The organism is Micromonospora yasonensis (assembly GCF_026013475.1).
Lineage (GTDB): Bacteria > Actinomycetota > Actinomycetes > Mycobacteriales > Micromonosporaceae > Micromonospora > Micromonospora yasonensis.
This window is the reverse complement of sequence record NZ_JAPDPH010000035.1, coordinates 1-45,156: the sequence shown is the minus strand read 5'-3', so window position 1 is coordinate 45,156 and position 45,156 is coordinate 1. Positions and strand designations below refer to the sequence as shown.

The following is a 45,156-nucleotide window of genomic DNA, read 5'->3' as shown; positions in this document are numbered from 1 at the left end:
GCGCCGCTACGGCTTCGACCAGGAAGCGGGACGCATCGCCGAAGGGATCATCGAAGCGTCCCGGTATTTCCAGGGGCGCCTGCCGGAGGCCTTCGGTGGCTACGACCGCGAGCTGACCGGCCACCCCGTCCAGTATCCGGGGGCGAACAGCCCACAGGCCGTGGCCACCGGGGCGCCCCTGCTGCTGGTGCGCACGCTGCTCGGCCTCGAGCCGTACGAGGAGGATCTAGTGGTCGCGCCGGCACTGCCCGAACGGTTCGGCCGGATCGAACTGCTCGACATTCCCGGGCGGTGGGGCCACGTCGACGCCATCGGCACACCCCAGGAGTCGGAGGCGGTCGGCAGATGAGCCCGGCGGCGCCGCCCACGGACCGATGCGGGTGATAACCCGCACGGACGGCTCTGTTGCATTGAGTGACCAGACGACCAGCAGCGTCCCCACCCGGCTTCGTTCCCTACTCGATCGACGAGGCCCTGAAGAGCCGCCGATTGTGGATGGACGTGGCCCGGCAGCTCGCGCTGGTCGACGAGTTGGAGGCCTTCACCGGTTCGGAGAATAACCGTCCGTACCGCCCGGCCGGGACGAGATGCGACACCTGGCTACCCGCCTGGCTGCCCGTCGCCACCAACTGGGGCGGCGCGAATCTTTTCGTGGACTTGCGTGGCGGCCCCAGGTACGGCTGCGTCATGGAGTTCTACCGCGACGCCGGAGCCGCGGCTGAGCCCGAGTGGCCGGACATGGCGGCAATGCTCTACGACATCGCCGACCGACTGGCGGAGAACGAGGCGCAGTTCGATAACGCGGGCCGGATCTTCTGGTGGTGAGACGCCTTCCTCACCGAGGACATGACCGAAGGCACCTTCGGCCACCCCTGGGAGCAGACCCTCTGCATCTTCGGCCCTCGCCTGATGCCAGAGCTGGAACCTCTGCTCACGAGCTGGCTCCCGGTCAAGCGTTCACGGAATTGATCCAGTGCTCTGTTGATCCAGATCCGATGGCCCAGTGGACGATGGTTGTGGCCGAGGACTCGTAGCGTCATGACCATGAAGACGCGCAGACCGCTGCTGGTGGCTGTAATCGGCGCGGCTGCTGCGATGCTGCTGGCGGTCGTCGGGTGCATCGCGGCCGGCTTCCTGCTCATCGGCGACGATCCGGCGGACACGCGCACGTGCCAGGAGTCGGTGCAGGTCGCAGCGGCAAAGGTCCGCACCGACCATTGGGATCCTCCCGAGGAGTTGCCGGACCTCGGCGATTACCAAGAAATCCACTGGCAGCTGCACGCCTCGGGCAACCCGTGTTCCAGAATGCCGGGCCCTACGGACTGGACGTACCAGGGCGTGGTCAAGCTGCGACCGGAGGACGCGCAGGCGTTGGCGAAGCGATACGACTTCGTACCGTGGACATCTGTCAACCTGGCTCAGCTTCCCCACGACAGCAGCCCAGCGGACGTGTGGCCTGCCCTGGCGCCGTTCCTGCCGGGCGAGTCGCGGTGGCTGCACAGCAGGTCGTACAACGAAACAGCGCCGTCGCCGCGGTGGCGGGTCGCATTCCTCGACGTCGAGCACCAGACGCTCTTGTTCATGCTCAATGACCACTAGCTGGCGCGTGCCCAGTCCCCGTTGGTCAGCTTGCACCGGTTTGGAGGGCCCGCGTCGGTGATCGGTTTCGACGGATGGCGGCTGCGGGTCGTCGTGGCGGTTGTCCTGGGCAGTCTCCTGTTCGGTGGCGGACTCTTGCTCTCGGCCCGGCTAAACGCGGTGATCGACGAGAGGGTGCGCGTCGGCGTCGAGACGACCGGCCGAGTCGTCCACGTGGAGCGGTACCAAATCGGGCGCTCGACCGTGGTGAGGAGGCTGACCGTGGACTACGCCCTCAACGGTGCGCGGCACCGGGAAATGCTCTCCGGCGAACTCGATGACGTCCGGTATCGCGACGGAGACGTGGTGAGGCTGCACGTCGACAAAACGGATGCGACCAAAGCCGTTACGGCCGACGGGTACGCGACGGAGGACCTACTTCTTCAGTTGCCCACCTTCCTCGAAGCCGCCGGAATCATCATGATCATGCTCGCTCTCGCCCGGCTCAGGCGTCGACAGCAACGGTGACAGCAACGAACCCGGACGAGGGCAGCGGCCGGCGGCCCGGCGCGGACAGTCGCCCGAGGTCGTGGATGGGGACGGACCCCGCCGGACGAAGCGCCCAGAACTCAGACGAGGGATCGAGTCGCCTGGAGGCGCCGAACTGATCGTCATCGGCCCGTGGCCGGATCGAGGTCGTGGGGTGACCCGAGGCCGCGACTGTCGGAGGATGGCCCTGCAATCGCTCGTGAGGTCACAGCGGATCGTCGCTCCGCTGGCCGTCGCCCTTCTCGTACTAGCCGGCCTGACCTCCTGCTCGCCGGTAAGGAAGGGAATTACCGGCCTGACCGTGGACGTTGACGGCCGGCCGCTCGCGGCGGCGGCCTGGTGTGCGGAGCGGCCACCGGACGTCGTGGCGCTCTTGACCGTGGTCTCGCCGACCCCATCCGGCAGGGCAACGCCGTCACCGATCTGGCCTTCCTCGCTGCCGGTGCACCGAAGCTATGCCGTGCCACGCGAGGCGACCTCGCCGGCCACAGTGCCCCTGGTCGACTTCCCGCCCCAGTCGGCCACCGACCCGGACGCCGCCTTCCGGATGTACGCAGTCGCTGAAGACACCAGCTTCACCTCAGTCCCGGTGTATTTCCGGCTCGGTGAGCTGGCCGGGCTTAAACCCGGATCGATCATCATTACCGCGTGGAACAACGGCGACCAGGTGCAGCAGAGCATCACTCTCGACGAGTTCGCGCGCCGTGTCCATGACCTGGGCGAATGTGCGCCGTGAGAACCGGCCAATGAGCGGGCAGCGCAGGGCAGGATCCGGCCATACGATGCGCCGGTGATCCAGCAGACGAAGCGCCGCCCGCCGCGCCCGATGATGGCGGCGCTGGCGGTCCTGATCGTGGGCTACGCCACCGTCATCGCTTATGGCCCTTGGACCGACGCCGCGAGCGTCGCCGCCAGCCTGATCGCCACGGCCATTGTCGCGGGGTTGATCTACGGCCTGTGGCGGGGTAACCCGTTGGCCCAGAGCATCGTCGTCCTGGCGATGGCCGGCAACCTGATATTCGGCTTCCTTGAGGACGTCAGGATCGGCTGGTTGCGGGCAGCCAACATGGTGGCAGCCCTGGTCATCGCCCTATTGCTGCTGGTGCCTCGGTCGTCACGGCGATGGGTTGCTGCCCCTCTTGTGGGCCGGGGATAGTTGGTCTGGGCGTCCGATAAGACCCCCTTTCGTACGTGCTGGCGATCCCATGAACAGCAACAGTTATCCTGTCGGGACTGGCGCGTGGGGAGCAAGCCATGAGGGAAAGACAGTCACTGCCCTCACTGCCCTCACCAACGGAGGTCATCGTGGCCCACCTGGTAGGCCACCGCACAACGATGCGTTCCGCGACGCTACGTGCGCCGGGACCCCCAGCACAGCGACAGCGGTCGCCGTGCTGGGGATGGGACTACACAACTCCCCTGCCAACCCCCGGCAGGGCGTAGCCCTTGTCGCAGGACAGCGCGACCACCTGTCGCGTTGCGACTCTGGGCCGCTGCCCTGGTGGTCGGCCTGCCGGCCCACCCGCTGCCCGGGGCTGGCCGGGCCCGGCAGATGGCACGCCGATGCCGCCCACACGTCCGCTGGCACGGTTCATGTGTCCCGCCCTGTTGGGGCGGGGCGTATCCATTTGCTCGGCGTTCTGCCAGGCAGGCGAGTACTGATCGCCGGCCGCATCGTCGCCCGGGACGCTGTATTCGCCCGGATCGTGGATCTGTTCGATAGGGCTGTCGGCCAGCGAGGCGACGGCACCGGGCAAGGGCGCCGCCACCTTCACCTCGTACGGATTCGGGTCACGGATTTTGCCCATCTCGCCGCCGGCCGTTCCCCGTAGCTGGACATCGTTCTGGGAGACCCAGCTGCTCCCTGCGGTCAGCGGGCCGGCCGCCCCGGCCGCCGTTTACTCGGGGGCCGGGGCGCTGGCGTGGTCGGAGTCGGGGCGTGCGTGGCAGGGTGTCAGGTGCGGGGTGCCGCGACAGCGGCTTGGGCGTCGACGATGCCCCAGCCGTACGCTGGCGTGTAGAAACCGCGCAGACCGACGACCGGTGTGCGGGCGGTCGACATCAATACCGAGTACACGTTGTCCAGGCTGCGGCCCTGCGCGAAGAGCAGCGCCGCCACTCCCGATACATACGGCGTCGCCATCGAGGTGCCGGCGTACGCGTCATAGTCGCCTTGCCCGCAGGTGGCCGAGCCGGTACCGGTCGGGACGCTGGACCACACGTCGTCGTCGCAGTTGACGAGTCCGGCACCACCGGGAGCCGCAACGGCCTTCAGGTCGGTTTTCACGCCCAGGTTGGAGTACCAGGCCTTCAGTTCGTTCCGGTCCGTCGCGGTGACGCAGAGTGCGCCGGGTTCCCATGCCGGGGTGTCGCACAGGGGTGCGGTCTCGTTTCCCGCGGCGGCGATCACGGCCACGCCCTTCGTCTGCGCGTACGCGATCGCCTCGGTCACGTCGGACTCGAGCCCGACCAGGGTGAGGGCCTGGGAACCCGGCAGCGCACCAAGGCTGAGGTTGACCACCTGGGCGCCGTGGTCGGCCGCGTAGCGGATACCGGCGGCGATGTCGGCGAAGCTGCCGCTGCCCGCCTCCAGCACCTTGATCGGCATGATCTTCGCGTCGGGGGCCACCCCCGCGACGCCGGCACCGTTGCCGGTGGCCGCGGCCGCGATGCCCGCCACGTGGGTACCGTGCTCGTCTCCCGCGTCCGGCTCGCCGTCGGGCCCTCGCCAGTCGCCGTCCCCGCAGGAGGCCGGACCGCAGTCGACGAAGGTCGCACCGGGGACCAGCTTGGACTGGAGGTCCGGTTGCCTCAGGTCGACGCCCGTGTCGACGACAGCGATCACGACGTTGCTTCCCGTGCTGATCGCCCAAGCCTGCTCGGCGCGGATCTGCTGCAGGCCCCACTGCTTGTTGTACAGGGGGTCGTTGACGGCCGCCTGCGCGGGCGCTGCGGCGACGGCAACGAGGGCGGCGGCCGCCACCGTGCCCGCTAGTAACCGGGTCATCACCATGAATGCCTCCTCAAAATTCGACCGCACTCAATACAGGGATCGGTGATCTTGCACGAGACGCAACAGATTTCGTAACTCGACAGACCTGAACAAGCCGGATCCGACCACGACGAGTAGCTCGGGCCCGGAAATGCGACGTGGTCGCCTGGTTTTGCCACCTCGACACGCTCGGTACCTGCCGCGACCGCCCTGCCTGCCTCGGCCCGGCACGCGAGCATCTCCGGTTAGGGGACAAGCCGGCGTCGGCGAAGTGGACGATCGCATTTGGCGCAAGGGGGACGATCACCTGGATCGCGCCGGCGAAGACCGCGCCGAACACGATCTACCTCGGCACCGACACCGGACGGCTGTGGAAGACCACCGACCTCGGCGCGCACTGGACCGAGTTCACTGGCAAGGGCCTTCCCCAGCGCTGGGTGAACGCGATCGTGGCGGACCCGACCAACGCCGATCACGTCTACGTGGCCTACTCCGGCCGGCGCCCCTTTGCAGGGCGCCGGCACCTCTGCGCCGCGACCAGCGACGGCATCGGTGTGACGTGTCATCCAGGTGGGATGATCAAGGCCCGTATGCGAAGTTGGCTAACATGCCCGGCGATGATGTTTCTTCGCTCTCTGCGGCTGCGCCGCGCTGCCCGTAGGCATTTCGGTTGGCAGAAGCTGCGTCCTACCCAGCTGCGCGCGATGCGTGCGCTGCTGGCTGGCCGGGACGCGCTGGTGGTGCTGCCTACCGGGGGTGGGAAGTCTGCTGTGTATCAGGTCCCCGGCATGCTGCTGCGGGGCCCCACGGTGGTGATCTCACCGCTGCTGGCGTTGCAGCAGGATCAGGTCGGCAACCTCAACGGGCGGGGCGATTCGGCGTTGCGGGCGGTTCGGATCAGCTCGGCGGAAAGCCCAAGCAAACAGGCGGCGGCGCTGGCCGAGCTGCGCTCGGGTGCCGCGAAGTTCCTGTTCATCACGCCGGAGCAGCTCAGTTCGCCGGAGCGGCTGGCCGAGGTCCATGCGCTGCGCCCGGCGCTGGTGGCGGTTGACGAGGCGCACTGCATCTCCTCGTGGGGCCACGATTTCCGCCCTGACTACCTTTCTCTCGGTCACCTCATCCGCGGCCTGGGCCGCCCGCCGGTGGTGGCGCTGACCGCCACCGCCTCGCCGCCGGTGCGCGAGGACATCACCACGCGGCTCGGCATGCGCAAACCGCGGCTGGTCCTGTCCGGGTTGGACCGCCCGAACCTCTTCGTGGCGGCCGTGCATTGCCCCAGTGAGGACTACCGCTGGCGGAGGCTGCTCACCCTGCTCAAGGACGCCGACCCGCCCGGCATCGTGTACGTGCCGACCCGGCGTGCCGCCGAGGACCTCGCGCAACGGCTGTCCGACGCGGGTTATCCCGCGCAGGCCTACCACGGCGGCATGGCGGCCGGGGTGCGTCGCCGCCGTCACGAGGATTTCCTCGCCGACCGGGTGCCGATCATGGTTGCCACATCGGCGTTCGGTATGGGCATCGACAAGCCGAACATCCGGTGGGTGGCACACGTGGCGTTGCCCGACTCACCCGACAGCTACCTTCAGGAGATCGGGCGGGCAGGGCGCGACGGTGAGCCGGCCCGGGCGTTGCTGCTGCACCGAGCCGAGGACGTTGCTCTGCAACGCTTCTTCAACGGCGGCGCGCCGGAACTGGGAGAGCTGCGAGCCGTCGCAGCCGCCCTGCATCGCGGCCCGCTCACCCGCGCCGCTCTGGCAAAGGTCACCGGCCTGAGCCAGCGCAAGGTCGCCAGCCACATCAGTCTGCTTGAGCAGGTGGGTGCGGTAGCGACGGGGCCCAAGGGTGAGCTCAGCGTCGCTCGGTATGGGCCCCTGCCCGATCAGGCGGCTCGGGAGGCGCTGGCCGAGTACGCCCGCTATCAGGCCGGGCAGCGGTCGCGTACCGACATGACGCGCCGCTTCGCCGAGAGTTCGGGCTGCCGGATGCAGGCGCTGCTGGGCTACTTCGGAGAGCAGTTGAGCCGCCCCTGCGGGCACTGCGACAACTGCCACGGCGGCACCTCGGAGGTGCTCCCGGAAGACGGGCCGTATCCACTGCACAGCACCGTGCGGCACCCGAAATGGGGATCAGGCATGGTCCTCGGCTACGAAAAGGACCGCATGACCGTGCTCTTCGACGACGTCGGCTACAAGACCCTGTCAGTCACCGTCGTGCAAGCCCAAGGCCTGCTGGCACTCGATACGAATCGCCGCTGACCAGCTAACCTCGTCGCCCGCCGCGCCGTTGCCGCAGCCATCAGTCTGGTGCTTCCTATGTGGCGGGGCGGCGCGCGCTGATTAGCTCGTCGGGGTGTTCACCATGGCCGGCCCACACCGATTGCCATGATCGTTATCTCGTTGGAGTTGGCGCCACGGACCGGTTGCAGGGGCCGCCTACGGGCGTGCCGGACGTGTCGCAGGCGATGATCCATGTGGTGTGCGTCCTGGGCGCCACCTGACCGGGATCCGCCGCTACGACCAGGCGTGGCATCCGGGACGGGTGCGAATGCTTCTCGGGTGGCGGGAGGTCGGCGGCACGCGTGGACGACGAGTCAGGGTCTCCGCTGCCCATCTGGTCCAACAGCATGTCCGCTCCGGGCGCGCTTGAGGAGGTGGAGCGCAGTCGCCGCGACACTGTCGTACTGCCGGATCGCTGACGACCGGCGTCCCGGAAAGTTCTTCAAAGAAATCCGGGAGGCGGTGTCGGATCGGGGTGGTGGTGTTCGTAGCAGGGGTGAGGCCGCCCGCAAGGGGGCGGCGCCGAGGTAAAGGAACCGCGATCATGAAGCTGACGACCATGACTCAGGTCACCATCGATGGAGTGATGCAGGGAAACGGCGGCGCGTCGGATGAGGACCGCAGAAACGGATTCGAGCGCGGCGGATGGGCCCTGGGCAAGGGCGACAACGAGACCCACGCGTTCATCAACCAGACCTACCAGCGCGCCGACGCGTTCCTGTTCGGCCGGCGGACCTACGAGCTGTTCGCCGGCTCGTGGGGGTCCGGGACGGAGCAGGATGTCCCTGGCTGGGAGCCTGTCATGCGGGCGTTGAACGCGCGGCCCAAGTACGTGGCGTCGACCACACTCGCCGATCCGGCGTGGTCGGGTACCACCGTCCTGTCGGACGACCTGGCGACCGCCATCGCGGACCTGAAGGCCAAGCCGGGGGGTGAGCTGCAGGTGCACGGCAGTGGCACCCTGATCCGGTGGCTGCTGGAGAACGATCTGGTCGACGAGATGACTCTGATTGTCGTTCCCGTGGTTCTCGGCCAGGGCGCGCGGTTGTTCCCGGACGCCGGCCCGGATCTTGCGCTCGACCTGGTCGAGTCGCGCGTCGACTCGAAGGGCGTAACGATCCAGGTCTACCGGCCGGCCGGGCGCCCGCAGTACGCAACGGCTTGAAGTCTCTGACCGGTACACCACACTGTCTTGAGACCGCAGGAGATGATCTTCAGATGCAGTACCTGATTTCCGTGATCGACGACGGCACCGGCCCGGCCACCCCGAAGGAGGACGCTGCCATCGACGCGTTCAACGACCGGCTCCAAGCCGAGGGGCACTGGGTCTTCGCCGGCGGCCTCGCCTCGCCCAACACGGCCACCGTCATCGACAACCGCGACGGGCAGGCGCTGTTCACCGACGGGCCCTTCCTGGAGTCCAAGGAGTATCTCGCCGGCTTCTGGATCATCGAGGCACCCGACCTGGACGTGGCGCTCAAGCTCGCCGCTGAGGGGTCGAAAGCCTGCAACCGGAAGATCGAGGTGCGGCCGTTCCTGTCCGCGTGATCGACGTCCGCGAAGCGATCACCCGGGTCCACCACGAGGAGTGGGCCCGGGTGGTCGCCGCCCTGACCAAGCGCTTCGGTGACCTCGACATCGCCGAGGAAGCGGCCGCCGAGGCGTTCGCGACCGCCGTCGAGCGGTGGCCGGCCGACGGCGTACCCCCCAATCCAGGCGCCTGGCTGACCACCACCGCCAACCGCAAGGCCATCGACCGGATCCGGCGCGAGAACAAGCGCGACGACAAGCAGAAGGAGGCTCAGATGGTGTACGACGACGACCCGCCCGAGCCTCTCGGCGCCATCGACGACGACCGGCTCCGGCTGATCTTCACCTGCTGTCACCCCGCGCTGGCGATGGAAGCCCGCGTGTCGCTGACGCTGCGCATGGTCGGCGGTCTGACCGTGCCCGAGATCGCCCGCGCCTTCCTAGTGGCCGAGAGTGCCATGGGGCAGCGGATCACCCGCGCGAAGGCCAAGATCAAAGCGGCTCGCATCCCCTATCGGATGCCGTCTGCCGAGGATCTCCCAGCCCGGGTCTGCGGCGTACTCGCCGTCCTGTACCTCGTGTTCAACGAGGGCTACCTGGCGACCGGCCCCGACACCGATCCGATACGTCACGACCTGACCGCCGAGGCGATCCGGCTCACCCGCCTGATCCGCGCGCTCCTGCCACAGGACGGTGAGGTGACCGGCCTGCTGGCGCTGATGCTGCTCACCGAGGCCCGCCGCCCCGCCCGAGTCTCGGCCAGCGGCGAACTGGTCGCGCTCGACGAGCAGGACCGCGGGGCCTGGGACGCGGCGCTGATCGCCGAGGGTCATCGGCTGGTGCGCGAACGCCTCGCCGCTGCCGCCGCCGGGGTCGCTCCGGGTCACTACCAGATCCTCGCCGCGATCAACGCCGTGCACACCTCCGCCCGCGACATCCGCGACACCGACTGGTCACAGGTCCTCGCCCTCTACGACCAACTCGTCCGCCTCGACCGCTCGCCGATCATCGCCCTCAACCGGGCCATCGCAGTCGCCGAGCTCGACGGCCCGCAGGTGGCACTGGCCACCGTCGACCGCCTCGAGCACCAGCTGGCCGGCTATCACGCCTACCACGCCACCCGCGCCGACCTCCTGCGCCGGCTCGGCCGCAGCCAGCAGGCCCGCGCAGCCTACGACAAAGCCATCGACCTGGCCGGCAACACCGCCGAGACCGCCTACCTGACCCGCCGCCGCGACCAGTTGGGGTAGCCGCGATCTCAACCGCACCCGCGCGCGAAGCGGCGGCCGGGTCCCGGGGCGCCCTGCCGACACATTCCGCAACCTGCCGCGCCAGCCACGGGTCTCGCTTCGTCCGAGCTTCGAATGCCAGGTCGCGAGTACGCAATTCGCGACGCCGAGCGCGCAGACGATCGTCATGCGGAATTGGCTACGCCAGCGAGTCGTCGTACGTCGCAGTGAGCGACCCGCCCGCGTCGCCGGTATTGACTACGCCCACTAAGGGTCCGGTTCCAGACAGCGGCATCCGCGTGCCGATGTTAGCGTCGCCGCCACCCCCAGATCCCCGCCAACCGTCCCACCTCCTGTACGGCGGGGGCCGCTGCCTCGTCGGGAGCCGCAATGACCTCGATCAACGCCAGCGCCGACGTGGCTCGGGCCACCGAGCGGCTGCGCCCCGTGTTCGGTGACCGGCTACTGCTGCCCACACACGACCGGTTCGCGTCGGCTAGCCGGATCTGGAACTGTGCGATCACGCACCGGCCCGTCGCGATCGTCCGGTGCCTCGACAACGACGACGTACGCGCCGCCGTGCTGACCGCCCGCGAGTGCGACGTGCCGCTCTCCGTATGCGGCGGGGGCCACGACTGGGCGGGACGGGCGCTGCGCGACGGCGGGTTGGTGCTTGACCTGTCCGGCATGGGGCAGGTGGCGGTGGATACCGGGGTGGGTACGGCCACGGTCGGAGGCGGGGCGCACATCGGCGATGTTTCCGGCGCTGCGCGGCAGCACGGCTTGGCCACGCCCACCGGAACCGTACGGACGGTCGGGATGGCCGGTCTGACCCTCGCCGGCGGTTACGGTCCACTCTGCGGGCGGTACGGGCTGGCGGTGGACAACCTGCTGCGCGCCGATGTCGTACTGGCCGACGGCCGCCTCGTGACCGCCAGCCCAGACGGCGACGCCGAACTGTTCTGGGCCTTGCGCGGCGGCGGCGGCAACTTCGGTGTGGTCACCAGCCTGATGTTCCGGCTGCACGAGCTGCCGACCGTGCTGGCCGGGATGATGCTGTTCCCGTTCGCCCAGGCGGCCACCGTGCTGGCGGGGTACCGCGAGATCGTGGCGACCGCCGCCGACGAGGCGACGATCATGGCGGGCTTCCTGCCCAACCCGGACGGGCCGCCCCTGGTGTTTCTCTGTCCCATGTGGAGCGGCGCTGACCTCGCCGAGGGCGAGCGGCTCATCGCGGGGCTGGAGCGGCTGGGTAACCCGGTGATGAGCCAGATCGCCGCAACGCCGTACCACGACGCGCTGAGCATGTTCGACGGCGCCATGCGTGAGGGCAACCACTACCGGCTGCGTACCCGCTGGCTGTCTCACCTGTCCGAGGCCGCCGCCGAGGAGCTTACTGACGCCGCCGCGCAGATCGCCTCACCGTACTCGGCCATCTCCATGCACCACTTCCACGGCGCCGCCGCCCGAGTGGGCCAGACCGAGACCGCCTTCGGGCTGCGCACGGACCACCTGCTTGTCGAGATCGTCGGGGCGTGGGCGCCGGAGGACGCCGAAGCGGGGTACGGCGACTGGGCCGACCAAACGTCGCAACGGTTGGCGCCGCTGGCGTTGCCCGGCGGTTACCCGAACCTGCTCGGCGCGGATGAGCCCGAGCGGGTCCCGCCGAGTTACGGCCCCAACTACGAGCGGCTGGTCAGCGCCAAACGCCGCTACGACCCGGACAACATCTTCGCCTCCGCCGTACCGACCCTTGCGGTCTAGCACATCAGAGCGTGCATGCGGAGCATTTGGACGCCGCTGCGCACGACCGTGATGCCGGCGTCGGCGAGGATCGTGTCGAACAGGGCAGGGTACCTGCCGGGAATTACGTCCGGGCTGATCAAGCGGCATGTTCGTACTCGTGTAGGAGCCCACCGAGGCGGTCGCGGCGGCGCGGATCCCTGTTCTTTCCGGCCAGCCGTAGGGCGAGGGCGGTGGCACGGCGGATCGCTCGTTGCCATGGTCATCGCGGAGCGCGACTGGGGCCGGCGGGAGAGCCGCAGGGTTCCGTGCAGGCGCAAGGCGTACGCCGCGAAGAGGATCCGGTAAACGCCGGGCGCCGCCCCTTGTGGGGGAATCGGGCGGTGCCCGGCACCGGGCCGTGTCCCGGACAGAGGTTTGGACGGAAGGCCGGGGTCGTTGCCCTCGGCGGTTCACTGCCTGGGGCGGCCCGGTGCAGAAGTCCTTCGGACCCCGGTCTTCCGCGGGGTGAAGAGTATCGGTGCCCGCTGACACCCGGGTGCCGGTTATGGCGGATTTAATCCGCCAATAAGCTGTCGATTAGCCATAGTCGTTCGCTCATCGAGGAGGTGCGCTGCGTGCCGATCGACGTGGAGTGGCGCGGCTCCCCCGGCTAGTGGATGAAGCGGCTGTTCTTCCAGCTCAACGACCGAACCGCCAGCTCGTCCACGGCGTCGTCGGTGGCGGTGCCTCGCCCGTGAGGTGCTGCGGACGGGGTAGTTAAGCGGAGCAGGCGTACGGTCCCTCGGGCAGATCGTCGAACCGTTCGAACATGCCGACGACGGTTCTGACGTGCAGCTTGCCCGGGTGAGCCATCTGACCGGTGTAGTTTGACCACTGCCGTCGGCACTCAGCCCGTAATTGGGGCGTTGTCGCAGCCGTTCACCGGGCACCGCGTTGCGCGAGCGCGCCTGAAGCTAACCGGCCATCCGTCGGGATGGGTACTGCGGTACTACGCCGGAGCCGGGAGATCATTCCGTGGTACCGCCGCCGGAGGGCGTTCGGTCTCTAGCGTCGTTGACGGGACGCCGGAAAGCGGCGGAGTCGAGGCGAGGGATGGTCGATGATCGAGGCACGGCAGCTGACGAAGCGGTACGGCGAGAAGACGGCGGTCGACCGCCTTGACTTCGAAGTGAAGCCCGGCATGGTGACCGGGTTCCTCGGGCCGAACGGTGCGGGGAAGTCCACCACCATGCGCTTGATCATTGGGCTGGACGCTGCGACCAGCGGGTCGGTGAGCGTCAACGGCCGGCGGTACGCGCGCCACGCGGCGCCGTTGCAGGAGGTCGGAGCGCTGCTGGAGGCGCGGTCGATTCACCCGGGCCGCACCGCGTTCGACCACCTGATGGTCCTCGCCCACACGCACGGTATTCCGCGGCGGCGGGTCGACGAGATGATCGAGCTGACTGGGTTGCAGTCCGTGGCGCGCAAGCGTGCCGGGTCGTTTTCGCTGGGTATGGGGCAGCGGCTCGGTATCGCCGCCGCACTGCTCGGCGACCCGGCCACCGTGATGCTCGACGAGCCCGTCAACGGCCTCGACCCCGAGGGCGTGCTGTGGATACGTAACCTGCTCGCCGGGCTCGCCGCCGAGGGCCGCACGGTGTTCGTGTCGTCGCACCTGATGGCCGAGGTGGCGCTCGTCGCCGAGCACCTCATCGTCGTCGGGCGCGGGCGGCTGCTCGCCGACACCACCGTGCAGGACCTGGTGCGCCAGGCCGGCGGCGACACCGTCACCGTGGCCACCGCGGATCCGGCCCGGCTGCGGGCCGCGCTGGCCAGCCCGGGCGTCGAGATCACCGGGCGGGCCGGCTCCGAGCAGCTGCAGGTGAGCGGCCTGTCGGCACGGCAGATCGGGCTCGCCGCCGCCGAGCACGGCATCGCGCTGTTCGAGCTCACCCCGAAGCAGGTATCGCTGGAGGAGGCGTTCATGGATCTGACGAGGGACGCCGTGGAGTACCACGGTGCCGTGACGAGCGGGGTGGCGGCATGAGCACTGCCATGGAGGCTCGCCCGGCGGGAGCCGGCGCCGGGCCGGTGTCGCGCCCCGCGTACAAGGTCACCGGGCGGCGGGTGCTCCGCTCGGAGTGGGCGAAGCTGTGGACGCTGCGCTCCACCTGGATCACCCTCGCCCTCGGGCTGGCCGGCCTGCTGGTGTTCGGCAGCATCGCGGCGGTGCGGTACAAGTCGCTGACCACATCAGGCGGCACCCGGCCGGGCTCGGGGGAGTTCGTCAACGCGAGCGCGGTGACCCTGACGCTGTTCGGCGTACGGTTCGGCCAGCTGGCGCTCGGCGTGCTCGGCGTGCTGGTCGCCGCGGGTGAGTACTCCACGGGCATGATCCGCTCGACGCTGGCCGCGGTGCCGCGCCGGCTGCCGGTGCTGTGGTCCAAGGCCGCCGTGTACGGCGTGGTCGCCTTCGTCGTCGGCGTCGCCGGCGCGTTCGGCGGGTTCCTGATCGTCAACGCCGTCGTGAACGGCACCCCGGCCCACATGCCCCTGTCGGACGGCGGCGTCGCCCGGTCGCTGCTCGGTGCCGGCCTCTATCTGAGCCTCGTCGGGGTGATCGGGACCGCGCTCGGGATGCTGATGCGCTCGGTGCCCGGGGCCATCTCGGTGCTCGTCGCCACGCTGCTGCTGGTGCCAGGGCTGCTGTCGCTGCTGCCGACCTCCTGGCAGGACAACATCGGCCCGTACCTGCCGAGCAACGCCGCCGAGGCGCTGTACGCGCTGCAACACGCCCCGGGCATGCTGTCTGCGGGGACCGGCGCGCTGGTCCTGCTGGGCTGGACCGTCCTGGCGCTGGCCGGCGGAGCCTACCGCCTGGTACGCAGGGACGCATGACCATCGCAGGGGTTGGTGACGATGAGCTCTGAAGGCACCGACCATCTCGCCGCCCATCCGCTGGTCGACCGGCTCGCTGGTCTTGGCCAGCGGCTGCGGCGCTTCGACGCCCGGCGGCCATGGCTGTTCGACGCGGCGGTGGTCGCCGCGGTACTGCTGGTGTTCTGCATTCCCGACCTCGTCCACACCGACGAGCGGCGGGAGCTGCGGGTCCTGCTGAACCATCCGCCCCTGGCCGCCATGGTCGCCCTGCAGCTCGGCCTCGTCCTGCCGCTGTTCTGGCGTCGGCGGGCGCCAACCGCCGCGTTCTACGCCATCGCTGCGGTGTTCGTCCTGCAATGGTCCCTCGGCGTGCTGCTCCGTGCCGATGTCGCGCTACTCATCGCCATCTATAGCCTCGTGCTGCGGGTCCATCCGGCCCGGCTGCTCTGGGCCGGGCTGACCGTCGCCGCCGCGATGGCCCTGGTCGCGTGGCGGGCCTCCGCCGTCGTGACGCCGTGGGACGCGCTGTTCTTCCTCTACAGCGCCGCCACCGCGGCCGCCGCCCTGGGTGTCGCCATCCGCATCCGCCGGGCACAGCTGGCCGCGTTGCGCGACCGGGCGCAGCGCCTGGAGATCGAGCGCGACCAACGCAGCAAGCTCGCCGCGGCCACCGAACGCACCCGGGTGGCCCGCGAGATGCACGACATCATCGGCCACAGCCTGTCGGTGATCATCTCACTGGCCGACGGCGGCGCGTACGCGGTCGGCGGCAACCCGCAACGCGGCCGCGAGGCGCTCGAACTCATCGGCGACACCAGCCGGCAGGCCCTCGCCGAGCTGCGCCGGGTGCTCGGCGTCCTGCGCGACGAGACCGAGGCCGCCGAACTCCACCCGCAGCCCGGCGTCGCCGAGATCAACGCCCTGTGCGAGCGCATCCGGGTGGCCGGACCAGACGTCGTCTACCGCACCGCCGGCAACGTCGACGCCCTCGACCCCGGGGTACAGCTCACCGCGTACCGCATCGCGCAGGAGGCGCTCACCAACGCACTGCGTTACGCGGGGCCGCACACCGCCCTCGACGTCGGCCTCACCGCCGCCGACGGGCGGCTGCAGATCACGGTGCACGACACCGGCCCCCAGCCGCCCGACCGCCCACCACCACCGCCCGCGAAACCCGGGCACGGACTCGCCGGCATGCGCGAGCGAGCCGCCCTGTACGCCGGAACCGTCGAGGCCGGCCCGCGCCCCGGCGGAGGTTGGACGGTGCGGGCGATCCTCGACCTGACTCCGCTCGCCGCACTCGAAGGCCGGACATGATCACCGTGCTCATCGTCGACGACCAGCCCCTGCAACGGCTGGGTTTCCGCATGCTGCTGGAGAACAACGAGGAAACGGACGTCGTCGGAGAAGCCGGCAACGGCACCGAGGCGGTGCGCCGCGCCGAGCAGCTGCACCCCGACGTGATTCTCATGGACGTACGCATGCCGGGCATGGACGGCATCGAGGCCACCCGACGCATCGTCGCAGCCGGCGACCGGTCCCGGGTGCTCGTGCTGACCACGTTCGACCTGGACGAGTACGCGCACGCCGCCCTGCGCGCCGGGGCCAGCGGCTTCCTCCTCAAGGATGCGCGCCCCGAGGAGCTGCTGGCTGGCATCCGGGCGGTCGCGGACGGCGACGCCGTCATCGCACCCGCGCTGACCCGCCGACTGCTGGACCGCTTCGCCGGCCAGCTCGCCGCCAGCCCCTCGCAGCCGGGCCGCACCGACCCGCGGCTGGCCAGCCTCACCGACCGGGAACGCGAGATCCTGGTGGCGATTGGCAGCGGCTGGACCAACCGGGAAATCGCCGAGCGGCTCGTGTTGTCGGAGTCCACCGTGAAGACCCACGTCGGTAAGGTCCTCGCCAAGATAGGCGCCCGCGACCGCGTACAGGCCGTCATATTCGCCTACGACCAGGGACTCACCCGACCGAACACCGGCGGATGACCGCCCATGCGATCCGGCGGCCTGCGCCGTGATGTTATTGACGGCGGTCAGCGGCCCGTAGGTAGGTGCAGGATGCCCGGCCGCCCGGCGACGGGGCGGCTTGGGCAGCCGGCGGTTGGTCCGCGTACGCGCGCTGACGTAGCCGTGGTGCCGCTCCCGTACGGATGACCGCCCGCCGCGAGCTTTCTAGCGTCACAACGCATGAAATACATGCGCTCACTCGCAGCGCTCGCCGCTGTTGCCGCGTCGTTCGCGATGTCCGAGACCATCCCGCTCACCGCCCGTGCCGGTGCGGCGCTCTCCCCGATCGCCCGCGTGGACTCCGGCGTCCTGCACGGCAGCGTGTCAGCCGACCATCGCACCTTCTCGGGCATTCCATATGCGGCGGCACCGGTGGGTGTCCGCCGCTGGCGTCCACCCGCGCCGCCCGAGCCGTGGGCCTCGACCCGGGACGCTACCCACCCCGGCCCCGTCTGCCCACAGCTGGGCGGCCCGACCGGATCCACCGTGGTCGGCGACGAGGACTGCCTGTATCTGAACGTCACCACACCGGTCCACGCCGCCGACCGGCCGCGACCTGTCCTGGTGTGGCTCCCCGGTGGCCGTTTCGTTTCCGGTGCAGGCAGCGACTACGACGCGACCCGCCTGGCGGTGACCGGCCACCTGGTGGTCGTGACGGTCAACTACCGGCTCGGCGCACTCGGGTTCCTCGACCTGCCCGCGCTGGCCGCCACCGACTCAGACGCCGGCAACTACGGGCTGGCCGATCAACGCGCTGCGCTGCGCTGGGTGCGGCGGAACATCGCTCGCTTCGGCGGCGATCCCGACAACGTCACGCTGGCTGGGCAGTCCGCTGGCGGGTACAGCGTCTGCGCGCAGCTTGCCTCGCCCGCCGCGGCAGGCCTGTTCGAGAAGGCGATCACCCAAAGCAGCCCGTGTGGCAACACAATGGTGACCAATCAGGTGGCGCTGGCACGGGGCAGGCAGGCCGCCCAGGACCTCGGGTGTGCCACGCCGGCCACTGAAGCCACCTGCCTGCGCGCGATCCCGACGGCGCGCCTGGTCACCCTGGGTGCCGAACACATGCCCATCTCCGCCGGCCGGATCGCCGATCTGCCGTGGCTGCCGGTCGTGGACACGCCAGCGCTGCCCCGGCAACCGCTGGACGCGCTGCGTCGAGGAACATCTGCTCGCGTACCGATGCTGGCTGGTACCACCCACGACGAGATGCGCCCCTTTATCGCGCTCGAGCACGACGGCCGCGGCCACCCGGTGACCGCCGCCGAGTATCCGGACCTGATCGCCGCGCAATTCGGCGCTCGTACGGAGGCGATACTCGCCCGCTATCCAGCCGCGAGCTACCCGAGCCCGGGCGTCGCGCTGGCCACAGTCTTCACCGACTGGGGCCGCATGTTGGGCGCCTGTCCGGTACTTCCGGCCGACCGGGCGGCGGCCGCACACGCCCCGGTGTACGCCTACGAGTTCGCCGAGGACAGCGGCGCACACATCGCCGGGTTTCCGCTGGGCGCCCCGCACGGCGCCGATTTGCCGTACCTGTTCGACGGCGCGTTCGACGGTCCGGGAGACCCGCCCCTGACCGCGCCGCAGCGGCACCTATCCGAGCAGTTGATCGGGTACTGGTCGAACTTCGCCGCCAGCGGCGATCCCAACGGCACCGGCCTGCCGGCCTGGCCGAAGTACCGTGGCGACGGTCGGGTGCTCTCCATGACTGCTGGGCCTGGCGGCACCGCGGTCACCGAGTTCGGCCAGGCACACCACTGCGGTTTCTGGAACGGCTCGGCCTGAATCCCGCCACCCGCGCGGCGGTGGTCCCAACGGGGCCGGCCGACCCGAGCGATCTGTCATCCATGACGCCTGAGGGCGCGGAGCGAGCCGACACGGGCGGTCGGACTTCGGCGCGTAGCGGCCGACAGCAGCCTGCACCGCAGGACGTACGACCACGGGATCACTACGTCAGATCGCGTATCGGCGGATCCGTCGTCGAGCCGTCGTCTTCGCGCCGACGAAGGCCGATGGTTGTGCCATTCAATTCGGAGCTGACGAAGGAGCAGGATCATGACTTCCGCGGACGTACAGGCGGTGCAGACCGCGCGAGCACAGGCGAGCGGCAGGCGTGTGGTGGTCCCGCTCGTGGGCGCGGCCACGTTCCTGCTGGCGTACCTGACCGTCAACATCGCCACCAGGGTGCTGAGCTCTGACGCCATGCCGCTGCCCGGCGTCCCAAAGGCCGAGGTTTACGAGTATTTCCGGACCAACACGTCGTCGTCCCTGGCTATCGGCGTGCTTCAGGGGCTGTCGGTCCTCGGCTTGGCGGTTGTCGTCGCCGGGCGTTTGACCGGCGCCGGCTCGGACGGGATCTCAGCCGGCTCCCGGCGCCGGAGGTGGGCGCTCGCGGCCGGCATCGTTGCGGTGCTCAGCATGGCTCTTTCCGCGCTGCTCTCGGTGGTGCTGGGGATCGTCGCGCCGGGCGGCTCGGTCGACACGGTGGTGACCCTGCGGGACCTGAGCTTCGTACTCGGGGGAGTGGTGCACGTGGTGGCCCTTGGTGTCTTCGTGTGGCTGGTCTCGCGGGCTCGCGGCTGGACCCGCCCGGTGCGCGTCTTCGGGGTCGCCGCCGCGGTGCCCGCGATGCTGTCCGTCGTGTCGGCGGTGTGGTTCTACGGGTCGGTGCTGCTGCCGGTCGGTCGGCTGCTCTGCATGGCGTGGGTCGTGGCCGCGGGGATCAGTCTGCTGCGTGGCCGAACCACGACCGCCGGTCGGGCCTGACCTCACCCGCGAGTAGGGCGTTAGCGCACCCGCAGCGGCCGTGAGCGTCAATAGCCTGGCGCGCTCTGCCGACTCGGACCGTGGTGGTGCGGAATCGGGTGGGCCGTGGGACAAGCGGGTCGTATCGTGCCGGCATGATCGATGAGCCGATTGATCCGGACGATCGCGCCGAGTGGCTGGTCGAGCAGGGGCGGGTGGACGAGGCAATCACGCTTCTCGAGGCCCGGGCCCGCGTCGGGGACTGGCTAGATGTGGACCGCCTGACCGGCCTGCTGATGGAGAACGGCCGCGTCGAGGAGGCGGAGGCGCGTTGGCGGGCCGCCATCGAGGCCGGTCTGCCTCGGGCGTACGGCGGCCTGGCGGACATGCTTGCGGATGCTGGCCGGTCCGACGAGGCTATTGCCGGGTGGCGGGCGGCGGTGGAGGCGGGTGAGCCACGAGCCCGGGAACGCCTCGCCGTGTTGCTCGTCAGGACGGGCCGGGTGGACGAGGCGATCACCGAGTACTGGAAGGCGATCGCGGCTGGTGAGGCGGCGGCGGGCGTCCGGCTGGCCAAGTTGTACGCCCGGGCGGGCCAGCTGGACGAGGCGGTCCGCGCCTATCGGTCAGCGATCGGCGCCGAGGGTGTTTCTCGATGGCCGCTGGGTGCGCTGTTGGAGAAGCTCGGCCGCGCCGACGAGGCGGTGGCCGCCTACCGAGCTGCCGTTGACGCTGGCGAGGGGCACGTTCGCGTGCGGCTGCTGGCGGCATAGGGTCGCCTGGATGAGGCGACTCAGCTCGTCCGGGACATGCTCGCCGAGCCCGGCCACAATTCTTCCTACCGTCGGCTGGGCTGGCTGCTGACCGAGCAGCGGCGCTTCGAGGAACTCGAGGCCGAGGCACGGCTGCTGAAGGACGGCGACCTGGTAGGGCTGTCATATCTCCTCGCCGGTGCCCAGCAGTCCGCGAACTTCCACGAGGACTGTCCAGCCGATTGCAAGGGCAGCACCAGGGTGATCCGCTACCTCCCGGAATGCCGATGACCTGCGGCGGGACCTGCTGAATACGTAGCGGCGGCGCCCAACGCTAGGCTCCCGACGTGTCGGTGCTGATCGAGATCGTGTCCGTCATCGATGCTTCCCCAAGCGTGCACTGGTCGACGCCAACTGACGCGGCGGAAGCCGGCGATCCGTAGCGCGTGAGGGATCCCGGAATGTGTGCTCATGTCGCGATCCGGGGCGACGGACCCGTCATGACAGCTTGGCTACGAGGCGCACCCGGACCTGCCGATGTCCGCTAGTTGCTCCTGGGCGACGGTCTGGAATGCTTCGCCCATGCCTTCCTACCCGCCTACCTTCGCTGACCAGGTCGTCGCCCAGCCAGCCCGTGCCCAGTTCGAGGCGTTCCTCGACGAGCACCGCGGCGCGCTCAATGGCTGCTTGGACGGGCTGACAGAGGAACAGGTGCGCCGATCGTTGGTGGCCTCCCGGACCACGCTGCTGGGTCTTGTGAAGCACGCGACTTTCGTCGAGAAGGTCTGGTTTGACGAAGCCGTCACGTGCCGGTCGCGCGCTGAGATCGGCATCCCTGCGACGTCAGAGGAGTCGTTCATCCTCGATGACGACGACACGATCGCCACCGTCCAGCGCGCACACCGCGAAGCCTGCGAAGCATCACGCCATGCGACGTCATCCCTGAGTCTGGACGACATCCTTCACGGGCACCGGCGGGGCCCGCTTCCGCTGCGGTGGGTATATCTCCACGTGCTGCGCGAGCTCGCCCAGCACTGTGGGCACGCAGACATTCTTCGAGAGCAGCTCATCAACGAGTAGTGCGCGGGCGTCCGCCGATCAGTGAGCGGCGGCTTCCGTGTCCTGAGACCACTGGGTGCCCACCTGCTGCTGCAACACCTCGTGATCGCCCCGAACCAGACCAAGCACCTGCGCCGCCGCTATGGCGCAGCCGGCAACAAGGACGACCGCTTCGCCAAGGATCGTGGATGAAGATGACGGAGGCAATCGACTTCGTCAACGCGATCAGACGGCAGCGGGCGTTCGCGATACACGGCGCCCACGTCAACGATCGCGGGCTCAGCAGCATCAACGGTTGGCTCACCGAGGAGACCGACAACGGCTACCGGTACCTGACGGCCCGGCCAGTGGTCTGAGTCCAGTGGCGGCGCGCCGCCGAATCGGACCGGCCGGGCGTCGAAGGCGAGCCGCCGGCGGCCCGGACGGCGCAGGAGCCGCCCGGGCCGGCGACGTGTCAGAAGCCGAGCGCCTCGCGGCCGCCGACGATCGGCAGGGTGAGACGGCTGGAGCCGGGCTGGACGGTCAGTCGGGTGCCGCCGAGTGGTAGCAGGGTGTATTCCTGATCGGTGGAGAAGACGACCACCCCGATGCGGTGCCCCGCCGCGAAGACGTAGTCCTTCGGCTGCAGGGTCCAGCGGTAGTCATACATCAACCCCTGCTGGATGGCGGTCGTGTGCGACCAGCCGGTCCGGTTCTGCGGATCCATCCACCCCCGGGTCACCACCACCGGCCGCGTGGTCGAGCCGGGAGCGCCGTAGTCGACCAGGTAGACCGACAGGTTCGCGTCGTCGCGGTTGTCGATGGACATCCGCAACCGCATCTCGGGGCGCCCGGACAGCCGCACGTCGCCGGTCAGCACCGGCGAGCGGTAGACGAGCCGGTTGGGGCTGGCAGTGTCGGGACCGGCCACCAGGGTGCTCGGGCTGAGCGTGCGGCCCTCGTCCACGAAGGGCTGCTCGGCGCGCTGGTTCCGGGCGTCGGTGGTGATCAGGTTGCCGGGCTCGGTGGCGCTGTCGGCGGTGAGGGTCAGCGCCACGTCCCGGGCGCCCGGGTCCGGCCAGTTGGCGTACGTGGTGTAGGACCGGTCCTCGCGCTGCAGGACCGCCGTGGGCTCGTTCAATATGCCGTTCTGCACTCCCCACAGCCAGTAGTCGAACCAGCGGTTCTCGGTCTGCTTGTACGTCCACGCCTGGCCGCTCGGCAGCGTCACCGTCGCGGTGTTGCCCGGGCCGCCGTGGCCGCCCTGGTGCAGCCAGATCTTGCGCGACACGCCGGCCGCGGCGAGCTGGTCCCACCAGCCGGCGAAGTTCTCCGTCTTCACGTTCCAGTCGTTGAGCCCGTGCACGACGAAGACGCTGGCGGTGACCTTCTTGGCGCCCGGCAGGTAGTCGCGTGCCCGCCAGAAGTCGCTGTAGTCACCGGTGATCCGGTCCTGTTCCGCCGTCAGCTGGGCGATCTCGTCGGCGCATCGGCCTTCGGCGCGCGCCCTGCCCGCCGTGTACTGCGCCAGGATGTCGAGGTCCTCGCCCTGGTAGGTGCCCGGTGCCACCACGAGTCCGTTGGCCCGGTAGTAGTCGTACCAGTTGCTGATCGCGGAGACCGGGATGATGGTCTTGAGGTTCTCGACCCCGGTCGTGGCGACCATGTTGGGCAGCGTCCCGTTGTACGACACGCCGGTCATGCCCACCGCTCCGGTGGTCCAGTCGGCGGTTACCGGCACACCGGCGGCGTTGTACGCCTTCGCCCGGCCGCCCAGCCAGTCGATGATGGCCTTCGTGCCCAACGTCTCCGCCGTGTCCCCACTGGTCGGACAGCCGTCGGAGTCCGCGGTGCCGATGCTCTGCCCGAGCACCACGGCGTACCCCCGCGGGACGTAGTAGTCGTCGAGGCTGCCGGGCAGGTTGGCCTTGGCCTGCTGGATCGCGATTGCCTGCGACTGGCTGCGCAGGTGCTTGGTGAGCCCGGTCTGCGGCAGTTCGTCCACCAGCACACTCGGGTACGGCACGTCGTTCCAGGTGCCCTTGCGGTACGGGCTGTGCTCGAAGATGACGGGGACCTTGAAGCCCTCCGTGGCGGTCTCCCGAGGGCGGGAGATGTCGGCGACGACCCGGTCCAGCACGCCGTCGTGGTCGGTGTCGAGTGGCGTCTCCACCCACACCCGTTCCTCGATGGCGTCGGCGAACGAGAACACTGGTTGGGTCATCCCGCCGCTGACGACGATGCCGGGTGACGGCGTCGGCGCAGCGCCGGCCGGTGCTGCGGGCACGGCCAGGACCGATGTGGTGGCTAGAGCGGCGGCAAGCAGGGTGCGGTAGCGCGGTTGGCGCACAGGTTCCTCCCGTGGGGGGGGGGCTATTCCAGGGGATCATGGTAGTTGCGCCACTGACTGCGGTCGATGGTCGTTCGGGCGCGAATGGCCGTTGCTCGATCGACCCCGGCCTGCAACGGATGATGGCTGCGCGCTGCGACTCCATCCGTGAGTGGCAGTCAGGTCACTCACCGTTCATCGGACGACCCGAGCTGGTCATTGACCTTGTGCAGGAACTGCTCCACGACTCCAACACCCCGGGCAGAGCCAGCGGCGCAATCACAACCATTCGTTGATGGCGGTGGGGCTCGCCACCGACGCAGCAGTCGAGGTCCGCACCGCAGTATCGATCCATCAGGCCTCACCGAGCAGCAGCGGGCCGGCATCGACATCGAGGTGACCACTGTGCCCGGCGACGGACACTTCGGCTCCGCGGACGTCCGCTGCCGTTGGATCCCGTATCTCGACGACGCCGCGCCGAAGCTCACCGATGCCCTGCGGTGGGCCCGCTCGATCAATCCACTGCTGCGGCGCCGAGCGGCCCGCAACGTCGAGTTGCCGGCGGACATCATCGGCGTCCACGCCGACGACCGCGTCGCCTGGAGCTCCGGCCCAGTCGAAGGCAACGTAAACCGGATCAAAATGCTTAGAAGGCAGATGTATGGCCGCGCGAACCCCGACCTCCTACGCCACCGGATCGTCCTCTCCGACTGACATCAACGAACAACGATCACCACCGCCGTGCCAGAGCCATCTCCCGCGATGACCGTTGACATCACGTCCCCAGAGGGCCACCCTGGGCGCAGGGCGCCGTCACCATTATCGGTGGACATCGCTCACTCCGGCTGAGGATCCCGCAACGCGAGTCGCCGCGATGGTACTTGCGCCCGAGCATCGAAAAGCGAGACCATCACGCATGCTCGACCCCTCGCCCGAGGACGACGGGACTTCACCGACGGTTTCTACGCCGGATTTCGTGGGTCGTGATCGGGAGATGGCGGCGCTCAGGGGCGCCTTGGCCCGGCCACCGGCCATCGTGCTGGTGGAGGGCGAGGCGGGGATCGGGAAGAGCCGACTGCTGCGAGAGTGGTTGGCCGCGCCGCACCAGCGCACTGCCCTGGTCTCGGTGTGCCCACCGCTTCGAGAATCGCTGACGTTGGGGCCGATCGTCGACGCGTTCCGTGGGATCGACCGGCCGGCGTCGCGATTGCGGCTCACCGATCTTGCGGGTGCGTTACGGCCCCTGTTCCCTGAATGGTCCTCGGACCTGCCGCCCGCATTGCAGCCCTTGGACGATGCGAAGGCGGCACGGCATCGCCTGTTCCGCGCCCTGGACGAGCTGCTCCGGGCTCTGCGTGTCGACGTTCTCGTACTCGAGGACGCTCACTGGGCCGACGAGGTGACCTTGGAGTTCCTGCTGTTCGTCACCTCCCGACAGCAGTCGGACGGGCCAAGCCTCGTGATCTCCTATCGGCCGGAGGAGGTGGACGCCGGATCGCTGTTGCTGCGGCTGACGTCCCGGCTGCCTGCTGGCGTGACCCAGCTGAGGATCGCCCTGGCGCCGATGCGACCCAACGACACGGCAGCGCTGGTGTCCTCGATGCTGGACGGCAACCCGATATCGCAGGAGTTCACGACGTTCATGCACGAGCGGACCGGTGGCGTTCCTCTGGCGCTGGAGGAGTCGGTTCGCCTCATGTGCGACCGTGCCGACCTCGTCTTCCGCGACGGGCAGTGGGTCCGGCTGAAGCTGCGCGAGCTACAGGTGCCGCCAACGGTGCGCGACTCCACGCGGGAGCGGGTGGGCCGTCTGTCGCCGACGGCGCAGCAGGTGTTGCGAGCCGCGGCGACGTTGGCTGAGCGGTCATCGGTGGCCACGATCGCGGTGACCGCTGGTCTGTCACCAGATGCGTGTCGAGGCGCTATCGCGGAGGCGGCCGATGCCGGCGTCCTGGACGGAGACGACCGCGGCCAGTGGCGATTCCGGCATGTGCTGGCCGCCACGGCTGTCTACGAGGCGATCCCGTTGACCGATCGCAGACACTTCCACCTGCTGGCCGGCCGGGCGTTGGAGGACATCCATCCACCGCCTGTCGCACGCCTTGCCCGCCACTTCCGTGAGGCGGGCGAGACGGAGTCCTGGGCGCGGTACGCCGAGCAGGGCGCCGAGCTGGCCATGGCCTCGGGTGACCACACCAAGGCGGTCGCCTTGCTGGTCGATCTGTTGTCGTGGTCCGAGTTGCCGCCGTCGGATCGGGCGCGAGTCGCGCGCATCGCCGGAGTAGCCGCACTGGGCCGTCGTGAACCGGTCGACGAGGTCTACCACCGCGTGATCCGTACCTTGCGCTCGGTGCTGGAGACCCCCGGTCTCTCCGCACGCCAGCAGGCCGAGATCCGCAACCCCCTGGGTCGGCTACTGATCACCGGGGGTGAGGCGCAGGCCGCACTCAGCGAGCTCGAGCAGGCAGTGGCCAACCTAGACCATGACCCGGTCGAGGCGGCTCGGGCGATGACCTATCTCGGATGGGCCTATGCGGGACCGTGGCCGGCGTCGACTCATCGGCGTTGGCTGGATCGCGCCGCTGAGCTCACCGCCGAGTTCGATTCTCCCGCAGAGCGGCTGAACCTGGCCGGCAACCGGGCCGCCGCGTTGCTCATGCTCGGCGAAGAGGAAGCCTGGGACGTCGTCGCCGACCTGCCCATCGACGGTGCGACCTCGGCGGAGCGTCTCGACGTGGCCCGCATTCACGCAAATGTCGGGACCGGCGCACTGATCTGGGGTCGGTACGCCGAGGCGGAGGGACATCTCGTCGTGGCCATGCGCCTTGCCGAGGCCGAGCAGGCGTCCCGGTTGCAATACAACGTCCGACTCGAACAGGCCAACCTGGCGTGGCTCACCGGTCGGTGGGAGGGCCTCGCGGAGCGAAGCGCGGCACTCGCCGATGCCGACCGAGACCGGCCGGCGCTCTACCTCGGCAGCATCCGGCTCGCGGCCCGGCTGGCAGCCGCGGCCGGACGGCGGCGCGCTGCGGAGGAGCAGTTCCGGCTGGTCCTCGAGGAGTCTGCCCGTCTCGGCGCAGCCGACGACACGATGGAGGCCGCCGCTGCGCTGGCCAGACTGTGGCTGACGGACGGAAACAGCGGCCGGGCGCTGCAGATCACGAACGAGCCGATGGACACAGTCCGGAGAAAAGGCATCTGGGTCTGGGCGACGGACCTCGTCCCCGCCCGGATCGAGGCGCACCTCGCCGCGGGCGACCTCAAGGCCGCGACACGCCTGGGCGACCAGTTCGCCAGAGGACTGCGTGGCCGTACGGCGCCCGCGCCTCGCGCGGCGCTCACCGTATGCCGTGCCCTGCTGGTCGCCGCAGCCGGAGACCACGCCCGCGCGGCGACGGCATACGACCGGGCGGCGCGCGCCTGGAGCTCGTTGCCGCGCCCCTACGACGCCATGCTCGCCCGCGAGCGTCAAGCCGAGGCGCTCATGGCGCAAGGCCAGATCGAACAGGGCCGAGAGCTGCTGGCCGCACAGTACGAGCAACTGTTCAGGCTCGGAGCCCGCGGCGATGCAGACCGTGTCGCACAGCGGCTTCGCGAACATGGCGCCGAGGTTCCGCGATTGTGGCGCGGCGGTCGACGGGGGTACGGCGACCGGCTCTCACCTCGTGAGCTCGACGTGGTCCGGCTGGTTGTCGCCGGCAAGACGAACCGGGAGATCAGCCGGATTCTGGCCAAGTCGCCGGCCACGGTGGATCAACAGCTGCGTGCGGCGATGCGCAAGTTGAAGGTGACCTCCCGGACCGCGCTCGCGGTCAAGGCAGTAGAGGCCGGAGTGTTCGCAGAAGAGGATTCCCTCGACGACCCGTCGTGAAAATTGACGTATCCGCTGGATAGCTAAGGTCGCTCGCCCCCCCGAGCATGGCTCCATGATCCATGGCCCTGGGGCAGTGCATGCCTGAGCGACCCATCGCGCGTGACGACTCCGTCATTGAGCACCAGCCACCACTCGAGCTGTCGCGCGAGCCGCGCGTCAGCGCCCGCGACGCCCGCGACGCCCGCGACGCCCGCGACGCCGACGACCACAAGAGCCACGACCCCTACCAACCTCTGTAGGCCGGAGGCCCCCACATGAGACTCAAAACCCTCGTCGCTTCGCTGGCCGTAGCGGTCGGCCTGAGCATGATCGCGCCACCATCAGCGTCGGCCGCCGAGCCGGATCCCGGTGCGGCCGCCAGCAAGATCGCGTCGGACCTGAAGGACCGCTTCCGCGCGGAGCCGGTCTCCGACTTCTGGATCACATTCGACACCAAGGCCGACCTCGCGCCGGCGAAGAAGATCGCCGACTGGACCACTCGCGGTCAGTTCGTCTACGACGCGCTGACCGCAGCGGCGAAGGACTCCGTGGCATCCGTCTCCACCGAACTCGACGGGGCAGGCGTCAAATACACCTCCTACCCGATCGCCAACGCTGTGCTCGTCAAGGGCGGCACCGAGCACCTCGCCCTCGACGTGGCCTCGGTGGTGCAGGTCGCCGAGATCCACGCGTCGCCGCAGGTCGCGCTGGTCGAGCCCGTGGACGAGAAGAGCCCGGCTGACCAGGCCGTCCGCCCCGCCACCCCGGCGGCCGCCGCTGAGGCGGGCACCGTCTCGTGGGGTCTGGACGCCATTCACGCCCCCCAGGCCTGGGCCATGGGCGCCACCGGTGCGGGCATCACCGTGTCCAACCTCGACTCGGGCGTCCAGTTCGACCATCCGGCGCTGGTGGACTCCTACCGCGGCAACAAGGGCGACGGCACGTTCGACCACGACTACAACTGGATGGCCACCCGGGGCACGTGCACGGGCGCGCCGTGCGACGACAACGGACACGGCACGCACACCATGGGCACCATGGTCGGCGACGACGGCACCAACCACGTCGGCGTCGCCCCGGACGCGCAGTGGATCGCGACGAACGGGTGCTGCGCGTCGAACGGCCCCGAGTCGCTGCTCGAGTCCGGCTGGTGGCTGCTCGCCCCGACCGACGTCCACGGGAACAACCCGGACGTCTCCAAGCGCCCCCACGTCATCAACAACTCGTGGGGCCAGAGTGCGGAGCACAACTTCGACGACTTCTTCCAGGCCATCGACGAGGCCTGGAGCGCCGCGGGCATCTTCAGCGTCTGGTCGTCGGGCAACACCTCGCCGTACGCGGCCTGCGACACCGTCTCCTCGCCCGGCTCCGCCGCGAGTGCCTACTCCGTCGGCGCCTACGCGTCGAACGGCACGCTCGCGTCGTTCTCCCGCAAGGGCGAGGGTGAAGGTGGCCGGCTCAAGCCCGAGATCTCCGCCCCCGGCGTGACCGTCCGGTCGTCCTACCCGAACAACAGCTACACCGAGATGTCCGGCACCTCGATGGCGGCTCCCCACGTCGCCGGCGCCGTCGCGGCGCTGTGGAGCTATGACCCGACCCTCATCGGGCAGGTCGAGGAGACCCGCCGCCTGCTCGCCGAGTCGGCCGTCGACGTCGACGACACCGAGTGCGGCGGCACCGCCGCCTTCAACAACAAGTACGGCGAGGGTCGGCTCGACCTCGTCCGCCTGCTCGAGCTCGCGCCGCGCCAGGGCGGCACCCTGACCGGTGTCGTGACTGCCAACGGTGCCCCGGTCCCCGCCGCCGAGGTGACGATCAGCGGCCCGTTCAGCCGGTCCATCGGGACGGACAAGGACGGCCGGTTCTCGATGAACCTCCCGGTCGGCGACTACCAGATCAGCACCAAGGTCTTCGGCTACCTGACCGCGACCAGCAGCGCCACGATCACCGTCGGCCAGAAGACCTCCCTCGAGGTTCCCCTCACCGCCGCGGCGCGCCACGACATCAGCGGCAGGGTCGTCGACGACAAGAAGCAGCCCGTCCCGAACGCCGACGTCTCCGTCAAGGACACGCCGCTGGCCGCGGTACGCACGGATGCCAACGGCGCGTTCACGATCGCCGCTGTCCCCGAGGGCGGGTACGCGCTGAACATCAAGCCCAACGCCTGCTTCTCGCCCACGACCGTCCCGCTGACCGTCGGCGCGCAGAACGACTCGCCCGAGATCCCGGTCGCGCTCGTCGTCGACGAGGGCGGCTACACCTGCTCCGTCTCGGAAGGCGAGTACCTGCGCGGCACGGACCCGGTCGCGTTCCCGAGCGGCGTCTGGGCCACGGTGAAGCTGCCGTTCCCGGTCGCGCTCTACAACGGGAGCCACGACACCCTCGGCATCAGCCTGCGCGGCGTGATCTCCCCAGACGCCTCGACCGGTCCCGGCACCGGCGGTGCCGGCGCCTTCCCGTTCTATGTCCAAACCCCCGTCCAGACCACGGGCGGTGGCGTCTACACGGCGGCGACCAAGGTCAACGGCGAGGACGCCTTCGTCGTCGAGTTCCGCGATGTCCGGATCTGGGCCTACCCCATCCGGTCCGAGTACACGCAGCCGGTCAGCTTCTCGGCCACCTTCACCCGCTCCGGCACCGTGATCTTCGGGTACGGCCACGGGATCGGCACCGACGACCCGGTGACCGCCGGCGCCCGCGCCATCACCGGCATACAGGGCTGGGCCGGCGTCGACGGCATCCGGTTCTCCGACAACGCCCCGGTGCTGCACGACGGGATGATCGTCACCTACGACCTGCCTGACTTCGGGTACCTCGACGCGACCGTCGTCGACCAGAACGACGGGCTGCCGGTGGCCGGGGCCAAGGTCTCTTTCACGAACAAGAATGGGCTCGTCGAGACCGTCACGACCAACGGGACGGGCATCGTGCATCGCCAGCTGCCCGTCGGCGACTACACCATGACGGTCGACGCGCCGAACTACACGACCGCGGCATACCCCTTCTCCCTCGACAAGCTCTACGCGAAGGCCAAGATCGACGCACGTCTGACCACGGGTATCGCCGGCCTGAAGGCCGACGGCCTCGACGTGGTGCTGGGTACCGACCAGAAGGGCGTCGGCACGCTCACGCTGACCAACACCGGCTCGGCACCGCTGAAGTACGACCTGGGCGAGGCGGGACGCCACCCTGAGCTCGACGCGACCGGAGCCACCGAACGCACCGGGACGGGAGCCGACAGCACCATCGACCTCACCGCCTGGAACACGACGTCGACGGGCATGCAGCCGTCGTCCTTCGACCGGACGAGCACCAAGGTCGATGCCGCTGCAGCGCGAGCCGCCGACAAGATCGGCACGACCTCCGGCGGGGACGTCATCACCCGGATCGCCATCCCCGGCAAGATCGAGGAGAAGGAGCCCACCGGCGTCGGGTACGACGGCGACGTCTGGGTCCACGACTACGACGCGAGGACCAACACCGCCTACACGGTGACCGGCAAGCCGACCGGCAAGGTATTCGACGCCGCGTGGAACCCCGCCTACCGCGCGTTCGACCTGGAGCTCGACACTCGGACCGGCGACATGTGCCAGATCGAGGACAGCCCGCGCTCGGTGATCCACTGCTTCAACCGGGAGACCGGTAAGGAGACCAGGGTCATCAAGGGCACGTGGTCCACGGTGCAGCTGACCGGGCTCGCCTACAACCCGACGCTCGACGTCTTCTATGTGGGCGGCCGCCAGAACGGCTCCATCGGGACCGTCGCCGGCACCTCGTGGGAGAACCCGGGCGAGTTCCTCTCCTACTGCGCCGCGCCCAAGCCCGAGGTGATGGGGCTGGCCTACAACCCCGCGTCGAACACACTCTGGTACAGCGACCTCGCCAGCAGCGGACCGACCCGGCTGATCCAGGTCAACCCCAGCACCTGTCAGCTCGTCAACGCCTGGTGGTTCCCAGGCATGAAGGCGCGCCAGGGCGGCGGCCTTGCCACCGACGTGACCGGCGCGCTCTGGGCCGTCGACCAGATCGCCGATGACGTCGTGCTCGTCGACGTCGAGGACGACCTGCTCACCGACCTGCCGTGGCTGTCGCTGTCCTCGACCGGCGGCACCCTTGCCCCGGGTGAGTCGACGACCGTCAAGGTCTCGGTCTCCTCGAAGGACGCCAAGCCAGGAGTCCTCGGCGCGAACATCGTGGTGAGGTCCGACTCCGGACGCCAGTCCAAGACCTACGTCCCAGTGACGCTCACGACCACGAAGTACCAGGTCGGCGTCAACGCCGGCGGCCCTTCGTTCACCGACGGCTCCGGCTACGCCTGGTCCGCCGACCAGGCCTCCGGCGACGGGGCGTGGGGCTACGACGGGATGACCAAGGTGACCTCCACGGAGGCCGGGATCGAGGGCACGACGGACGACACGCTGTTCCAGTCGCAGCGGACCACGCCGCTCAAGGACCTGACCTACACGTTCCCCGACGCACCCAAGGGCACCTACGCGATCGACCTCGGGTTCGCCGAGACCGAGAAGGTGGCTGAGGGCAAGCGGGTGTTCGACGTCCTCGTGGACGGCTCGCTGACGGAGTACGCGTACGACGCGGCCGCGGCCGTGGGGTCGAACGCCGCCGACTGGCGCACTGCCGTCGTGAAGCACGAGGGCGGTCCGCTGACCGTGGAGCTGCGCGGTTCGAGGGGTCTGCGGGCCCCGAGCATCGCGGCCCTGCGCGTGACGCTCGACCCGCGCGCAGACAAGGCCGAGCCGGAGCCCGAGCCCGAGCAGCCGGCACCGGGCGCGGTGCCGGTGGCTCCCGCCGGTCGCTCGTACTCCATGACGGTGACCAGCGGGCTCTACCGCCAGGGCACCGAGAACTCCGGCTGGACCGGCGACGACGTCTGCGGAGTGCTGTGGTTCGACTCGAGCTTCCTGTTCCCGTTCTACGACACGGCCTGGGACGGCGTGTGCGTGGGGACCAACGGCTCGTTGGTCTTCGACCGGGCCAGCTCGCTGGGGAACAACACGGCACTACCGTCGCGGAGCCCGATCGACGCGATCTACCCGCTCTGGGACGACCTCATCGTCGACGCCAAGGGGGGCATCTACCTCGGCACGACCGAGGTGGACGGGCTGGCAGCGCAGGTCATCGAGTGGCGCAACGTCACCTTCTACAGTGACCGGACGGCTCGCGTGAGCTTCTCGGTCACCCTGATCGCGGACGGACGGATCCAGATCGGGTACGGAGACGGGATCGGCGGCGAGAAGCCTCTGACCCGCGGGTCGTCGGCGACGGTCGGCGTGGAGAGCCTCAAGCGCAACCCCGCGAGCCAGTACTCCTTCAACCAGCCGGTCCTGACGGCCGGTCTGGGGCTGCAGTACACCCTCCCGGCCTCGGGCACGATCGAGGGCACGGTCACCGACGCGAACGACGGCAAGCCCATCGCGGGGGCGATCATCACGCTGAAGTCGCCGAATGGCGACCGGGTCATCTCGGCCGATGCATTGGGCCGCTGGAAGGCGCAGGCGCTGGTCGGCGCGAACACCGTGGAGGTCTGGGCGCCGAACTACGTCGCGGCCAGCCACCCGGTGACCATCACCAAGAAGGACCAGGCCGAGGTGGTCGACACCGCGCTCACCACCGGCGTCGCGACCGTCACCGGAGGCGACTTCGACTGGTTCCTCGGCTCCGACCAGACGGCGAGCGCCGACGTGACCGTGACCAACACCGGCTCCGCGCCGCTCCGGGTCCAGTTCAGCGAGCAGGCACGCACCAAGGGTGGGCACCAGGCTGCCGACCTTCCGTGGCTGACGCTCACGGGTGAGGCCGCGGCCGGCACGGTCGAGCTCGCGGTCGGTGAGTCCACCACGGTCACGGCGACGGTCGACAACTCCGAGGTCGAGCCCGGCGTACTCGTCGGTGACGTGCTCGTGGCGTCGAACGCCGGCAAGGGCGAGGCCCAGTACACGCCGGTCCGTCTGGCGACCTCGGCCTACTGGCAGGGCGTCGACGTGGGCGGGTCCGGGCTCGTCGGTGCGGACGGCTTCGTCTGGTCGCCCGACCAGGAGCTGGGCTCGGGACCGTGGGGGTACGTCGGCGGCATCGCGCGTGCTACCAAGGCGGACATCGCGGGCACCGAGGATGACGCGTTGTTCCGCACCCAGCGGACCGCGAAGACGTTCACCTACGTGTTCAAGAACGCGCCCGCCGGCACGTACCAGATCGGCCTCGACTTCGCGGAGATCGAGAAGGTCAAGGCCGGCATGCGTACCTTCGATGTTCTGGTCGACGGCAAGGCCGTGCTCCACGACCACGACGTGCAGGCGAGGGCGGGTGCGCTCACCGCGGACCTGAACACGGTCACCGTTGAGCACACTGGCGGTGACCTGAAGGTCGAGCTCCGCAGCGAGATCAGCGAGCGCGACCCGATCCTCAACGCCCTGAAGGTCCAGGAGGACCCGCGCCTATGAGATAGCCGAACCGGTCCGCCAGCAGCGGTCAGAGCCTCCTCGGAAAAGGATTGCCGTGGAGGCTCTGACCGTGTCGGTCGTGGCGTACATGCGGGCGGTGAAGACGGGCGGCTGCCGAGCAGGACGAGGTGTTCAAGGCGTTGGTGTTGGCCAGGATCCTTGAACCGACCAGCAAGCTCGACTCGGTGCGGGTGTTGGACGAGGCCGGCGCGTGGGCGCCGTCGTACGCGACGATCAAGCGGCGGCTGCGGCTATGCCACGGGAGGCAAGGCTTGCGACGCCGGCGGGAAGACCGAGGGTGTGCCGGTCGAGGACGGCGCTGGGCCCGAGCCTGATCCGGCCGGTGGTCCGTGGCGGGCCGGCTGGCCCGCGTCTGCGCCGAGCATGTGCGCCTCGGGCCGGCGACGTTGCTGCGCTACGACGTGACGACGTTGTACTTCGAGGCCGACGAAGGTGACGGGTTCCGCGAGCCGGGGTCGTTCGCCGATCCCACAACGCGACGGTGCCAAGCAACTTGCCTAGTCTCGCGGCGCCCAGACGGTGACGTCGATCTGGTACTCGCCGGACTTCGGGCCCACGAACGCGATCAGCACGACCATGTGTGTCTCCTTGGAGCGCGCGCAGAACTTGGCGCCTTGGAAGTACGTCTGGGTCTTGCTGACGCCTTCCCGGGAGAGCAGCTCCGCGCAGTCTGCGGCGGTCGGCGTTCCCGCACCGGTCCATTTCGCCAGCAGGGCGGTGGAGCCCAGCGGCGCGATCTGGTGTGCGTCAGCGTCGTAGAAGTCCATTCCATCGCCGGGTGAGACGGTCGGCGGCACCGTGTCGAAGTCCACGCCCGAACTCCCGAACAGCAGCTTGTTCTGCCAGAGGGGCTCCTCTGTTCCGGCTGCGGCGGTAGGGCTCGACGCCGCCTTCGTGGCCGTGGTCGAGTGATTCGTCGACGCCGGCATGTCGGTAGAGGTGTTCGAGTTGGTGGTGGTGTCGTCGCCCCACCCGGAGACCTGGTAGATGAAGGCGCAGACGGCGAGGATCGCGGTGAGCAGGCCGGAGATGGCCGTGAGGAGGCCCGGCAGTGACGTCCAGAACGACGAGCGACCGTTCCTGGTCGTGTCCGGCTCGACAGGGGCGGGTTCAACGCTCACGGGCTACGGCTCCCATCGATACGACGACCGTCGTGGTGAATCTGATCCTGGGCGATTGTGTCATGACGATCATCGAGGTACCGGTAGAGGGAGCCGTCGGAGTTGTGCCCGAAGTAGACCCAGCCTCCGGCAGACATCAGGCTGTCGAACACCTGCCAGGTCGAGGTCCTCAGCGGCTCTCCTCGGCCTGCGCGCGCTCGCGGGCGAACTCGGCGATGAGGTCATGCAGGCGGAACCGCTGCTGGCCGACCGCGTCGACGCCCACCGGCTCGACAAGATGCACGTTGACCAGCTCGTCGAGAAGCGGCTCGGCCGGCCCGGCGCAGAGCTCGTCGGCGACCCAGGCCGGCCAGTCCGGCGCCCAGAGCAGCGCCAGCCGGCGGATCAGCTGCTGCTCGGCGTGGCTGAGAGCCTGGTAGCTGAGGCCGATGCTGGCCCGGACGTCGAGATCGCCGACCGACAACGCGGGGTTCGCCGGTCGTACCGGAACCCTTGTCGGCCGCAGGCGCCGGCGGCCGCGCGGCAGCCCCGGTGAACGCGGCCCTCTGCTCACCGTCGAGGCCCAACGCGTCGGCGAGGCGGCTGATCGTGTATTGGTGCGGGAACCGGCGAGTGCCCCGCTCCAACGCGCCCACGGCCTGGCTGCTGATCGAGGCGCGCGCCGCCAACTGTTCCTGGGTGAGGCCCAGGTTCCTGCGGTGTTCGCGGAGCAGGGCACCGAACGAGGACGCCATAGGCTGTCACCCCTCACACCAGACCGAGCGCGCAGCGTCGCTCATGGTATCGAGCCGGGGCGATCAAACGGAAAGCCGTCGATGCCTTTCGCGCCACCTACTTCACCGTCTGAGCGCAATTCAGGCGACTGTGAACCGGTAGAAGTTGCCGTAGTCGCCCCACGTGCCATCCGGGCGGATCACGAACACGTCGAGGCCTACGCCACCACTCGTTTCCGGCGTCCAGGTGACGCTGGCCCGACCGTCAGGTCCAGCCGGAACGTCGAAGAAGTCCTCGCCATTGAAGGAGTAGCGATAGTAGCCCACCTCGCTCCAGCCCACCGGTGGCGAGAAGATGAAAGTACCGGGCACGCCTACACCGCCGTGCGGTTCGCCGTCGGACAGGTAGACGTCGGACGTGACACCGGGCCCGGGATCGAACGCGAAGGACCAGTTCCCCTCGGTCGAAATCCAGCCGTTGGCGCTGTAGCTCCGCGCGCTGACGGAATGCCCGGAGGCGCTGTCAGTGATGAAGCTGATGGTGGCGGTACCGTCCTCGCCGGCTGTCACGAACTGCGGTTCGCCGTTGTTCAGGCGGTACTCGTACTTCGTGACACCCGGCATCCCGGGTACGGGCGTGAACTTCAGCGTCAAGGGCTTGCCCCACTCCGGCGTACCGATGGCCTTGATCGTCGGCTCGGTCGACGGCACCCGCATCTCGTACCCGACCGCGGCAGAGGTGTTTCCCGCGCGGTCGACCGATTGTACGTAGAGCGTGTTGGTAAAGGGGTTTGGCGGGATGATCGGCACCGTCACGGTACCGCCCGGCACATCCGCCTTGACCACCCGATCACTGGTGGCCGGGTCTTCGCAGTCGAACCGACCGCCTGCGACGACCTGGCAACCCTGTACGCCGCCCGAGCGGTTATACCATTGGTAGGCAAATCCGATGACGTCGGTGTCTCCACCGGCCGAGAAGGTGAATTCTCCCGGCACACCAACGGGCGTCCACTGCCCGGTATCGGCCTTCGGGTAGTTCGCCGATGAGATCTGTGGCCGTGAAGGAAATGTCTTGTCGACGACGAAGGTGCACACCTTCGACCAAGCGGAGGTCGCAAGACCGTCACTCACGCGGGCCTGCCAGGAGTAGCTCCTCCCGTCGACGAGGACGCCAGCCAGCACCGTGCCCGTGCCGAACATCCCCGCACTGCCGTCCGGCACGCTGATCTCCGTCCGGTGGGACGGATCGTCGACGGGCCACAACGCGAACTCGTACCCCAGGGTCGCGTGCTGCTGCAGGTCGGGGTCGCTACCGCTGACCTGGAGTTGGTCGGCAAAGGCCGAGAGCGCCGGATAGGGCGCCGCCGTCGCGCACAACCGGCCACCGTTGTACATCTGGGCCTCGTCCAGTACCGGCGCCGAGTTGTACCGCACGCTCAGGGACACGCTGTTGTACCAGTTCAGAGTCCGGCCGTAGCGGACATCGCCCTCGTGCTCCTCGGGGACCCGCAGCGCGAACGTCACCCGCGTCTCGCCCTTGGCCACCGCGTCCTGCACCGCCACTGAGACGTCGAAGGTGATGGAGGCGGTGGGGCAGTATTCCGGGGTGGTGATCTCGTCGAGTTTCGTCAACTCCTCGGGGGCGTTCCCCCAGGTCGGCGTCTCGCTTACGGGATTCGTCCGCCAGATCTCGATGGCCCTCTTGGTGCAGTCGGCCGCGCTCCGCTCCCGGATGCGCACGGTGCCGCCGAAGACTTCCTTACCCGCGAATTGGGACAAGTCGAAGGTCGCATAGACACGAGACTTGTGCCTGTCGCCCTTCGTGTCGGTTCGAGCACCCAAGGGCAGATCGACACCCTCGGTCCAGTCGTACGCGGTGTGCGTGGTCGCCCGGTCCGTGTATCCGATCTGGATGGACGGGGCGTTCGCGTAGTGCGGTGCCGCGGCGGCGGACTCGGCTGCGGCGAACACCGCGAGCCCGGTAAGGCCGAGCGTCGCGGCAAGGGCGATGGAAAGCCCGCGCGGACGCGTCGATGTGGACATTTTTGGCCCGCCTCCCAATTTCCGGCCCGCACCCCGCGTGCGTGCTGCCCGGATAATATCGAGGCAGCTCAAAGCCCGTGTACCGGATTCACGGAAGCCCAGTAAACGGCATGCCCACCGAGTGACCGGGGCTGGGCGTACCAGCACTCCAACAGGCAGCGATCGAGCCCACGACGAGTCTTACCGAGGCCGCGCTCCCGGGCTCACCGCCGCGGCGGCGACCACGGGCCAGGCGCGGACCGGCGGCACGATGCCCACGGCCCGCCGACACGGCCACGACGGTGGCAAAAGTGGGTCAAAGCCGGAGATTGCCGGCCTGGTGCTGATTACGCTGTCGCAGGAGGTGAGCCATCATGTTGACAGACATACCGATGCAGGCGGCCATTCCGGCAAGCGACATGGAACGGGCCAAGCGTTTCTATCGCGACACGCTGGGCCTGACGATCTCGCGGGAGGCCGAGGACGCCGTCCATTTCGAGTCCGGTGGGACGCGGTTCTTCCTTTATCCCACCCCCAACGCAGGCCAGGCCCCCCACACGTTGGCGGCCTGGTCGGTCGCCGACCTCGATGCCGAGATGGCGGACCTTCGGGGGCGTGGCGTGACGTTCGAGGACTACGACCTCCCGGGCCTGAAGACGGTCAACGGCGTCGCCGAGTTTCCGACGATGCGCGGTGGCTGGTTCAAGGACAGCGAAGGCAACATTCTCGGCGTGTTCCAGCCCCGCGCCGGGTAGTCACCGTGCGGCGCTCGGGACGCCGGTCGAGAGGCGGCGCAGCACCGGGGTCAGCGGCTCCAGCGCGTCGGTGCGTACCACGAAGCGGGTGATCCCCCAGCGGCGCTCGTGTTCCGCGACGGCCGCGACGATCTCGTCCTCGGTGCCGATCAGCACGAACGGCGTGGCCAGCAGTTCGGCGACGGTGAGGCCGATCCGCTCGGCGTGCTCCGCCGCGGCGGCCTCCGCGTCGTCGGTCACCACCACCCGCTGCACCAGCGCTTCCAGCGGCGGCGGTTCGGCCCGGCCGGCGGCCCCGGCGGCGACGCACGCGAGCTGCGCCTCGATCTGGTCGGCCCGCCAGCGGGCCTCGTGCATGTGGCCGTCGGCGAGCGTACGGCCGAAACCGGCCAGTCCGACGACGTCGGCGTGCGCGCCGGCCCAGCGCAGCAGCGTCGAGTTGGACGTCCCCACGGTCAGCGGGATGCGTTCCTGGACCGGCCGGGGCGACTCCAGCCTGGCCGCGTGCATGGTCAGCTCGGGGGATTCCACCGTGACCTCCTCGCCGTCGAGCAGGGCGCGGACGGCCTCGGTGACGGCGATGCAGCGCCGCACCCGGCCGCCGACGCCGGGTCGTTCCCGGCCGACGGCGCGCCACTCGGCCGGCGTGTGCCCGGCGCCGACGCCCAGCCGGGCCCGCCCGCCGGAGACCAGGTCGAGGGTGGCCACGTCGGTGGCGAGCAGGATCGGTTCGCGGACGCCGAGGTTCGACACGTTCGAGCCGAGCCCGATCGTCGTGGTCACGGACGCGGCGGCGGCCAGCGCGACGAACGGGTTCGCGCAGGAGCCGGGGTGGTCGGCGGCGAGCAGGGCGTCGAAGCCGGCCGCCTCGGCGCGCCGGGCCAGGTCGAGCCAGCTCGCGGCGTCGGTGGGGGTGGACTGGAGGGAGAACGTCGCCATCGGCCCAGCATGGCCCGTGCCGGCCCCGCGCATCGGCCCCACGCGCCCGATTCTGCTGACCGGCGAATCGGTCCACGCGAGCGGACCGGGCGGGGTCGGTGCTGTCACGCGCAGGCCGCGGCGGGCCGGCCGTCGGAGGTGGGGAGGGGAACGCTCACCGAGGGCCGGGGTCGGGGGAGTTGGCTGCGTAGGGCCTCGCGCGCGCTCCCGGGCCCAGGCGTGCACCAGCGGGTTCAACCGGTACCCGTCCGAGCCCGCCGGGTCGAGCAGGTGCACGGCGGCGAGCGCGTGCAACAGGCGGCGTACCTCCGGGCCGGGCAGGCCGGCGCGTCAGCGGTTGGTCAACGCTTGCGCGAGTTGCCCTGCGCCGGCGGCGAGCGTGTTGTAGCCGTTGCCGCTGATCCGGTCCTTCTTGCGGAGCCTGGCCAGTTTCTCGGCGAACTCGCGCAGTTTCTCCCGCGCCTTGTCCAGATCGTCGTCGGCGATTGCCTCCTCGACCTCCCGTAGCCGCCCGCGCAACTCGTCGCCGGCGTCGTCCGACATCTGCCGTTCCCGCACGAGCCAGTCGATCGTGGCCTGCATTCCCTTGATGAGGTCGGTCGGTCGCACGGGACGCGCCGTGGAGGCTTTGGGTGACGGCGACGGGGATGGGGAAGCGGAGGCCTCATCGGTCACCGCGACATCGGTGGTGTGGCCGGAGTCAGTGCCGCTGGGCTGGGCGATCACCGGTCCAGGTCCCGGCCGTTCCGGGTCGCCATCGCCAGTGGTGGCGACCACGACCGCCGCGGCGACAACGGTGACTGCCGCACCCGCCACGGTCGCCCACATCAACCGGCGCCCATCGGTCACCGCGCGGTGGCGGGCACGTCCGCGTACCAGCGGCAGCGACGTGGTGGGCGGGACCAGGTCGGGACTGTCAGGCGAGTTAGGCGTGCTGGACACACCGGACATGGTGCCAGAGCCGAAGGACGGGGCCCGGCACCGGGAGGTGGCCGGGCCCCGTCGGGTCAGGCGAGGTCGAAACGGTCGAGGTTCATCACCTTGACCCACGCCGCGACGAAGTCCTGGACGAACTTCTCCCGCCCGTCGCTGCTGGCGTAGACCTCGGCGATCGCGCGGAGCTGGGAGTTCGCGCCGAAGACGAGGTCGACCGCGCTGGCGGTCCACCTGACCTCGCCCGTGGCCCGATCCCGACCCTCGTACACGTTCTCCGTCGAGGTGGAGGCTTTCCACTCCGTGCCGGCGTCGAGCAGGTTCACGAAGAAGTCCGTCGTCAACGCCTCGGGCCGGTCGGTGAGCACGCCGTGCCGGGTCTGCCCGGCGTTTGCGTTCAAGGCCCGCATACCGCCGATCAGGACCGTCATCTCGGGCGCGGTCAGCGTCAAGAGGTTGGCCCGGTCCAGCAGCAGGGTCTCCGGCGTCAGCTTCGCTCCGGCCCGCAGGTAGTTGCGGAAGCCGTCCGCCTTCGGTTCGAGCACGGTGAACGACTCGACGTCGGTCTGCTCCTGGGAGGCGTCCGTACGGCCCGGGGCGAACGGGACCGTGACGTCGTGGCCGGCGTTCCTGGCCGCCTGCTCGACGGCCGCGCAGCCGCCGAGGACGATCAGGTCGGCGAGGGAGACCTTCTTCCCGCCGGACTGGGAGCCGTTGAACTCCTGCTGGATCTCCGTCAGGGTCCGCAGCACCGTGGCGAGCTGGGCCGGCTCGTTGACCTCCCAGTTCCGCTGCGGCTCCAGGCGGATCCGGGCCCCGTTGGCCCCGCCGCGCATGTCGGTGCCGCGGAAGCTGGCCGCCGACGCCCAGGCGGTCCGGGCGAGCTGGGCGATGGACAGCCCCGAGGCGAGGACCTTGCGCTTGAGGGCGGCGACGTCCTCGTCGGTCACCAACTCGTGGTCGACCGCCGGGACCGGGTCCTGCCACAGTTGCGGCTCCGGCACCCACGGGCCGAGGTAACGCGAGACGGGGCCCATGTCGCGGTGCAGCAGCTTGTACCAGGCCCGGGCGAACGCGTCGGCGAACTCGTCCGGGTTCGCCATGAACCGCCGCGAGATCGGCTCGTAGGTCCGGTCGTGGCGCAGCGCGAGGTCGGTCGTGGCCATCATCGGGGCGTACCGGACCGAGGGGTCGTGGGCGGCGGGCACGGCGTCCGCCCCGGCACTGTTCTTCGGCCGCCACTGCTTCGCGCCGGCGGGACTCTCGGTGACTTCCCACTCGTACCCGAAAAGGGTTTCGAAGAAGCTGTTGTCCCAGGTGATCGGGGTGGGCGTCCACGCTCCCTCGAGCCCGCTGGTGATGGTGTCCCCGGCCTTGCCGCTGCCGAAGCTGTTCCGCCAACCGAGGCCCTGCGCCTCGAGCGGCGCGCCCTCGGGCTCGGGGCCGACGTACTCGGCGCTGGCGGCACCGTGCGTCTTGCCGAACGTGTGGCCCCCGGCGATCAGCGCGACCGTCTCCTCGTCGTCCATCGCCATCCGGCGGAACGTCTCGCGGATGTCCCGGGCGGCGGCCAGCGGGTCCGGAGTGCCGTTCGGCCCTTCCGGGTTCACGTAGATCAGGCCCATCTGCACGGCGCCGAGCGGGCCGGCGAGATCCCGGTCACCGCTGTAGCGTTCGTCGCCGAGCCAGGTGTCCTCGGGCCCCCAGAAGACCTCCTCGGGCTCCCAGACGTCCTCCCGGCCGAAGCCGAAGCCGAAGGTCTTGAACCCCATCGACTCCAGGGCGCAGTTGCCGGCCAAGACCAGCAGGTCGGCCCAGGAGATCTTCCGCCCGTACTTCTGCTTCACCGGCCAGAGCAGCCGGCGCGCCTTGTCCAGGTTCGCGTTGTCGGGCCAGCTGTTGAGCGGGGCGAACCGCTGGGCGCCGTCGCCACCGCCGCCGCGGCCGTCCTCGATCCGGTACGTGCCGGCGGAGTGCCAGCTCATCCGGATGAAGAGCGGTCCGTAGTGGCCGTAGTCGGCCGGCCACCAGTCCTGCGACGTCGTCATCACCTCGATGACGTCCCGCTTCAGCGCGTCGACGTCGAGGGTCTTGAACTCTTCCGCGTAGTTGAAGGCCGCGCCCATCGGGTTGGCCCGGGGTGAGTGCTGATGGAGAACCTGCAGGTTCAGCTGATTCGGCCACCAGTCCTGGTTGGTCCTCGGCCGACTCGGCTTGGGAGTCGGGGAGGGGATTGCCGGGTTCTCGCTCTCGCTGCCGTGCTCAGGCACGTCGGTATTTCCTCCTGTCGTGAGGTCTCGATCTGTCAACTACCCGCCGATGCGGCGAGACACTCGGGACACCGGCCCCAGTAGGTGACCTCGGCCTCGTCGATCGAGAAGCCCTGGTTGTCGGACGCGGTCAGGCAGGGAGCCGTACCGACGGCGCAGTCGATGTCGGCGATGGCGCCGCACGACCGGCACATGACGTGATGGTGGTTGTCGCCGACCCGCGCCTCGTACCGGGCCACCGAGCCGGGGGGCTCGATGCGGCGTACCAGCCCCGCGGTGGTCAGCGCCCGCAGCACGTCGTACACGGCCTGGTGGGACACCTCGGGAAGGTCCCTGCGTACGGCGCCGAAGATCGCGGCGGTGTCGGCGTGCGGATGGGCGTGCACCGCCCGCAGCACCGCCAGCCGCGGCCGGGTCACCCGGAGCGCGGACGCGCGCAGCATGCGTTCGAAATCCGAGGCCGTGGGCATGTTGCGAAGTATGCCCCATTTTTATGGAATGCATCCAGTCGACGCGCTGAGTCGCCGCACGGCTCGTCGCCGCGCACGTCGCGCTCGCGCCGGCCGCGCCGGCCGAGCCGGCCAGGGAATGGACGCCGCGCCCGGCGTGGGCGGGCGTTGTCTCCGTACGAGGCTTTGGAGCTGACATCACAAACGACTCAGGCAGGGCGGAGGCCGCCGGGCGAAACCCCCGCCCGCCCTTGGCAGGTCGGGCCCCGCCCAGCAGACCGCGCGTCGTGAATCGCTTGTGACGTCAGCTCGAAAGGCGCTCTCTCGATGTGGCCCGTCGGCGCGGACCAGGTCATGCGGCGCGGTGACGCTCGGCCGGCGTGGGCTCCGGGCGGGCTTTTATCCGGTGGAACCCGAACCGGCCGAGCCACTAGCCTCGCGCGAATGCCGGTGCGCCCCCATCCCGAAGACCCCGCCGACTCGCTGCTCGTCGCCGACGACGGTACGGCCCTCGCCCGGCTGCGCCTGCGCGACGACGCGGGGACGCGCGTGGCGGCGGAGGTGCGACCGCTGCCCGGGACGGCCGTGCGGCTGCTTGCCGGGCAGGCGCGCCGCGACCTCGCCGGCTACCGGCTGGAGACGTCCGACGAGGACCTGGCGGACGCGCTCGTGGCGGGCGGCCTCACCCTGCACCGGGCCGCGACCGACATGCGGCACGACCTGGCCGACGTCCCGGCGCCGGTGGCGTTGCCGCCGGGTTGGTCCCTCGGCGAGCCGGGCTGGGACGACGAACTGGTCGAGGGGTTGGCGGCAGCGTACGGGCCGGGCCATCCGGACGGGCCGTGGCAGGCCAGCGACACCGCAGAGGTACGCGCGATGTTCGACACCGGAGAGCCGGTGCCGCCGCTGCTGCCCGCCTCGGCCCGACTGGTGGATCCCGACGGGCGCAGCGCCGGGCACGTGCTGTGCGCCGGACCGGTGCCGTGGACCGAGGACGTCTGCGCCTGGGTGTTGAACCTGGCCGTGGCGCCGCGCGCCCAGGGCCGCGGCTTCGGTCGGGCGCTGCTCACCCACGCGTTGCGGGGGGCACGCGAGGCCGGTCTGCCAGCCGTCGGCCTGTCGGTGGCCGACGGGAATCCGGCTCGCCGGATGTACGACGGCGCCGGGTTCCGCCCGTACACCCGGGTGCTCACGGTGCTGCTGCCCGCGCCGGCCGATCCGCCGGACGCGGTCCCGGCCGGGTAGCGGTCAGCCGGCCGCCTGCCGGCCTATGGTGCGCAGCATCCGCCCGACCAGCACGCGGTGCCCGCCGGAGCCGATCACCAGCAGGCGGTAGAGCCGGCCCGGCAGCCCGGGGAACTCGGCGTACGTGCGGGCGCTGAGCAGCGTGCCGCCGGGCTGCGCGCTGAGGGTGAAGACCAGCGCGTACCGGGAGAACCGGTGCCGGCCGGTGAGCCGGACGTGCCGCCCGGGCTCCGCCTCGGTGACCGCGAAGCCGGGCAGCGTGGCGCCCGGGTCGAGGAGCGTGCCGGAGGCGCGCCGCGGCTCGGCGCCGAGCAGGTGGGCCAGGACGCCGCCCCGGGCGCCGGGCACCTGCCGGGCGAGGGCGTGCCACACGGCGGGCGCCGAGGCCGGGGCGAGCACCCGGTGTTCGTCGACGAACGGCAGCGCGTCCGAGGATGACGTGGTCATCTGTCCGCCCCTCCGCTCGCCGACCCCCGTGCCTTCAGCATGCGGCGAGGACACCCGGCCTTGATCCCCCGCGCCGGGGAGGTCCTCCCTCCGGCGGGGGAGCGGCCGGTCACCGCTGCCGCTTGTCGAGAAGTTCGTTGAGGTGCAGCGCGGTGGTGATCAGGGCGAGGTGGCTGAACGCCTGGGGGAAGTTGCCGATCTGTTCGCCGGTGAGGGCGATCTCCTCGGCGTAGAGGCGCAGGTTGCTGCTGAAGGTGAACATCTTCTCGAAGGTGAGGCGGGCGTCGTCGAGCCGGCC

General features: G+C 69.8%; 37 protein-coding genes and 3 pseudogenes. 28 read left to right on the top strand and 12 right to left on the bottom strand.

Translation table 11 applies throughout. From position 1 onward, the window contains the following. The 7 genes and pseudogenes from ONA70_RS10545 to ONA70_RS10520 all read left to right on the top strand — a co-directional run. Positions 1-349, top strand: a pseudogene (locus tag ONA70_RS10545) (glycogen debranching N-terminal domain-containing protein); the annotation flags it as partial. 65 nt (positions 350-414) lie between these two features. Beyond that, complete coding sequence (locus ONA70_RS10540; RefSeq protein WP_265006181.1) at positions 415-825, top strand: SMI1/KNR4 family protein; 411 nt, start codon at positions 415-417, stop codon at positions 823-825. 15 nt (positions 826-840) lie between these two features. Further along, positions 841-969 (top strand): annotated as a pseudogene (locus ONA70_RS36920) (DUF2716 domain-containing protein); the annotation flags it as partial. Positions 970-1,044: 75 nt separating this feature from the next. Further along, the gene (locus ONA70_RS10535; RefSeq protein WP_265006180.1) at positions 1,045-1,599 is read left to right on the top strand and encodes a hypothetical protein; all 555 of its coding nucleotides are present in this window, start codon (positions 1,045-1,047) and stop codon (positions 1,597-1,599) included. 57 nt (positions 1,600-1,656) lie between these two features. Beyond that, positions 1,657-2,106 (top strand): DUF3592 domain-containing protein, encoded by a 450-nt coding sequence (locus ONA70_RS10530; protein ID WP_265006179.1) that lies wholly within the window; start codon positions 1,657-1,659, stop codon positions 2,104-2,106. 202 nt (positions 2,107-2,308) lie between these two features. Then, positions 2,309-2,863 (top strand): hypothetical protein, encoded by a 555-nt coding sequence (locus ONA70_RS10525; RefSeq protein WP_265006178.1) that lies wholly within the window; start codon positions 2,309-2,311, stop codon positions 2,861-2,863. A 54-nt stretch (positions 2,864-2,917) separates the two neighbouring features. After that, complete coding sequence (locus ONA70_RS10520; protein ID WP_265006177.1) at positions 2,918-3,283, top strand: hypothetical protein; 366 nt, start codon at positions 2,918-2,920, stop codon at positions 3,281-3,283. Between the two features lie 798 nt (positions 3,284-4,081). Here the strand turns inward: ONA70_RS10520 and ONA70_RS10515 are convergent. After that, positions 4,082-5,140, bottom strand: a complete 1,059-nt coding sequence (locus ONA70_RS10515) for a S8 family serine peptidase (RefSeq protein WP_265006176.1) — start codon at positions 5,138-5,140, stop codon at positions 4,082-4,084. A 596-nt stretch (positions 5,141-5,736) separates the two neighbouring features. Here ONA70_RS10515 and ONA70_RS10510 point away from each other — a divergent pair. The 16 genes from ONA70_RS10510 (at position 5,737) to ONA70_RS10435 (ending at position 21,680) form a co-directional block, all read left to right on the top strand. Continuing rightward, positions 5,737-7,374: a RecQ family ATP-dependent DNA helicase gene (locus ONA70_RS10510; RefSeq protein ID WP_265006183.1), complete on the top strand. Its 1,638-nt coding sequence runs from the start codon at positions 5,737-5,739 to the stop codon at positions 7,372-7,374. Between the two features lie 565 nt (positions 7,375-7,939). Next, entirely contained in the window at positions 7,940-8,560 is a 621-nt protein-coding gene (locus ONA70_RS10505) for a dihydrofolate reductase family protein (RefSeq protein ID WP_265006175.1), read from the top strand. A gap of 53 nt (positions 8,561-8,613) precedes the next feature. Continuing rightward, complete coding sequence (locus ONA70_RS10500; protein WP_265006174.1) at positions 8,614-8,943, top strand: YciI family protein; 330 nt, start codon at positions 8,614-8,616, stop codon at positions 8,941-8,943. After that, positions 8,940-10,175, top strand: a complete 1,236-nt coding sequence (locus ONA70_RS10495; RefSeq protein ID WP_265006173.1) for an RNA polymerase sigma factor — start codon at positions 8,940-8,942, stop codon at positions 10,173-10,175. Before ONA70_RS10500 ends, ONA70_RS10495 begins: the two co-directional genes overlap by 4 nt. 369 nt (positions 10,176-10,544) lie before the next feature. Further along, positions 10,545-11,918 carry an FAD-binding oxidoreductase gene (locus tag ONA70_RS10490; RefSeq protein WP_265006172.1) on the top strand — a complete coding sequence of 458 codons (1,374 nt, stop codon included), beginning with the start codon at positions 10,545-10,547 and terminating at the stop codon, positions 11,916-11,918. 1,081 nt (positions 11,919-12,999) lie between these two features. Next, positions 13,000-13,926, top strand: a complete 927-nt coding sequence (locus ONA70_RS10485) for an ABC transporter ATP-binding protein (RefSeq protein WP_265006171.1) — start codon at positions 13,000-13,002, stop codon at positions 13,924-13,926. Continuing rightward, a complete protein-coding gene (locus ONA70_RS10480; protein ID WP_265006170.1) occupies positions 13,923-14,777 on the top strand; it encodes an ABC transporter permease subunit in 855 nt (284 codons plus the stop codon). Before ONA70_RS10485 ends, ONA70_RS10480 begins: the two co-directional genes overlap by 4 nt. Before the next feature lie 21 nt (positions 14,778-14,798). After that, positions 14,799-16,076 (top strand): sensor histidine kinase, encoded by a 1,278-nt coding sequence (locus tag ONA70_RS10475; RefSeq protein ID WP_265006169.1) that lies wholly within the window; start codon positions 14,799-14,801, stop codon positions 16,074-16,076. Further along, positions 16,073-16,747, top strand: coding sequence for a response regulator (locus tag ONA70_RS10470; protein ID WP_265006168.1), 675 nt, complete (start codon positions 16,073-16,075; stop codon positions 16,745-16,747). The genes ONA70_RS10475 and ONA70_RS10470 overlap by 4 nt, the downstream gene beginning before the upstream one ends. Positions 16,748-16,948: 201 nt before the next feature. Next, complete coding sequence (locus ONA70_RS10465) at positions 16,949-18,553, top strand: carboxylesterase/lipase family protein (RefSeq protein ID WP_265006167.1); 1,605 nt, start codon at positions 16,949-16,951, stop codon at positions 18,551-18,553. Between the two features lie 270 nt (positions 18,554-18,823). Next, entirely contained in the window at positions 18,824-19,534 is a 711-nt protein-coding gene (locus ONA70_RS10460) for a hypothetical protein (RefSeq protein ID WP_265006166.1), read from the top strand. A gap of 134 nt (positions 19,535-19,668) precedes the next feature. Then, positions 19,669-20,286 carry a tetratricopeptide repeat protein gene (locus tag ONA70_RS10455; RefSeq protein ID WP_265006165.1) on the top strand — a complete coding sequence of 206 codons (618 nt, stop codon included), beginning with the start codon at positions 19,669-19,671 and terminating at the stop codon, positions 20,284-20,286. Positions 20,287-20,322: 36 nt separating this feature from the next. After that, entirely contained in the window at positions 20,323-20,556 is a 234-nt protein-coding gene (locus ONA70_RS10450) for a hypothetical protein (protein WP_265006164.1), read from the top strand. A gap of 291 nt (positions 20,557-20,847) precedes the next feature. Beyond that, positions 20,848-21,345: a DinB family protein gene (locus ONA70_RS10445; protein ID WP_265006163.1), complete on the top strand. Its 498-nt coding sequence runs from the start codon at positions 20,848-20,850 to the stop codon at positions 21,343-21,345. A gap of 21 nt (positions 21,346-21,366) precedes the next feature. Continuing rightward, positions 21,367-21,516, top strand: coding sequence for a hypothetical protein (locus tag ONA70_RS10440; RefSeq protein WP_265006162.1), 150 nt, complete (start codon positions 21,367-21,369; stop codon positions 21,514-21,516). Further along, entirely contained in the window at positions 21,513-21,680 is a 168-nt protein-coding gene (locus tag ONA70_RS10435; RefSeq protein WP_265006161.1) for a hypothetical protein, read from the top strand. Before ONA70_RS10440 ends, ONA70_RS10435 begins: the two co-directional genes overlap by 4 nt. Before the next feature lie 98 nt (positions 21,681-21,778). On the opposite strand, the gene ONA70_RS10430 is transcribed toward ONA70_RS10435, so the two are convergent. Continuing rightward, positions 21,779-23,653, bottom strand: a complete 1,875-nt coding sequence (locus ONA70_RS10430) for a Xaa-Pro dipeptidyl-peptidase (RefSeq protein ID WP_265006160.1) — start codon at positions 23,651-23,653, stop codon at positions 21,779-21,781. 384 nt (positions 23,654-24,037) lie between these two features. On the opposite strand from ONA70_RS10430, the gene ONA70_RS10425 reads away from it, so the two are divergent. The 3 genes from ONA70_RS10425 to ONA70_RS10415 all read left to right on the top strand — a co-directional run bounded on the left by ONA70_RS10425 (position 24,038) and on the right by ONA70_RS10415 (position 33,943). After that, a complete protein-coding gene (locus tag ONA70_RS10425; protein ID WP_265006184.1) occupies positions 24,038-24,346 on the top strand; it encodes a transposase in 309 nt (102 codons plus the stop codon). A gap of 202 nt (positions 24,347-24,548) precedes the next feature. Next, positions 24,549-27,503, top strand: a complete 2,955-nt coding sequence (locus ONA70_RS10420; protein WP_265006159.1) for an ATP-binding protein — start codon at positions 24,549-24,551, stop codon at positions 27,501-27,503. Between the two features lie 257 nt (positions 27,504-27,760). Continuing rightward, positions 27,761-33,943 carry a S8 family serine peptidase gene (locus ONA70_RS10415; RefSeq protein WP_265006158.1) on the top strand — a complete coding sequence of 2,061 codons (6,183 nt, stop codon included), beginning with the start codon at positions 27,761-27,763 and terminating at the stop codon, positions 33,941-33,943. A gap of 518 nt (positions 33,944-34,461) precedes the next feature. On the opposite strand, the gene ONA70_RS10410 is transcribed toward ONA70_RS10415, so the two are convergent. The 4 genes and pseudogenes from ONA70_RS10410 to ONA70_RS10400 form a co-directional block, all read right to left on the bottom strand. Continuing rightward, complete coding sequence (locus ONA70_RS10410) at positions 34,462-35,085, bottom strand: hypothetical protein (protein WP_265006157.1); 624 nt, start codon at positions 35,083-35,085, stop codon at positions 34,462-34,464. 169 nt (positions 35,086-35,254) lie between these two features. Beyond that, a complete protein-coding gene (locus tag ONA70_RS10405; protein WP_265006156.1) occupies positions 35,255-35,548 on the bottom strand; it encodes a hypothetical protein in 294 nt (97 codons plus the stop codon). 82 nt (positions 35,549-35,630) lie between these two features. Then, positions 35,631-35,819, bottom strand: a pseudogene (locus ONA70_RS36915) (helix-turn-helix transcriptional regulator); the annotation flags it as partial. Positions 35,820-35,939: 120 nt separating this feature from the next. Then, positions 35,940-37,841: a hypothetical protein gene (locus tag ONA70_RS10400; RefSeq protein ID WP_265006155.1), complete on the bottom strand. Its 1,902-nt coding sequence runs from the start codon at positions 37,839-37,841 to the stop codon at positions 35,940-35,942. Between the two features lie 353 nt (positions 37,842-38,194). On the opposite strand from ONA70_RS10400, the gene ONA70_RS10395 reads away from it, so the two are divergent. Beyond that, positions 38,195-38,575: a VOC family protein gene (locus tag ONA70_RS10395; RefSeq protein ID WP_265006154.1), complete on the top strand. Its 381-nt coding sequence runs from the start codon at positions 38,195-38,197 to the stop codon at positions 38,573-38,575. Here the strand turns inward: ONA70_RS10395 and ONA70_RS10390 are convergent, their stop codons facing one another. The 4 genes from ONA70_RS10390 to ONA70_RS10375 form a co-directional block, all read right to left on the bottom strand. Further along, positions 38,576-39,514 carry an LLM class flavin-dependent oxidoreductase gene (locus ONA70_RS10390; RefSeq protein WP_265006153.1) on the bottom strand — a complete coding sequence of 313 codons (939 nt, stop codon included), beginning with the start codon at positions 39,512-39,514 and terminating at the stop codon, positions 38,576-38,578. It lies immediately after the preceding gene. Positions 39,515-39,844: 330 nt separating this feature from the next. After that, positions 39,845-40,465: an FIMAH domain-containing protein gene (locus ONA70_RS10385; RefSeq protein WP_265006152.1), complete on the bottom strand. Its 621-nt coding sequence runs from the start codon at positions 40,463-40,465 to the stop codon at positions 39,845-39,847. A 56-nt stretch (positions 40,466-40,521) separates the two neighbouring features. Continuing rightward, positions 40,522-42,756: a catalase/peroxidase HPI gene (katG, locus tag ONA70_RS10380; protein WP_406601180.1), complete on the bottom strand. Its 2,235-nt coding sequence runs from the start codon at positions 42,754-42,756 to the stop codon at positions 40,522-40,524. Next, positions 42,753-43,187, bottom strand: a complete 435-nt coding sequence (locus ONA70_RS10375) for a Fur family transcriptional regulator (RefSeq protein WP_265006151.1) — start codon at positions 43,185-43,187, stop codon at positions 42,753-42,755. Before ONA70_RS10375 ends, katG begins: the two co-directional genes overlap by 4 nt. Positions 43,188-43,610: 423 nt before the next feature. On the opposite strand from ONA70_RS10375, the gene ONA70_RS10370 reads away from it, so the two are divergent. Beyond that, on the top strand, positions 43,611-44,411 hold the full coding sequence (locus ONA70_RS10370) for a GNAT family N-acetyltransferase (RefSeq protein ID WP_265006150.1): 801 nt from the start codon (positions 43,611-43,613) through the stop codon (positions 44,409-44,411). Between the two features lie 3 nt (positions 44,412-44,414). On the opposite strand, the gene ONA70_RS10365 is transcribed toward ONA70_RS10370, so the two are convergent. Both ONA70_RS10365 and ONA70_RS10360 read right to left on the bottom strand, forming a co-directional pair. Then, positions 44,415-44,858 (bottom strand): hypothetical protein, encoded by a 444-nt coding sequence (locus tag ONA70_RS10365; RefSeq protein WP_265006149.1) that lies wholly within the window; start codon positions 44,856-44,858, stop codon positions 44,415-44,417. A 109-nt stretch (positions 44,859-44,967) separates the two neighbouring features. Beyond that, the coding region (locus ONA70_RS10360; RefSeq protein ID WP_406601179.1) for a glycoside hydrolase family 15 protein at positions 44,968-45,156 on the bottom strand (189 nt) is incomplete at its 5' end.

Coding starts and splice junctions, on each gene's coding strand:
- ONA70_RS10490 (WP_265006172.1), top strand. CDS start 10,545: ATGACCTCGATCAACGCCAGCGCCGACGTGGCTCGGGCCACCGAGCGG.
- ONA70_RS10455 (WP_265006165.1), top strand. CDS start 19,669: ATGATCGATGAGCCGATTGATCCGGACGATCGCGCCGAGTGGCTGGTC.
- ONA70_RS10445 (WP_265006163.1), top strand. CDS start 20,848: ATGCCTTCCTACCCGCCTACCTTCGCTGACCAGGTCGTCGCCCAGCCA.
- ONA70_RS10475 (WP_265006169.1), top strand. CDS start 14,799: ATGAGCTCTGAAGGCACCGACCATCTCGCCGCCCATCCGCTGGTCGAC.
- ONA70_RS10365 (WP_265006149.1), bottom strand. CDS start 44,858: ATGACCACGTCATCCTCGGACGCGCTGCCGTTCGTCGACGAACACCGG.
- ONA70_RS10450 (WP_265006164.1), top strand. CDS start 20,323: ATGCTCGCCGAGCCCGGCCACAATTCTTCCTACCGTCGGCTGGGCTGG.
- ONA70_RS10375 (WP_265006151.1), bottom strand. CDS start 43,187: ATGCCCACGGCCTCGGATTTCGAACGCATGCTGCGCGCGTCCGCGCTC.
- ONA70_RS10505 (WP_265006175.1), top strand. CDS start 7,940: ATGAAGCTGACGACCATGACTCAGGTCACCATCGATGGAGTGATGCAG.
- ONA70_RS10390 (WP_265006153.1), bottom strand. CDS start 39,514: ATGGCGACGTTCTCCCTCCAGTCCACCCCCACCGACGCCGCGAGCTGG.
- ONA70_RS10400 (WP_265006155.1), bottom strand. CDS start 37,841: ATGTCCACATCGACGCGTCCGCGCGGGCTTTCCATCGCCCTTGCCGCG.
- ONA70_RS10500 (WP_265006174.1), top strand. CDS start 8,614: ATGCAGTACCTGATTTCCGTGATCGACGACGGCACCGGCCCGGCCACC.
- ONA70_RS10510 (WP_265006183.1), top strand. CDS start 5,737: ATGATGTTTCTTCGCTCTCTGCGGCTGCGCCGCGCTGCCCGTAGGCAT.
- ONA70_RS10395 (WP_265006154.1), top strand. CDS start 38,195: ATGTTGACAGACATACCGATGCAGGCGGCCATTCCGGCAAGCGACATG.
- ONA70_RS10525 (WP_265006178.1), top strand. CDS start 2,309: ATGGCCCTGCAATCGCTCGTGAGGTCACAGCGGATCGTCGCTCCGCTG.
- ONA70_RS10485 (WP_265006171.1), top strand. CDS start 13,000: ATGATCGAGGCACGGCAGCTGACGAAGCGGTACGGCGAGAAGACGGCG.
- ONA70_RS10460 (WP_265006166.1), top strand. CDS start 18,824: ATGACTTCCGCGGACGTACAGGCGGTGCAGACCGCGCGAGCACAGGCG.
- ONA70_RS10370 (WP_265006150.1), top strand. CDS start 43,611: ATGCCGGTGCGCCCCCATCCCGAAGACCCCGCCGACTCGCTGCTCGTC.
- ONA70_RS10470 (WP_265006168.1), top strand. CDS start 16,073: ATGATCACCGTGCTCATCGTCGACGACCAGCCCCTGCAACGGCTGGGT.
- ONA70_RS10480 (WP_265006170.1), top strand. CDS start 13,923: ATGAGCACTGCCATGGAGGCTCGCCCGGCGGGAGCCGGCGCCGGGCCG.
- ONA70_RS10420 (WP_265006159.1), top strand. CDS start 24,549: ATGCTCGACCCCTCGCCCGAGGACGACGGGACTTCACCGACGGTTTCT.
- ONA70_RS10385 (WP_265006152.1), bottom strand. CDS start 40,465: ATGTCCGGTGTGTCCAGCACGCCTAACTCGCCTGACAGTCCCGACCTG.
- ONA70_RS10435 (WP_265006161.1), top strand. CDS start 21,513: ATGAAGATGACGGAGGCAATCGACTTCGTCAACGCGATCAGACGGCAG.
- ONA70_RS10415 (WP_265006158.1), top strand. CDS start 27,761: ATGAGACTCAAAACCCTCGTCGCTTCGCTGGCCGTAGCGGTCGGCCTG.
- ONA70_RS10515 (WP_265006176.1), bottom strand. CDS start 5,140: ATGGTGATGACCCGGTTACTAGCGGGCACGGTGGCGGCCGCCGCCCTC.
- ONA70_RS10535 (WP_265006180.1), top strand. CDS start 1,045: ATGAAGACGCGCAGACCGCTGCTGGTGGCTGTAATCGGCGCGGCTGCT.
- ONA70_RS10465 (WP_265006167.1), top strand. CDS start 16,949: ATGAAATACATGCGCTCACTCGCAGCGCTCGCCGCTGTTGCCGCGTCG.